Origin of the sequence: Streptomyces sp. NBC_01498, assembly GCF_036327775.1 — a bacterium.
Lineage (GTDB): Bacteria > Actinomycetota > Actinomycetes > Streptomycetales > Streptomycetaceae > Streptomyces.
The window spans coordinates 1605596-1663266 of the sequence record NZ_CP109598.1 but is presented as its reverse complement, the minus strand read 5'-3'; the positions used below and the strand labels follow the sequence as shown (position 1 = coordinate 1663266).

Here is a 57671-nt window from a genome sequence, read left to right as displayed (position 1 = left end):
TCGGCTCCTACGACGGGGTGCACCGCGGGCACCAGCTGATCATCGGGCGCACCGTCGAACGGGCGCGCGAGCTGGGTCTTCGCTCGGTGGTCGTGACGTTCGACCCGCACCCGAGCGAGGTTGTCAGGCCCGGCACCCATCCGCCGCTGCTCGCGCCGCACCACCGGCGGGGCGAGCTGATGGCGGGGCTGGGCGTGGACGCCGTACTCGTCCAGCCGTTCACGGCGGAGTTCTCGAAGGTGTCGCCCGCCGACTTCATCGCGAAGGTGCTGGTCGACAAGTTGCACGCGCGCGCCGTGATCGAGGGGCCGAACTTCCGCTTCGGGCACCGGGCGGCCGGCAACGTGGCGCTCCTGGCCGAGCTGGGCGCGACGTACGACTACGAGGTCGAGGTCATCGACCTGTATGTGACCGGTGCCGCGGGCGACGGCGAGCCCTTCTCGTCCAGCCTGGCCCGGCGGCTGATCGCCGACGGCGACGTCGCGGGCGCGGCCGAGATCCTGGGCAGGCCGCACCGGGTCGAGGGGGTCGTCGTACGCGGCGCGCAGCGCGGGCGTGAGCTGGGCTACCCGACGGCGAACGTGGAGACGCTGCCCCACACCGCCGTCCCGGCGGACGGCGTGTACGCGGGCTGGCTGACCGCCGACGGCGAGCGGATGCCGGCGGCGATCTCGGTGGGCACGAACCCGCAGTTCAACGGCACGGAGCGGACGGTGGAGGCGTACGCCATCGACCGTGTGGGGCTGGAACTGTACGGGCTCCACGCCGGGGTGGACTTCCTGGCCTACGTACGCCCCCAGCGGACGTTCGACTCCATCGAGGCGCTCCTCGAAGCCATCGCCGATGACGTGAAGTGCTCACGCGACCTTGTCGCGGCCTACGACGCACACTGACGAGCCCGCGCGAAGCCCCGGCCCGGCGCACCGTTGCCGGGGCCGCGCGCGTGGCGACGCGGGGCGGACCGGGGGCGGGGCGCGGGTCAGAGCGTCCCTTTTGGCTTCCGGCGGCCCCGCAGGACCGGGAGAACGTGATGAGCGCCCGAACCGGCAGACCGGTTCGGGCGCTCATCGGTTTCAACCCCCGTCGTCCTACTGCTGAGGCGCCGGCGGGGCCGCCGGAGGCTCCTGCTGGGACCAGCCGGCGGGGGGAACCGGCCCCTGCAACTCCCGTTGTCCGGGCTGGCCGGGCTGCCCCGACGGTGCGGGCTGCTGCTGAGGCTGCTGGGGCTGGTGCTGCGGCGAGCCGGGGTACTGGCCCGCCGGCAGCCCGGCCGGACTGCCGGATGACTGGGCCTGTGAGGGCAGCGACTGCTGCCAGCCCTGCTGCTGCGGATAGGGCTGCTGCGGGTAGTAGTGCTGGCCGGGAGCGGGGCCGGAGCCGGGGCCGCCGGGCTGCTGGCCCGGAGCCTGTCCGGCGGCCTGGCCCTGCCCGTACTGCCCCGGAGCCTGCGGCGCCTGCGGGTACCCGTACGGCTCCTGCCCCGGCGCCTGGTGCCCGGGGTACCCGGGCTGACCGGGGAGGCCGGGCTGGCCGGGCTGTGCCTGCGGGTACCCGTACGGCTGCCCCGGTGCCTGCCCCGGCGCCTGTCCGTACGGCTGCTGGCCCTGGTACTGGCCCGGCTGCCCCTGGTACGCGCCCTGCTGCCCCGGCATCGGCGGCGCGAGGTGCGGGGGCGGGTTGCCGTCCGCCGTCCACAGCCCCTGCTGCTGCTGGGCGCGCGCGAAGTCCTCGGCGATCAGCGCGGACAGGCCGAAGTACGCGTCCCGCGTCTTCGGCCGCATCATGTCGAGATCGACCTCGGCCCCGGCCGCCAGGTGCTCGTCGAAGGGCACCACCACGACGCCCCGGCAGCGCGTCTGGAAGTGCTGCACGATGTCGTCGACCTTGATCATCTTTCCGGTCTCGCGCACTCCGGAGATGACCGTGATGGAACGCTGCACCAAGTCCGCGTACCCGTGGGCCGACAGCCAGTCCAGCGTCGTGCTCGCGCTGCTCGCACCGTCGACCGACGGGGTCGAGATGATGATCAACTGGTCCGCCAGGTCCAGCACTCCACGCATCGCGCTGTAGAGAAGGCCGGTGCCCGAGTCGGTCAGGATGATCGGGTACTGCTTGCCCAGAACCTCGATCGCGCGCCGGTAGTCCTCGTCGCTGAACGCCGTGGAGACCGCCGGGTCCACATCGTTGGCGATGATCTCCAGCCCGGACGGCGCCTGCGAGGTGAACCGGCGGATGTCCATGTACGAGTGGAGATACGGAATCGCCTGCACCAGGTCCCGGATGGTCGCGCCGGTCTCACGCCGTACGCGCCGGCCGAGCGTACCGGCGTCCGGGTTGGCGTCGATCGCCAGGATCTTGTCCTGCCGCTCCGTCGCCAGCGTGGCACCGAGGGCCGTGGTGGTGGTCGTCTTGCCGACGCCGCCCTTGAGGCTGATGACCGCGATGCGGTAGCAGGAGAGCACCGGCGTGCGGATCAGTTCGAGCTTGCGCTGCCGCTCCGCCTCCTCCTTCTTCGCCCCGATCTTGAATCGGGAGACGCCGGAGGGGTTGCGGCTGCTCTTGGCCTTCGGCTTGGTGTTGCGCAGCAGACGGTCGGAGGACAACTCGACGGCGGCGGTGTACCCGAGCGGTGCGCCCGGCATCGAACGCTCGCGCTGGTCGTGCGCCATCGCCGTCGGCCAGCCGGGCCCGGAGCGCGGGTCCACGGGCGGGGCGTCGGGGGCGTGTCCGGGCGCGCTGCCCTGCGGGGGCTGTTGCTGGTACGGCTGGTGCTGCTGAGCGGGCAGTTGAGGCGCCGGCGAGGCCGTCGCCGGCAGGTTCTGCGGCTGCGGCTGGTGCTGGTGCTGGTGCGCCTGGGGCGACGGCTGTCCGGGGGCGTACGGGGCGGGTCGGCCGTGCTGAACGGGTTGGCTCTGCGGACTCTGCTGTCCGTGCTGACCCGGCTGCCCCTGCTGTGGGAATCCGTAACCGGGCTGCGGCGCGTGCTGCCCCGGCTGACCACCCTGGACGGGCTGGGGCTGCCCCTGCTGGCCGGGTGGAACCGGCTGGCCCTGCTGTCCGGGCTGCGGGAATCCGTAACCGTTCTGCGCGTACGGGGCGTTGGGCCCCGCGTTGGCAGGCGCGGGCCCGCCCGGCTGGCCGGGCTGCCCGTGCTGCGGGAATCCGTAGCCGCTCTGCTGCGCCGTCGCGGCGGGGGCTGCCGACACGGCGGGCGTGGCCGGGGGCAGTTGGGGCTGGTGCTGCTGAACGGGCAGAGGCGCGGGCGCCGGAGCAGCCGGGATCGCGGGCGGCTGCGACTGCCCCTGCCCCTGCGACGCGGCGTGGTATCCGGGCGAGGTCCGCTGGGCGGGCCACTGCGGCGCGGCGGCCGGGGCGGCCGGCTGGAAGGCGGGCGGCAACGGGGGCAGCGCGGAGTCCGGTCCCGCGGGGGACGTGGCCCACGGCAGTGCAGGCGCGGGTGCGGCGGCGGGAGTGTCCAGCGAGGGGCGGGCGTCCGACGGCCCGTCCGGGACCGCGTCCGACACGCTGTGTGTGGCCGCGTCGTCCGCCGGGACGGCGTCGGCGGGCTCGTCGACCGCGTCGGCCGGCTCAGCGGTGCGGCCCTCGGCGCTCTCGGCGTCGTCAGCGTCTTCGGCATCCTGGACGTCGCCCGGCGCGTCTGCCCTGTCTGCCGCGGCCCCGTCGACCACGGAGTCGGTGACGTCGCTGTCGCCTTCGCGAGTTTCGCTGCCGCCCGCGGGCGACGCATCCGGGTTCACAGACTGGGCATCAACCTCGGGCTCGGCGGTTCCGGCCGGGGCGTCCTCGGCTGCGTCCGCGTCCTCTTCGGCGCCCCTGACCTCTCCCTCGTCGCCTTCCCCGGAGCTCTCGTCCCGGCCCTGGTTCGCGTGCTCGTCGCTGTCGTTCGCGCTGTCGCTGTCGTTCGCGCCGACGGGCGAGTCCCCGTCCGGGCCGAGAGCCAGGCCGGAACCGGCAGGACCGTCAAGGGCCACGTCAGCCGCCCCGTCGGGCGCCCCCTCGTCCGTGGCCCCGTCGTTCGCCTCACTGTCGGCGGGAGCCTTCGCCGCGTCCGCCGCCTCTGCGGCCTCCGCCTCCTTGGCGGCGTCGATCTCGGCCATCTCGCGCTTCAGCGCGGCGGGGGAGAAGCGCATCGTGGCCCCGCTTTCCAGATCACCCGCGCCGAAAGGCTGCGCGAACGGTTCCGGCGCCGTGGCGGCGCCGCCCGAAGCGGCAGCGGCGGAATCAGCGGGGGCGTGGGTGGAATCGGTGGGGACACCGGCCGAGGCCGACGCGGGCGCCGTCGCGGGCGAAGCCGGATCGACCGACGGCGGCAGAGGCGGCGACGACGGTGGCGACGACGGCGGTGCGGGGGCCTGCCGGTGCTGCCAGTTGGGCTCGTACCCGCTTCCCGCAGGCAGCCCCGGTACGGCCACCGGCGCCCCGTTCGGAGGCGGCGGCGGAGGACTTGAGCTCCGACTGCCCGCACCGTCGCCCGACGTGTCCCCCGAAGGGTTCTGCGTGTACCAGGCCGGCGGCGTGTAGTCGATGGTGAACTCGCCCGTCAGGTCGACGGGCTCCGCGTCGGACTGATCATCGACGGGATTGTTCCAGTCCCCACGGATCTCGTCCCGATCGCTGTTCACTTTGCCTCCTGGTGTGGTCGAGCACCCTTGTGCCGATGTGGGTGGGGGCGACCGCTGTGCTCGATCAGCCCGGCTCTACCCCTTGGGACGCTCCCGACGTGCCTGCGGGTTCGTGTGCGCCCCGACCCACCCTAATCGTCCGCAAGCCCACTCCGGCAGGCCCGACCGCCCGTCGTCCGCCGCCCCGTGCGCCACCCCCCGCCGCCGGGTGATCCGGGTACGGCAGGCGGTCAGGACGACAGTCGGGCGAACCGTGACAACAGCCCATGAACGGCTGCCCGTTCGCCGTACCCCCGGGCACCGTCCAACAATCCGGTATCGGCTCGGGGCAATCCGGTATCGGCTCGGGGAACGCGGCCCCGTCCGGACGGGGCGGAGCACCGCCGCGCCCGGACCGGACGGATTCCGCCGCTTCTGTCGATCCCGCCGTGAAGATCCTCCGGCGGAGGATCGCTACTTGATGTCGAACTCCCCGTCGCGCGCGCCCAGTACGAACGCGCGCCACTCCGCCTCCGTGTACCGCAGCACGGTGTCGGGATCCAGGGACGACCGCATCGCCACCGCCCCACCGGGCAGATGAGCGATCTCGACCCGCTCCTCGTCCTCGCTGGTGCCGGGGGCGCTGAGCCACTCGACAGCCGAGATGTCGAGGGCGTACAACTCGTCCTTCTCCTGCGCGGTCCCCATCGGTCTGGCCTTCCCTTCGAAACGGCTGAGTTGAGCGATCCGCACGCGTGGGGCCCGGACAGGCCGCCGACGCGCGCTCCTACGGATCCTAGAACCGCCGGGCACGTGCGGTCCGGCGATTCCCGTCGGGTCACTCCCACCGGGCCGCCGGGCAGGCAGGCTCCGTACGCCCGCACCGTTGCCCACGCCCCGTACGCCCCGTCTCACCCCGCGCCGCCCGGCACCCTCCACCTCACACCGCACGCACCGCGCCACGCCCCGTACGCTCCGCCCCCGCCCCGCGTACGGGGCGTGCCTCAGTCCATCCTGCGAGCCGTGCCCAGCAGTCCCGACTCGGCGTCGGTGGGGCTCGTCATCACCCAGTGCCGCTCGCGGCCGGCGCACCACAGGGTGACGCCGTCAGCCAGCGTCGGCAGCGCTTCACTCTCCGAGGTCGTCAGTCCCAGGATCCGGCCGATCTGTCCGGCCTCCTGGGGCGACACCCGCTGAACGCCGACGAGCGTCGAGTTCCGCATCAACCGGGGCGCCACGGGGCTGAGATACGGCAGCAACGTCAGTACCGACTGCCACGGCGCCGACACCACACGGCCACGGGGCGGTCGCATGCCCGCGTCCCGTACGACCACCACGGGGCTGCCCACCGTGGGACCCTGCGGCGGCACCCGCCCCACGTCGTGCAGGGTGATGCACTCCAGGCCCGCGCCGGCGGCCTGCGCCAGCGACGTCCACGCCTGGGCGCGCCCCGTCTCGACCACCACACGCGCCCCGGTGCCCGCCGCGCGCAGTGCGATCACCTGCGCCGTCCAGAGGCCGCCGATCAGCAGCACGTCGTACGGCGCGGAGCGGTGGAAGCCCACCAACTGGGGGCGGCCCTCCGCGTCGTCACCGATCACCACGCCGTCGTCCCCGACGGGCAGGGTCAGCGCGCCGAGCGCGTCGGCGGGAACGGTGTGTCCCGCGTGGCGGGGGCCGAGCAGGGTACGCAGCCCGCTCATCGCGCGCCTCCCAACGGAAGAGTGGCCAGGGCACCGGGCAACTGCTCGCGGTCCAGGCGGACGAGACCCACCTTCGCCGACCGCGCGGCCTGCTCCAGCAGGCGCCGTACGCCGACCAGTTCGGTGTCGCTGCCGCCCGTGATCCGTACATGGCCGTTCACGTTCATGGCTCCCAGATGGGCGCCGCGCCGCAGCGTGAGACTGAACGTCGTCGCGTACGCCGGGGTGGCCGTCAGCAGTGACACCAGCTTGGGCAGCGGCGCCGCCCCGCGCCCCAACTCCGGCCACCTGTTCACCGCGTAGGTCGTGTGCCAGCGGTCGTCGCACCGCCAGACGCGCGCCGTCTCGGCGGTGCGCCGCGTCGGGGCGACGTCGGGGCGGCCGACGAGGGCGGCGCGTACGGGGCTGGCACAGGCGGACGTCGCGATGGTGGAGTTCAGCTCCTCCTGGTCGAGGACGACGGCCCGGAACCCCGCCCCGGTGATCCGGCTCGCCACATGGTCCGCGACCCGCACGAGGCAGCGCTGGGCGCCCTCGACGCCGCCCCCGCGCGCCTCCACCGCCTCCCGGCACAGTTCGGGGTCGAGCTTCACCGCCACCCAGGTCAGGCGCAGGGCCGGGGCGCCGGTCTTCTCCTGAAGAGGTACGTACGAGAGCCGGGCCACCGACCGGGCCGGCAGATGGGGCGCCGGCGCCGAACGCACCTGCTGCACCAACTGCACCGACTCCAGCCGGATGTCGTCGACCTCCAGGGCGCCGCCGAGGAGCGAGAGCGGCAGTGCACGCGCCCCGAAGGCGGGCCGCAGCGCGGACCCGCTCGCCTCGACACGGACGACCGCCGTCAGGAAGCCCCCGTCGCCGAGCATTCCGACGGTGCGGCGGTCCCGGTCGACGTACGTGTACGGGCGCAGCGCCGGAAGGCACTCGGTGACCGGGGCCAGCGACGGGTCGACGTCCGGTGCCGCGGGGTTCGCCGCCCGTTCACGTGCGCGAAGGGAGAGAACGGTGGCGAGCCAGTCCTGGACGGCGTGGCCCCGTCGTCGCAGAAGTGCGAAGACGGCCAGCACACAGGCGAGGGCGGCGGCCGGGATCATCCACAGTCCGCCGAGCACGAGGCCCCCGGCGACCAGTGCGAGTGCCAGCTCCACCAGCACCAACTGCCGCAGCTGGAAAGGGCCGATGTGGCCGGTACGGGAGAGCGGCCGCAGGGTGGTCGTGGCGGGCACGGGGCGCGCCGTCGCGGCCGACGTGAGCGAGGGGTCGGAACCCCGGGCGTCGCGGCGTTCCCTCCGGGACGATCCGGGTGAACCGGGGGCCTGCCCGGATGTCCGCCCACCGCGCTGGCGCGTCGCCGTACCCATCCCCGCGTTGCCCCCTCTGTCCCTAATGGCCTTTTCCCCGTGGGCCGTTGGCCGGTCGGTCAGCGTACCTGAGCAGCCTTCGGTGTTTGCCAGCATGCATAGTAGGGGGCCGGAACCACGGCAACCCTCCCTGTGAGGAGGGCCCGCCGGCCGCGCAGTGGGGGAGAGGGACAGCGGACAGATGGCATCACGACGGGACGAACTCAACGCCTACACCTTCGCGAAGCGAAGGCTCATCGCGCAGTTCGTGCAGCCGAACTCGACCGGTTCCGAGGAGGGCGCGCCCCGGCCGCTGCGCGGCGTGGTCCCCGGGATGATCGTCGCCGTGGTCATCCTCGCGGTCTTCGGCGCCTGGGGCATGTTCAAGCCGGTGGCGCCCAAGCAGTGGAACACGCCCGGCGAGAACGTCATCATCGCGAGCAAGTCCACCACCCGTTACGTGGTGTTGGACACGAAGGGCAAGATCCAGCTCCACCCGGTGCTCAACATGTCGTCGGCCAAACTGCTCCTGAACCCGGACAAGGGCAAGGTCATCAACGTCGACGAGTCCGTGCTCGACAACGGCAAGATCCCGCACGGGGCCACTCTCGGCATCCCCTACGCCCCCGACCGGCTGCCCGACGCCAAGGAGGCCGGCGCGGCCAAGCGCTGGGCGGTCTGCGAGCGCCCCGGCGAGGGCGGCCGGGCCATCGAGAAGGCGGCGTTCGTCTTCGCGGAGCGCGAACGGAACAGGACGGAGGGCCCGAGCCGGCTCACCGGCGGTGAACTGCTCTACGTGGAGGGGCCGGACAAGACGCGCCACATCGTGGACCGGACGGGCACGTCGTACGTCGTGGACGCGAAGGACGACGTGCTGCTGCGAGTACTCGTCGGCGGTGACCGTGAGCCCCAGCGAGTCTCGGCGGCCTGGCTGGACACCCTGCACGAGGGCGACCCCATCGGCTTCCCCGACATCGGGGAGACTCCCGGCGTCGACGCGGGCGTCGGGGGCGACCTGGCTCCCCGGCTCGACAAGGTCGGCACCGTCCTCACCGCCACGAACGGCACCAGGAACCAGTACTACGTCGTTCTGGCGGGCCGGGTGGCGCCAGTCTCCGACTTCACCGCGCACCTGCTGCTCGACAGCCCGGAGATGATCGATGTCAGCGGAAGCGGCGAAGCCACGTCCGTGAGTGCCGCGACCTTCCGGCCCGGTGCCCCGTTCGGCCAGGACAAGGACTGGCCGGAGAGCATGCCCGACGCCGTCAACTCCGTCGGCGCGGCGGAGCCCGGCCGCGACACCGTCTGCAGCGTGCTGCGCGAGGTGGACGAGGACAGCGGCGAGTCGACCCTCAGCACCTGGGCCGGCACCGGCTTCCCGGCGCCGCTCGCGACCGGGGCGACGAGCGCGTACGTCACCCCCGGATCCGGCCAGCTCTTCCGTCAGTTCACGGGGGGTTCGACCAAGTCCGGCTTTCTCTTCCTGGTCACCGACACCGGTCTGCGGTACGCGATGCAGTCCAACGGCGACAACGCGACCGACGACGCGGGCATCGGTGACTCCGGCTCGGAGAAGGACAAGCAGAACAGCCAGGCCGAGGTACGGAAGGCCCAGAACCGGCTCGGTTACCAGAACGTGGACGCCGCACCGGTGCCCGCCGCCTGGTCCGCCTTCCTCCCGACGGGGCCGAGGCTGTCGACCGGTGACGCCCGTCAGCCGCAGGGTTCGTAGGTCGGGGGCAGTCATGACGCACACCGACACCGACACCTGCACAGACGCCCACACCGGCACCGGCACCCGAACCGACACTGGGACAGGCATCGGGACAGGCACCCACACCGGCATCCTTGCCCGTCCCCGGTCGGCCGCGCGCACCACCAACTCCCCACCCACGTGGCGCACGTTGGGCACGGTGGCGACGGTCCTCGGCCTCGCCGCGCTCGCCCTCGTCACGCCGCCGGCGCCCACCGCAGCGGCGGACACGGGGCAGTGCACCTTCGATGGCGAGCGGTACGAGGGCAAGCCGTGGGCGCTCCAGCGGGTGCTGCTCGACGAGCTGTGGAAGCAGTCGACCGGCAAGAACGTGCGCGTCGCCGTCATCGACACCGGCGTCGACGTCAAGCACCCTCAGCTCGCCGAGGCGGTGGACGTCGGCAGCGGCCGCAACCTCATCCCGCCGAACGCCGCGGACGACAACGGCAACAAGCTCGATCGGGGCGCCGAGAACGGCACCACGGACATCGTCGGCCACGGCACCAAGGTCGCCGGCATCATCGCGGCGCGCACCGGCGAGGGGACCGGCTTCGTCGGCCTCGCGCCCGGCGCCAGGATCATTCCGATCCAGCAGAACGACGCGTTCGGCAACGGCACCGCCGAGACGCTCGCCGTCGCCATCGACCACGCGATCGAGCAGGACGCCGACGTCATCAACATCTCCCAGGACACGACGGACGCCCTGAAGCCGACACCGAAGCTGGAACAGGCCGTGGACCGGGCTCTCGCGGCGGAGATCGTGGTCGTCGCCTCGGCGGGCAACGACGGCCTGGACGGCGAGGTCAAGGAGACCTACCCCGCGTCGTACGACGGCGTCCTCGCCGTCGCCGCCTCCGACCGCAACAACGAGCGCGCCTCGTTCTCCCAGTCGGGTGAGTTCGTGGGCATCGCCGCGCCGGGGGTGGACATGGTCACCACCGTCCCCGGAGGCGGCCACTGCGCCGACAACGGCACCAGCTTCTCCGCCCCGTACGTCGCGGGAATCGCCGCCCTGATCAAGAGCAAACACCCCACCTGGACGCAGCGGCAGATCGTCGCGCAGATCCAGCAGACGGCGGAACGCGCCATCCCGGGCCGCGACCGCCTCGTCGGCTGGGGAGTGGTGGATCCGGTCCGCGCGCTGACCGAGGATGAGAAGCCCGTCGAGCAACCGGTGCCACACGAAGGAGTGACCCGCGCCGAAGCGCCGACAGCGGCCGAGGTGCATCTCGGTGAGACCGCCGAGGAACGCAACTCCCGCCTCGCGACGTACGTCGTCGTCGGAGGTGTCGTCCTGGTGGCGGCGATCACGGGTGGTTCCGTCGCGCTGCGCGACGCACGCCGCCGGGCGCGACGGGTCGGGGAGGTCCGGTGAACGTCACGGGTGGGCCCCGTGGAACGGACGAAGGTTCCGGCGCGTCAGTCAAGTCACAGGGCACGCAAAGCACTTAGAGGTCTACGGGCGAGTAGTTAGAGTGGTACCGAGCGATCACCGGTCGGTCACCGAGAGTGCGCGGGAGCGGGCGAGAGCACGCGGGACTGCGCGGGACTGCCTGAACGCACCGGTCCGCCGTGATCGCGGAGCAGGACAGCTGAAGAAGACCAAGCCAGCTGAAGAAGACGGGGAGAGGAACGGGGATCGTGCCTGAGTCGGTGAGTGGCGTGAGCGGGGGCTCCGATGGCGAGTGATCTCGAACGCGGCGTAGGGGCGTTGAAGAGGTTCCAGAGTCAGATCAACTCGCTGCTCTCGGAGTTCGAGGGCGGCGCGGCGGGCACGGGTGAGATCGCGTCCCAGGGAGTGCCGCGTTCGTCGTTCAGCGGCCCCGGCAAGTTCGACGAGGCCGAGGGCTTCTCGTTGCAGTACAACCGGGTGCACAAGTCGCTGGTCTCGCTGTCCAAGTCCCTCGGTGATCAGATCGAGCTGCTGAGCATCGGTGTGCACGCGGCCGACGTCGGCTACGACAACGTCGAGGACGATCTGCGCCACCGATTCCACACCATTCAGACAGGTCTGGACGAGCAGCGCGAGGCACAGGAGCGGCAGCGGCGTCAGGAGCGGTCCGAAGCGGCAGAGGCGCCGCGCCAGGACGCCACGAGCGGAACGAAGGACTTGGGGTGACGAGCCATGAGTGAAGAAACGCAGCCGCCGCCGCTCTCCCCCCAGGAGCGGCAGCAGAACGAGGACACGGACCGCATCGAGACGGCGTTCGGCACGACGGACGCGGCCGAGCGCGCGGTGGCGAAGCTGGACGACTGGGGCTTCGGTTTCGGGATCTCCGGCGGACTCTTCGCCAGGACGAGCTTCGAGGACCGGGCGCTCAACGACATGCTCGACCTTCTCGACGGTGCGAACCCCTCGGACCTGGAGAAGGCGGGCGAGAACCTCGAACGGGCGAAGACGAGCCTCAACGAGGCCGCGCAGGGTCTGAGCGACTTCGTCAAGGCGACGGACTGGCACAGCGAGGCGGCGACGGAGTTCCAGCGCTACGGCCAGGAACTCGCCGGCTACGCCTGGGGCCTGGCTTCCTTCGCGAACGTCGTCGGCACCCAGATGTCCGTGGCGGCCACCGGCCTGACCTCGGTCCGCAGCGCCAAGCCCCCTCGCGACAACCGGGCCGACCGCCGCGCGCCGAAGGACTTCCCGGTCACGGAACAGCGCGACGACAACCCGGAGTACAAGCAGGCCGTACAGGCGGAGGAGAACCGCCAGGAGGCCATCAACCAGATGAACCGCCTGGCGTCGTTCTACGCGGTGTCGGAGCAGTCACTGGCGGGGGTGAAGGAGCCGGAACTGCCGAAGATGCTGGGGGCGGCGGTGCCGGAGCCGTCCAGAGGATGGCGCGAAGGCGCTTCCGAGTCAGGTGGCTACGAGCCAGCGGACTTTCGGGATTCGTCGGCTGAGCGGTCGAGCGCAGTACGGGCCGAGGGAGAGGGCAAGGACCGGGCACCCCGCACTGACACGGACGGTCTCGTCCCCGTGAGGCCCACCCCCAGCACCTCCATGGAGATCGACAGTGTTGCGACACTGCCACCCATCACAAGTAGCCCTGGCTCCACGCCGCCTACCCCAGTGAGCGGCGGTCCTCCGGCCGGAAACAGCCAGGTTCTACCGTTGGGGCCAAGCTTCGGTTCTCCCCCACGGGGTGGATCCGCTCGACCGGGCCCTTCGGTCCCGCCGCGAGGAGGGGGCCCAGGGGCGGGTCCTGTCGCGAGGACCAGCACGGGAGGCGGCGGCACGGGGCCCCTGGGGCGCTCCAACGCTTTGGGCGGAGGCAGTGGTGCTTCGGGGACTGGAGGCGCGGGCAGGTCGTCCTCGCCGGTTGGCCGGCCGACTGCGATGGGCGGCGGTACCTCGGGGGCCGCAGGGGCGAACAGGTCGTCTTCCCCGGTTGGTAGGCCGACTGCCATGGGCCCCGGTGCAGGGGCCGGCGGAGCGTCGAGAGCCGGCCAGAGCCCCGTGGTCGGCCGCCCGAGTTCAGGAGGGCAATCCGTAGTCGGCCGATCCGGTGCAGGAACGTCTTCCGGACCCCTTGCCAACCGGAGCAGCGGCATTGTGGGTGGGACGCCGCAGCGTGCCTCCGGCGGGGGCACTTCCGGGTCGCGCATTCCTCGTGGAAACGTGGTTGGTGGCCAGAGCGCGATGCCTGGCCGTTCAACGTCATCGGCGAGACCCGCAGGGAGTGTGAGCACGCCCAATTCCAACGGAGTCGTGGGTAATCCACGGAGTGGCGGTACGCCCATCAGTGGCGGCGCGGGCGGGTTCACCGCCGGTGGGTCCGGACTGTCTGGCAGCCGACGTGGTCGGCAGTCGGACCGCGACGAGCAAGAACGGCCCGGACAGCCCCGTCCGGAAGACCGGGCGGACGACGCAGAGGCGCAAACGGTGCGACGCCGTGCTGCCGTGCCACCAGTCATCGAGTAGACACAGCGGAAGGTTCGGAAGTCGGAATGACGGCAGGAATGAGCCAGGGCCGAAAGCGAGCCGTGTCATACGGCCTACGCCGCAGTCCGCTGCTCGCGGTTGCTGCGATCGGAGCCTCGCTGCTGAGCGTAGGTGGCGTCGCTCCGGTGGCGGCAGCCGCCGATACCCAGTCGAAGCAGTGGTATCTCGACGCGATGCGTGTTGAGGACATCTGGAAGTCGACCACGGGCGAGGGTATCAAGATTGCCGTCATTGACAGCGGCGTCAACGCCTCGAGCCCATCCCTCAAAGGGCAGGTCTTGAAGGGCTGGGACGCGACGGAGACAGACGGCACGACAGACGACTATCAAGGCCATGGAACAACGATGGCCGAACTGATCGTTGGCACCGGCGAAGGCGGCGGCCTTCAGGGGCTTGCTCCCGGAGCCAAGGTCATCCCCCTGCGTGTAGCTGACGAGCCTTTCCAGGAGCGACACAAATCGAACTCCTTTGACAACTCCGATGCCATCCGTGCTGCGGCTGACGGCGATGCGAAGATCATCAATATGTCGATCGGCGGTCAGCTCCTCAGCTACCAGGAAAAGGAGGCGGTGAAGTACGCCCACGAAAAGGGAAAGTTGCTCTTCGCTGCCGTCGGAAACACCGGAGACAAGGCCAACAAGGCTGAGTACCCTGCCAACTATCCCGAGGTGGTCGGTGTCGCGGCATCCGACTCCGAGGGCAAGGTGGCCGCCTACTCCCAGCACGGCGACTTCGTCGACATCGCAGCCCCTGGCAACGACATCCCCGGCTGGTGCGACGAAACTTTCACCAAGTACTGCGACGGCGACGGCGGCACCAGCGCCGCCACCGCCCTCGCCTCCGCCTCCGCCGCCCTCATCTGGTCCGCCCACCCCGACTGGACCGCGAACCAGGTCCTCCGGGTCATGTTCGAGTCGGCCGGCCGGGGCGACGACTGGAAGCCCGGCACCGTCAGCAACTTCCTCGGCCACGGCATCGTCCGCCCCAACGCCGCCATCAACCGCGGCATCGGCAAGCCCGGCGATCCGGACGTCAGCCCGCTCACCAACGAGCGGACCACGGCCGACGAATCGCCGGAGGGTTCGGGTTCCTCGAAGGACGGCTCCGCGTCCACTCCGCCCAAGCCCGGCGCGGACACCGCGAAGAACACGGACACGGACACTGACGCGGCCAACGCCGCGGCCGACACCGATGACGACAGCCCCTGGGGGCTGATCCTCGGCGGAGCGGCGGTCGTCGCCGTACTGGCCGGGAGCGCCTTCGCCGTCGTACGCAAACGCCGCACCGCGTGAACGTACGTCCACGCCCGGACCATTCACCGAAACACCCACGCAGCAACTGACGAGCAGCTGCGAAACCAACAAAAAGGAGACTGACATATGGCAGTCCAGAAGGTCGGCGATCAGAGTCTCAAGGATTTCCAGGACGAGATCACGATCAAGTTCGAGGACGTCAAGGGACAACTGAAGAACCTCCAGGGCGTCATCGACAGCCTGGAAGGTGCCTGGAAGGGCATCGGAGCCAGCGCGTTCGACGCGAAGCAGTCCGAGATCAACGCGGGCATGGTCCGCATCGCGAAGATGCTGCTCAACTTCCAGGAAGCGATCCAGGTCACCCGCACCACCGCGGGCAACACCGAGGACGAGGTCTACGCGGCCCTCAACGGTGTCGACGTGACCGCCGGTTTCTCCGGCGACTCCGCCGCCACGGCGAAGGCGACGTCGAACATCTCCGGCTACTGACAGCCGTCCACCTCACCGCGCGCACCTCACGCGCACTGCACACCAGTCACCACTCACCGCGCACCGCATCACCCACCGCGCACCACCCACCACACCGACAGGAAACAGGAGGACTCGTGGCCCAGAACAACGACGGCACCATGGTCGTGACGTACGGCTCGCTGGAGCAGGCCGCCTCGGTCATCGAGAAGCAGGCCAACCGGCTCGACGAGAGCCTTGAGGCCATCCAGGCGAAGATCCGCAGCGTCTCCTCGACGTTCGAGGGCGAGGCCAAGACCGCCGCCGATGCCGCCCACAAGAAGTGGGACAACGAGACGCGTCAGATCCACAACGCGCTGAAGGACATCGCCCGCAAGGTCCGCGAGGCAGGCCCCGCGTACCAGGCGGGCGACCGGAAGTCCGCCGGCTACTTCTAAACCCGTCTTCAAACCCGGCTTCTAAACCCGGCTTCTCGAGTCGTCTTCTCAACTCGTTTGGAAGCGCCGGCACGACCATGACGGCGGCGGGGGGCACGCGCGGGAGGTGCCCCCCGCCGCCGTATCCACTTTTCCGTCGTGTCTACGCGGGAACGACCGCGCGGACACGACCGCCCGGGCACCACCGCGCGGGCACCACCGCCTCAGCCGGTCCCGCCCCCGCCCGTCACCCCTCCGGCGAGGGCATCAGCCCCGTCTGGACCAGCGGGTTGCCCCGCTGCCGGGAGACGAAGACGCCCCGGCCGGGCGGCATCGGGCGGGCCCGTACGCCGCCCAGGATGTCGCCCTCCTGCGGGTCGCCCGACAGCAGCACGCCCTGCGCGCCCAGCTCCATCATCCGCTGCATGAACGGCTCGTACGAGGCCCGGCTGGCGCCCGCCGCGCTGCGCGCGATGATGAAGCGCACCCCCACGTCCCGGGCGAACGGCAGTTGCTCCGTCAGCTTGTTGAGCGGGTTGCCGCTGGAGGTCGACACCAGGTCGTAGTCGTCGACGACCACGAACACCGTCGGCCCCCGCCACCAGCTCCGCTCGCGCAGCTGCTGCGCCGTGACGTCGGCCGCCGGCGTACGGCGCAGCATCAGGTCCGACAGTGCGTCCACGTGGTGGTCCATGTTGTTCGACATCGGCACGTACTCCGCCAGGTGCGACGCCGGCGTCACGTCCAGCAGCGCGCGCCGGTTGTCGATGACGAAGAACTTCGCCGCGTCCCCGTCGTACCGCTCCGACAGCCGTGTGATCAGCAGCCGCAGCAGGTTCGACTTGCCGGACTCGCTTTCCCCGAACACCAGGAAGAACGGGTCCCGGTCGAAGTTGGCGAACACCGGCTCCAGTTGGTTCTCGTCGATCCCGAACGCCACGCCGCGGTGCGGCTGATCGGCGCCTGTCGGCAGCGTCGCCGCCGCCAGTTCGCGCGGCAGCAGCCGTACGGCGGGGGCGCCCGGCCCCGTCCAGTGCCGGGTGACCTCCTGCGTCATCGCGGTGGTCGCCTCCGACAGGTCGCTGTCGGAGTTGATGGAGTCGATGCGCGGCACCGCCGCCATGAAGTGCAGCCGCTCCGGCGTCAGACCCCGTCCGGGCACCCCCGTGGGCACGTTGGCCGCCGCCTTGCGGTCCAGGTCGGAGTCCATGGTGTCGCCGAGGCGCAGTTCCAGCCGGTTCATCAGGTGGTCCTTGAGGTTGGCGCGCACCTCCATGGAGCGTGACGCCGTCAGCACCAGATGGATGCCGTAACCGAGTCCGCGTGCCGCGATCTCCAGAACGGCGGGCTCCAACCCCTCATAGTCGGTGCGGAAGTTGCCCCATCCGTCGATGATCAGGAAGACATCGCCCCACGGCTGGTCGGCCGCCGAGATCTCGCCCCGTTCCCGCATCCTGCGGAAGGTGTTGATGGAGTCGATCCCCGCCGTACGGAAGTACTCCTCGCGGCGCGTCAGGATGCCGTACACCTCGGCCGTCGTCCGCCGCACCTTCTCGGGGTCGAGTCGCGACGCCACCCCTCCCACGTGCGGCAGCCCGGCGACCGACGACAGGCCGCCGCCGCCGAAGTCCAGCCCGTAGAACTGCACTTCCCGCGGCGTGTGCGTCAGCGCGAACCCGGCGACGAGTGTGCGCAGCAGCGTCGACTTGCCCGACTGCGGACCGCCCACGATCTGCATGTGCCCCGCCGCGCCGGAGAAGTCCCGGTACAGCGTGTCGCGCCGCTGCTCGTACGGCTTGTCCACTACACCCAGCGGTACGACCAGCCGCCCGGCGCCCTCGAAGCCCGGCTGCGTCAGCCCGCGACCCTCGACGTTCGACAGCCCCGGCAGCAGCTCGTCCAGCGGCGGCGGGTTGTCCAGCGGCGGCAGCCACACCTGGTGCGCCTCCGCGCCGCGCCCCTCAAGCCGCCGCACGATCACGTCCAGGACCGAGTCGGCCAGCGCGTCGTCCTCCGACGTGGTGCGCGCGTCCGGCACCGTGGTCCGGCCGGCCGGCTCGACGTAGTGCACCGGCACCGGCGCCGCGGTGAACGCCACCGGCCTGCGGTCGACCGGCAGCGGCCCCCCGGTGCCCGCGACGGGCCGCGCGTCGGCGCGGTACACGCCGGAGACGTACGCGGCCTTGAACCGCACCATCTCGTCGGTGCCGTACTTCAGATAGCCGGAACCCGGTACGTTCGGCAGCTGGTACGCGTCCGGCACACCCAGCGCCGCGCGCGACTCCGCCGCCGAGAAGGTACGCAGACCCACGCGGTACGAGAGGTACGTCTCCAGCCCGCGCAGCCGGCCCTCCTCCAACCGCTGCGACGCCAGCAGGAGATGGACACCCAGGGAACGCCCGATGCGCCCGATCTGGACGAACATCTCGATGAAGTCGGGCTTCGCGGTGAGGAGTTCGCTGAACTCGTCGATGACCAGGACCAGCGACGGGATCGGCTGCAACGGGGAGCCCGCCGCCCGCGCCTTCTCGTAGTCGTGGATGTTGGAATAGTTGCCCGCGTCGCGCAGCATCTCCTGGCGGCGGTTGAGCTCGCCGCGGATCGAGTCACCCATCCGGTCGACCAGCGTCAGGTCGTCCGCGAGGTTGGTGATCACCGCCGCGACGTGCGGCATCTGCGACATGCCCGCGAACGTGGCGCCGCCCTTGAAGTCGGCGAGGACGAAGTTCAGCGTCTCCGACGAATGCGTGACGGCCAGACCCAGTACGAGCGTGCGCAGCAGTTCGGACTTGCCGGAGCCGGTGGCACCGACGCACAGCCCGTGCGGCCCCATGCCCTCCTGCGCCGCCTCCTTCAGGTCCAGCATGACGGGCGCGCCGTCCTCACCGACACCGATCGGCACGCGCAGCCGCTCCGCCTGCGAACGGGGCCGCCAGGTGCGTGTGACATCGACGGACGCCGCGTCGCCCAGATTCAGCAGATCGGTGAAGTCGAGGTTGGCGAGCAGCGGTTCGTCGTCGTCGCCGCCCGTCGCCATCCGCAGCGGCGCCAGCTGACGGGCCAGCGCCTCGGCGGCCTCGGGGCTCAGCCGGTCGGGCTCCCCCTCGTAGACCATGCCCTGCCCCGACTCCAGCCGCAGCGAGCCGGGGTGCACCTCCACCGACAGCCCGCCGCGCGCCCCGTTGACCTCGCCCGGTACGAGTTCGACGACCGTCACGCCCTGGAGCCCCTCGGGCGACGCGAGCGCCGACACGGGGGGCAGCGACAGCCCGTCCAGGACGACGACGACATGCGGCTGGTCCAGCAGCGGGTGACCGCCCGGCTGGAAGCGCGGACGGCCCTCCAGCCGCCCCGTCAGCAGCTCCTCCAGCTCCCGCACGTCGGACGTGATGAGCCGGCGGCTGCCCGCCCCGTCGCCGGGGCCCTGCGCCTGCGCGTGCGGCAGCCACTTCGCCCACTCCCACCGCGCCGTCGCGCCCCGTCCGGCGACCACGGCGACGACCAGGTCCTCGGGGGAGTGCAGCGACGCCAGCGAACCGACCATCGCGCGCGCCGTGGCGTGCACCGACTCCGTCTCGCCGGTCACCGTCAGGTGGTAGAAGGCGCGCAGCGAGACAGCCATCGGCAGCCCGTCCAGCACACTGTGCGCGGTGAGGAACTGCCGCATCGCCCCCGCAGTGAGCGGCTCCAGCTCGTCCACCGGCGCGGTCTCGGGCTCGATGAGCGCCGTGGCGAGCTGCTGACTGCCCAGCCCGATCCGTACCTGCCCGAAGTCCTCGTCCCCGACGCGGCGTTCCCACACCCGGCTGCCCTCGGCGACCAGCGCCCACAGCTGCTCCGGCGACGGGTGCAGGTAGTACTGCGCGTCCCGCTGGAGATGCGCCGTCCTCAGCACCGTACGCCGCGTCTGCGTCAGGTACTTGAGGTAGTCACGCCGCAGGTCCGCGAGTTCCCCCTGGGTGCCCCGCCGGTGCCGCACCAGCATCGCGATGGCCATGGCGATCGTGGAGGCGATCATCACCATGCCCATGATGCGCATGATCGGATTCGGCGTCATGAAGAAGAAGACGACCGAACCGCCCATGCCCAGCATCGGCAGCAGCTGCATCAGCGCGCCCTCCTGCTGCCCCCGGGGCAGCGGGGGAGGGGGCTGTACCTGCACCTGCTCGCCGGGCACGTCGGCGGGCAGGGCCCGGGGCGGGCGCTTCACGACGATCTGACTCACAGCTCACCAATTCCCTTGCCGGACAGAAGAGTTCCCACCGGCGCCCCCGTGGCGACGGGCTCCATCCGCGGGGAAGAATCCTACGTGCGCGGCGGTCCGCCGCCCGGCGGTAGGGTGGCCCGGCGCGTGCGCGCACGCGTGAACTTCCGTCGAAAACCGGGTCATTCGGGGTCCGACGCGGCAACTCGGCGGAGCCGGCGGGTCACCGGGCGGCACATCGCGTGCGGCGCCCGACGTACGGGGCGGGGCGAGCGCCGCGAGCCGTACGCCACGGGCGCCCGACGCGCGGCGTACGCCACGACCGCGGCGCGCCACGACCAGGGCGCGACCGCGGCACGGCGTGGCACGGACCGACCGATCCGGATCCGACGTGCCGCGACACGGACCGGGCGACACGTCGCGGCACGAAGAACACGGCGCGACACGGCGCACATGGCGCGGCACGAAGAACAAGGCGCGGCACGAAGAACAAGGCGCGGCACGAAGAACACGGCGCGACACGGCGCACATGGCGCGGCACGAAGAACAAGGCGCGGGAGAGCGGACACACGGCCGGCGCGAGCGGCGCGTACGGCACGAACGGTGCGACGCGGGCACCGGGCGCAGGGAAACCACGAGGGGATGCAGCACGTGAGTATGACGGCCCACACGGCGGCCACCGGCACCGGCCGACCGGGCACACCCGCCCCGTCCAGCGGCGGAACCGGCTTCTGCCGGATCACCGTCGTCGCCCCGGACGGCCGGATCGACGTCGCGCTGCCCGAGGACATCGCCGTCGCCGACCTCCACCCGGAGATCCTGCGGCTGTCCGGCCAGAGTCCCGAGGCCGGCGCCCCCGTCGGCTACCACCTCGTACGCCGCGACGGCACCGTCCTCGACAGTGCCCGCTCCCTGGCCTCCCAGCGCATCCTCGACGGCGAACTGCTCTCGCTGCGCCCCTTCGCCGAGTCCCTGCCCCCGGCGGTCTTCGACGACGTCTCCGACGCCGTCGCCTCCGCCGTCGCCCGCGACCGCACCCTGTGGACCGACCGCGCCATGCGCGGCGCCGGGCTGTTCGGCGGCGCCGTCCTCCTGACACTGCTCGCCTTCGTGCTCTGGACCGCCGACCCCCGCCACGACGCCCACGGCCTGCCGGGCGTCCTGGCCGGCGTCACCGCCGTCATGCTGCTCGCCGTCGCGGGCGTCCGGGCCCGGGTGTACGACGACCGGGGCTCGTCCGTCGCGCTCGGCATCGGCTCGATGGCCAACGCCGCCGTCGCCGGTTCCGGACTGCTGCCCTTCGCGGACGGGCAGGGCGTCGGCCGGCTCCAGTTCCTGCTCGCCTGCGCCGCCGTACTCGTCGCGTCCGTGATCCTGACCATCGTCGCCCCCGGCGGCGACGGCCCGTTCGTCGCGTTCGTCTTCGCCTCCGCCGTCGGCCTCCTGGTGACGTTCGTCGCCATCACCACCGGCATGGCGCCCGCCGAGACCGCCGCCGTCTGCGCCGCGCTCTCCGTAGGAGCACTCGCCTTCCTGCCCGGCCTCTCCACCCGCTTCGCCCGCCTCCCCATCGGCTTCGAGCCGCCCCGTACGGCCGCCGGTGCCTACGGCAGCGACCCCGAGCCCCCCGCCCCCGTCGACCCCGAGCGCATCGCCGCCCAGGCCCGGCGCGGCCACGAACTGCTCGTCGGCCTGGTCGGCGGCTGCGCCCTGGTTGCCGTCGGCGCCGCCGGTGTCCTCGGCTTCTCCGACGGCGTCTGGGGCCAGCTGCTCGCCCTCGCCACCGGCGTCGCCATGCTGATGCGCGCCCACCTCTTCAGTTACACCACCCAGGTCGGCTGCGCCCTGGCCGCCGGTCTCGGCGCCCTCGTCCTGTTGGGCCTCGGCCTCTGCCTGAACCCCCCGGAGGCGCTCATCCGCGAGGCCCTGCGGGGCGACGGCACGGGGCTCGACATCCGTACGGTCTGGCTGGCCGCCGCCGTCGCGGGCATCGCCGCCCTCGTCGTCGCCATAGGGCTGATCGTGCCGCGCAAGGGCGTCACCCCGTTCTGGGGCCGCTTCCTGGAGATCGCGGAATCCTTCGTACTACTGACGATCGTCCCGCTCTGTCTGGCGGTGTTCGACGTCTACCACTCCATCCGTGCGTTGACGTCTTGACTGGCTGGTACGCTGTGTGACGGCCGTTTGTGTACGCCTTCCGGTCTGTCCGGAATCGGCGACCGACCATCATCGGCCGATCACCCGCCACCCGAGTTACCGAAGATCCCCAGCGAATTCGACCTGGGGCACTCGATGGCCACGAAGACCCACGAGGAGTACGCGTGCCGCTCGACGCCGCTACGAAGAAGCAGATCATGTCGGAGTTCGCCACCAAGGAAGGCGACACCGGCTCCCCCGAGGTCCAGGTCGCGATGCTCTCGCGTCGTATCTCGGACCTCACCGAGCACCTCAAGACGCACAAGCACGATCACCACTCGCGTCGCGGTCTGCTCATCCTGGTCGGCCAGCGCCGCCGCCTGCTCCAGTACCTGGCGAAGAAGGACATCCAGCGCTTCCGTGCGCTGGTCGACCGCCTGGGCATCCGCCGCGGTGCCGCCGGCGGCGCCAAGTAGGACGCCGTGAAGGGAGCGGTTCCCACACACCGGGAACCGCTCCCTTCGCCGTATGCGCACCAGGCTCAGTAACCTGTTCGCAGGAGCACAGCTCCCGGACACCACTGAGAAGCACCACGGCACGACAGCCACAACGGCACACAGCACCACCGCACGACAGCCACACCGGCACCACAGCACCACCCCGTACGCGGCACCGCCCGCGTACACCGGAAGGCACCACCCACTGACGAGGGGAAGCGCCCCTCCGCCGCCGGTCCTCGGTAGTGGCCCCCGGAACGGCGCGGCGCACGCCGCCCCGCGGCCCACGCCGCCGCCCCGGGAGCTTCGATCGAAGACCGGCCCGCACCCAGGAGCGCTTCTCCGCCTGTCCCCCGTCACACGGGCGCGGGACGAAAAGACGACAAACGACGAGTATGGAGAACCACTGGTGGAGAACGAGACCCACTACGCCGAAGCCGTGATCGACAACGGCTCCTTCGGCACCCGCACCATCCGCTTCGAGACGGGCCGCCTGGCCAAGCAGGCCGCCGGCTCCGCCGTGGCGTACCTGGACGACGACACCATGGTGCTGTCGGCCACCACCGCTTCCAAGAAGCCCAAGGACAACCTCGACTTCTTCCCCCTCACGGTGGACGTCGAGGAGCGGCAGTACGCGGCCGGAAAGATCCCCGGCTCCTTCTTCCGCCGCGAGGGCCGGCCCTCCGAGGACGCGATCCTCACCTGCCGCCTCATCGACCGCCCGCTGCGCCCCTCCTTCAAGAAGGGCCTGCGCAACGAGATCCAGATCGTCGAGACGATCATGGCTCTCAACCCCGACCACCTGTACGACGTGGTCGCGATCAACGCCGCCTCCTGCTCCACGCAGCTGGCCGGCCTGCCCTTCTCCGGCCCGATCGGCGGCACCCGTGTCGCCCTGATCAAGGGCCAGTGGGTCGGGTTCCCGACGCACACCGAGCTCGAGGACGCCGTCTTCGACATGGTGGTCGCGGGCCGCGTCCTGGAGGACGGCGACGTCGCGATCATGATGGTCGAGGCCGAGGCCACCACGAAGACCATCCAGCTCGTCGCCGACGGCGCGGACGCCCCCACCGAGGAGCTCGTCGCCGCCGGTCTGGAGGCCGCGAAGCCCTTCATCAAGGCGCTCTGCAAGGCCCAGGCCGACCTCGCCGCCAAGGCCGCCAAGCCGACCGGCGAGTTCCCGGTCTTCCTGGACTACCAGGACGACGTCCTGGAGGCCCTCACGGCCGCCGTACGCAGCGAACTGGCGCAGGCGCTCACCATCGCCGGCAAGCAGGACCGCGACGCCGAGTTGGACCGCGTCAAGGAGCTCGCCGCCGAGAAGCTGCTCCCGCAGTTCGAGGGCCGCGAGAAGGAGATCTCCGGCGCGTACCGCGCGCTGACGAAGTCCCTCGTCCGCGAGCGCATCATCAAGGACAAGGTCCGCATCGACGGCCGCGGCGTCACGGACATCCGTACGCTCGCCGCCGAGGTCGAGGCCATCCCGCGCGTGCACGGCTCCGCGCTGTTCGAGCGCGGCGAGACCCAGATCCTGGGCGTCACCACCCTCAACATGCTGCGCATGGAGCAGCAGTTGGACACCCTCTCGCCGGTGACCCGCAAGCGCTACATGCACAACTACAACTTCCCGCCGTACTCCGTCGGCGAGACCGGCCGCGTGGGTTCGCCCAAGCGCCGTGAGATCGGCCACGGGGCGCTCGCCGAGCGCGCCATCCTGCCGGTGCTCCCGACGCGCGAGGAGTTCCCCTACGCGATCCGTCAGGTCTCCGAGGCGCTGGGCTCCAACGGCTCGACGTCCATGGGCTCGGTCTGCGCCTCCACCATGTCGCTGCTGAACGCCGGTGTGCCCCTCAAGGCCCCCGTCGCCGGTATCGCCATGGGCCTCATCTCCCAGGAGATCGACGGCAAGACGCACTACGTCGCCCTCACCGACATCCTCGGTGCGGAGGACGCCTTCGGCGACATGGACTTCAAGGTCGCCGGTACGAAGACGTTCGTCACCGCGCTCCAGCTCGACACCAAGCTCGACGGCATCCCCGCCTCGGTCCTGGCCGCCGCGCTGAAGCAGGCCCGTGACGCCCGCCTCCACATCCTCGACGTGATGAACGAGGCCATCGACGTCCCGGACGAGATGTCCCCGAACGCCCCGCGGATCATCACCGTCAAGATCCCGGTGGACAAGATCGGTGAGGTCATCGGCCCCAAGGGCAAGATGATCAACCAGATCCAGGAGGACACCGGCGCCGACATCACGATCGAGGACGACGGCACCATCTACATCGGTGCCGCCGACGGACCGGCCGCCGAGGCCGCCCGCGCCACGATCAACGGCATCGCCAACCCGACCATGCCGGAGGTCGGCGAGCGCTACCTGGGTACGGTCGTCAAGACCACCACCTTCGGCGCGTTCGTGTCGCTGCTCCCCGGCAAGGACGGGCTGCTGCACATCTCGCAGATCCGCAAGCTCGCCGGCGGCAAGCGCGTCGAGAACGTCGAGGACATCCTCGGCATCGGCCAGAAGGTCCAGGTCGAGATCGCCGAGATCGACCAGCGCGGCAAGCTCTCCCTCATCCCCGTGATCGAGGGCGAGGACGAAGAGAAGAACGACAGCCAGGACGACCAGAAGGACGAAGCCTCCCAGTGACGTTTCGTAGCTCCACGACGACGGCCCGCACCTCCTCGGAGGTACGGGCCGTCGCCCGTACCCAAACCCTCCTGAAGGGCCAGGACGGCATCGGCACCGTCCGCCGCACCACCCTTCCCGGCGGCCTGCGGGTCGTCACCGAGTCCCTGCCGTCCGTACGGTCGGCGACCTTCGGCATCTGGGTACAGGTCGGCTCGCGCGACGAGACGCCGACGCTGGGCGGTGCCACGCACTACCTCGAACACCTCCTCTTCAAGGGCACCGCGAAGCGCGGCGCCCTCGACATCTCCTCCGCCATCGACGCGGTCGGCGGCGAGATGAACGCCTTCACGGCGAAGGAGTACACGTGCTACTACGCGCGCGTCCTCGACACCGATCTCCCCCTCGCCATCGACATCGTGTGCGACATGCTCACGGGCTCCCTCATCGAGGCCGCCGACGTCGACGCCGAGCGGGGCGTCATCCTCGAAGAGATCGCCATGACCGAGGACGACCCGGGCGACTGCGTGCACGACCTCTTCTCACGGACGATGTTCGGCGACACACCCCTCGGCCGCCCCGTCCTGGGCACCGTCGACACCGTCAACGCCCTCGACCGCGACCGGATCGCCCGCTTCTACAAGAAGCACTACGACCCGACGCACCTGGTCGTCGCCGCCGCGGGCAACGTCGACCACGCCACCGTCGTACGGCAGGTACGGCGCGCCTTCGAGAAGGCCGGCGCCCTCTCCCGTACGGACGCCGTCCCCGTCGCGCCCCGGCAGGGCCACCGCGAACTGCGCACCGCCGGCCGCGTCGACCTGCTCAACCGCAAGACGGAGCAGGCCCACGTCGTCCTCGGCATGCCGGGCCTCTCCCGCACCGACGAGCGCCGCTGGGCGCTGGGCGTCCTCAGCACCGCCCTGGGCGGCGGTATGAGCTCCCGGCTGTTCCAGGAGGTACGGGAGAAGCGCGGGCTCGCCTACAGCGTGTACGCGTACACCTCCGGCTACGCCGACTGCGGCCTCTTCGGCGTGTACGCGGGCTGCCGCCCCAGCCAGGTCCACGACGTCCTGAAGATCTGCCGCGACGAACTCGACCAGGTCGCCGCCGAGGGACTGAGCGACGAGGAGATCGGCCGCGCCGTCGGCCAGCTCTCCGGCTCCACCGTCCTCGGCCTGGAGGACACCGGCGCCCTGATGAACCGCATCGGCAAGAGCGAGCTGTGCTGGGGCGCCCAGATGTCCGTGGACGACATGCTGGCGCGGATAGCGGCCGTCACCCCCGACGACGTACGCGCGGTGGCGCGCGACGTCCTGGGGCAGCGTCCCTCGCTGTCGGTCATCGGCCCCCTCAAGAGCAAGCAGGCCGACCGTCTCGACGAAGCGGTCGCCTGATCACCGTCCTCCCCGCCTCCTAAGGAAGCACAGCGATGAGCACCACACTGCGGGTGGCCGTACTCGGCGCCAAGGGCCGTATCGGTTCGGCGGCCGTACGAGCGGTCGAGGCCGCCGACGACATGGAACTGGTCGCGGCCCTCGGCCGGGACGACTCACTTCAGACCCTCGCCGACACGGGGGCCCAGGTCGCCGTCGAACTGACCACGCCCGCCGCGGTGATGGGCAACCTGGACTTCCTCGTACGCCACGGCATCCACGCCGTCGTCGGCACCACCGGCTGGACCGACGACCGGCTGGCACAGCTGCGGACGCGACTGGCGGGCTCCCCGGGGACGGGCGTGCTCATCGCGCCCAACTTCTCCATCGGGGCCGTCCTCACGATGACGTTCGCGCAGGCGGCGGCGCGCTGGTTCGACTCCGCCGAGATCGTCGAACTGCACCACCCGAACAAGGCCGACGCCCCGTCGGGCACCGCCACCCGCACGGCCCAGCTGATCGCCGCCGCGCGCGCCGAAGCGGGCAGCCCGCCGCAGCCCGACGCCACGGTCACGGCGCTGGACGGGGCGCGCGGCGCGGACGTCGACGGCGTTCCCGTGCACTCCGTACGGCTCCGAGGACTGCTCGCCCACCAAGAGGTGCTGCTCGGTGCGGAAGGGGAGACGCTCACCATCCGGCACGATTCGCTGCACCACAGCAGCTTCATGCCGGGAATCCTCCTCGGCGTCCGCCGGGTGGTCGACGCCCCGGGCCTCACTTTCGGCCTGGAGCACTTCGTCGATCTGAATCTGCCGGGCTGACGGTCGTGCGCGCCAAGATCATGTACTTCGTGATGGCCGGCCTGCTCGTCGTCTACTTCGCGCTGGCCGCCGGGCGCGGCGTCGCGCTCATCGGGATCGGTACGCCGCTGACCGTGACCTTCGGGATCTCCGTCCTGGTGCTCCCGGTCATCGGTGCCTGGTTCCTGTGGAAGAACACCCGGTTCGTCCAGCTGGCCAACCGGCTCGCCGTCGAACTGGACGCCGAGGGCGGTCTGCCGGTGGACGAACTGACGCGCACAGCGGGCGGCCGTGTCGACCGGGCGTCGGCGGACGCCGTCTTCGCGGCCCGCCGCGCCGAGACGGAGGACACCCCGGGGGACTGGCGCTGCTGGTTCCGCCTCGCGGTCGCCTACCGCGACGCGGGCGACACTCCCCGGGCCCGCGAGGCGATGCGCCGCGCCATCGCCCTCCACGCGTCGGGCCGGGCACCCGCCGCGCACTGAGCGCCCCGCACCACCACCACGAGCCCGGCCCTGCCGGCGCTCGCGGGGGCACGGCAACGGCAGACCGGGGGAGCCGGGTGGTACGGCTCAACTCGGGAATATGGTGCGCTTGTTCAGCGCGCGCAGACCCTCCGGCCAGGGTCGAAACGGCAGACCGGGGGAGCCGGGTGGTACGGCTCAACTCGGAAACATGGTGCGCCTGTTGAGCGCGTACACCCGACCGGCCGGGGCCGAGGCGGTGGGCCGGAAAGGTCCGGCCGAAGCGCCCAACTCGGGAACACGGGGCGCCTGTTCAGCGCGCGCACCGGACCGATCGGGCCCCTCGGAGGGAAGTCAGGAAGCCCGGTCGTCTTCGCTCAACTCGCGAACACGGTGCCCCAGTTCAGGTGCCCCAGTTCGCCAGAGACTCAGCCGCGGCTCAGCCGCGCCGGTACTCGTCGCCCCACGCCTCGACGGTGTCCGCAGCCCGGTCGAAAGCCTCCGAACGCCCCAGGAAGTCCGCGTTGTGATCGGTGAGCAGCAGTCGCCGATCACCGCCCCGCAGCACGAGCAGCAGTGCCTGCCCCTGCACCGTCCGCGGCAGCCCCAGCCAGCGCACCGGCTGCTGCACCGTACGGATCTCCGTCGCGTCGTCCCACGGCGCCGTACGGGTGGCGAGCAACCCCACGCGTCGCACGCCGTACCGGCTCACCCACGTCCCCACCCGCAGCAGTCGCAGCGCCGCGACGATCATCACCAGCGCGAGGCCCAGGCACACCGCCGCCCCGGACAGCGCACCGGCGAACGCGATGATCATCGCCGCGAGCAGAACGAACGAGGCGAGCAGCAGAATCAGCGCCGACAAGCCCACCCGCCACGGTCCCGGGCGGTAGGGACGACGCCAGCGGTCGTGATCGTCGAACGGCAGCGCGACATCGTCGGCATCCGCGTCGAACGCGCGGTCGGCCGTCAGGAAGGGGAGGGGCACGTCTGATCCTCACTCACAAGCACACTCGATCGGCGGTGCTGGCTGAGGTTATCGAGGAGCACCCGGGCGGGACCAATCCGGGGGGCCGGACGGGTCAGTGGCCGGGGGCCGGGTTCAGACCCCCGCGCGCCCCGGACAGCCCGAACGGCCCGAACGGCCCGAACGGCAGAACGGGCCTCGCACGGCTCTCTTACGGGCACGGAGCACCACCACTCGTACGGTTCCCGGTGCGCCGCCGGCCGCGAATGCCCTGGTCGTTAGAGTGAACGCCGCCCCCGAACGAGACAGGAAGGACCCCCGCCGGTGAGTGAGACTCCCGCCGAGACCAAGCCCAGTTTCCGCAGTGACGTGACCGTCGACCTGGTGAAACACACCGCGGCCGACTCCGACGTCCTGTGGGCCGCCCGGGTCTCCACCACCGGCGAGCAGTCCCTGGAGGAGCTGTCCAAAGACCCGGAGCGCTCGAAGGGACTGATCAACTTCCTGATGCGGGACCGCCACGGCAGCCCCTTCGAGCACAACTCGATGACCTTCTTCATCAGCGCCCCGATCTTCGTGTTCCGCGAGTTCATGAGGCACCGTGTGGGCTGGTCGTACAACGAGGAGTCCGGCCGCTACCGGGAGCTCCAGCCGGTCTTCTACGTCCCCGACGCGGCACGGAAACTCGTCCAGGAGGGCCGCCCCGGCAAGTACGTGTTCGTCGACGGCACCCAGCGGCAGCAGGACCTCACCGAGCGCGTCATGACCGAGACGTACGGCCGGGCGTACGAGGCGTACCAGGAGATGCTCGCGGCCGGTATCGCCCGTGAGGTCGCCCGCGCGGTGCTGCCGGTGGGCCTCTACTCGTCGATGTACGCGACGTGCAACGCGCGCTCGCTGATGCACTTCCTCGGCCTGCGCACCCAGCACGAGGCGGCGACGGTCCCGTCCTTCCCGCAGCGGGAGATCGAGATGGTCGGCGAGAAGATGGAGGAGCAGTGGGCGCGGCTGATGCCGCTCACCCACGCCGCCTTCAACGCCAACGGCCGGGTGGCACCGTAGACCGTCGGCAGGCGCCCGCCGGGCTGTCGCTGCGCACAGATGTACGGCCCGGGGGCCCAGTGTCCGGATTGCGGCGTTTCGAGAAGTTCATCTAGGCTGATCAAACGGACCCGGCACTGCCTGAACCCCCGAGCAGTCAGTGCCGGGCTCCGTGTGCCGGACCAGCACCGAAACCCCGTCGAAGCCCTGCCGAGCCGGACCCACCGAAGCCCCGACTGGCGCCTTCCTGAAGGCCCGGGGGAGCCCGGAGGAAGCGTTTCTCCGGATTTCGCACCCCGGACCCCGGACGTCCCGCGGACTCCCCGGCGCCCCGAAGCCCGCATCCGCACCGCGGGCCCACGACCTGCCCGTGTGCCCCCGAGGGGACACGCCGAGCCGAGCAACGAGTAGCGTGTTACCCATGGCTCCGATCTCCACTCCGCAGACCCCCTTCGGGCGGGTCCTCACCGCCATGGTCACGCCCTTCACGGCGGACGGCGCACTCGACCTCGACGGCGCCCAGCGACTCGCCGTCCATCTGGTGGACGCAGGCAACGACGGCCTGATCGTCAACGGCACCACCGGCGAGTCCCCCACCACCAGCGACGCGGAGAAAGACCAGCTCGTACGGGCGGTCCTGGAAGCGGTCGGAGACCGGGCCCATGTCGTCGCCGGCATCGGCACGAACGACACGCGGCACAGCGTCGAACTGGCCCGTACCGCCGAACGCTCCGGCGCGCACGGCCTGCTCGCCGTGACCCCGTACTACAACAAGCCCCCGCAAGAGGGTCTCTTCCAGCACTTCACTGCGATCGCCGACGCCACCGGGCTCCCGGTGATGCTGTACGACATCCCGGGCCGCAGCGGCGTCCCCATCGACACCGAGACCCTCATCCGTCTCGCCCAGCACCCGCGTATCGTCGCCAACAAGGACGCCAAGGGCGACCTCGGCCGGGCCAGCTGGGTCATCGCCCAGAGCGGCCTCCCCTGGTACTCGGGCGACGACATGCTCAACCTGCCGCTCCTCGCCGTCGGCGCCATCGGCTTCGTCTCCGTCGTCGGCCATGTCGTCACACCGGAACTGCGCGCCATGCTCGACGCCCACGTCAGCGGCGACGTCCAGAAGGCGACGGAGATCCACCAGAAGCTGCTCCCCGTCTTCACCGGCATGTTCCGTACGCAGGGTGTCATCACCTGCAAGGCGGCACTCACCCTCCAGAAGCTGCCGGCCGGACCGCTGCGCCTGCCGCTCGTCGAGCTCACGGAGCACGAGACCGCGCAGCTCAAGATCGATCTCACGGCCGGCGGGGTAGAGCTGTAATCGAGGCCCGCCTTCACGGAGACATTCCGTGAACCGCGTTTCATGAGTCTCGAACATCTCGAAAGTCTCGAAACATCGAGAACGCCTCGAAATATCGAACTTCACAACTGAATAACCGAACACACATAGTGCCGGGCATTCCGCCCACTCGAACACAAGCAAGTGCAACAGCAAGTGCACGAATGTCATGCGCGCCACGTGCCTCAGCGGCACGTGGCGCGTGTGGTGAGGAGAGTCTTTTGAGTCATCCGCATCCCGAACTCGGCGCCCCGCCGAAGCTGCCCAAGGGCGGCCTGCGCGTCACCCCGCTCGGCGGCCTGGGCGAGATCGGCCGCAACATGACGGTCTTCGAGTACAACGGCCGTCTGCTGATCGTCGACTGCGGCGTCCTCTTCCCCGAAGAGGAACAGCCGGGCATCGACCTGATCCTGCCGGACTTCACCACCATCCGTGACCGCCTCGACGACATCGAGGGGATCGTCCTCACGCACGGCCACGAGGACCACATCGGCGGTGTCCCGTTCCTGCTCCGGCTGAAGCCCGACATCCCGCTGATCGGCTCCAAGCTGACTCTCGCGCTGATCGAGGCGAAGCTCCAGGAGCACCGCATCCGCCCCTACACCCTCGAAGTGACCGAGGGGCACCGCGAGCGCATCGGCCCGTTCGACTGCGAGTTCGTCGCGGTCAACCACTCCATCCCGGACGCGCTGGCCGTCGCCATCCGCACCCCGGCGGGCATGGTCGTCCACACCGGCGACTTCAAGATGGACCAGTTGCCGCTGGACCGCCGGCTCACCGATCTGCCGACCTTCGCGAGACTCGGCGAGGAGGGCATCGACCTGCTGCTCTCCGACTCGACCAACGCCGAGGTGCCGGGCTTCGTCCCGCCCGAGCGGGACATCTCGAACGTCCTGCGGCAGGTCTTCGCCAATGCGCAGAAGCGGATCATCGTGGCGAGCTTCGCCAGCCACGTGCACCGCATCCAGCAGATCCTCGACGCCGCTCACGAGTACGGCCGGAGAGTGGCCTTCGTCGGCCGCTCGATGGTCAGGAACATGGGCATCGCCCGGGACCTGGGGTACCTCAAGGTGCCCGCGGGTCTCGTCGTGGACGTCAAGACGCTCGACGACCTGCCGGACAGCGAGGTCGTCCTCGTCTGCACGGGCTCGCAGGGCGAACCCATGGCCGCGCTCTCGCGCATGGCCAACCGCGACCATCAGATCCGGATCGTCCCCGGCGACACCGTGATCCTGGCCTCGTCCCTCATCCCGGGCAACGAGAACGCGGTCTACCGCGTGATCAACGGCCTGACACGGTGGGGCGCGAACGTCATCCACAAGGGCAACGCCAAGGTCCATGTCTCGGGCCACGCCTCCGCGGGCGAGCTCCTGTATTTCTACAACATCTGCAAGCCGAAGAACCTGATGCCGGTCCACGGCGAATGGCGTCACCTGCGTGCCAACGCCGAACTCGGCGCGCTGACGGGGGTCCCCAAGGACCACATCGTCATCGCGGAGGACGGCGTGGTGGTCGACCTGGTCGACGGCAAGGCCAGAATCGTCGGCAAGGTCCAGGCGGGGTACGTGTACGTCGACGGCCTCTCGGTCGGCGATGTGACCGAGACGTCCCTCAAGGACCGCCGCATCCTCGGCGACGAGGGCATCATCTCCGTGTTCCTGGTGGTGGATTCGACGACCGGCAAGGTCGTGGGAGGTCCGCACATCCAGGCGCGTGGGTCCGGCATCGAGGACTCCGCGTTCTCGGCCGTCATCCCGAAGATCGAGGAGATCATCGGGAAGTCGGCCGCGGACGGCGTCGCCGAACCCCACCAACTCCAGCAGCTGGTACGGCGATCGGTGGGCAAGTGGGTCTCGGACACTTACCGCCGGCGCCCGATGATCCTGCCCGTGGTCGTCGAGGTCTGACCTCCCGCGGCACCCTCAACACCGGAGCGGGGCCCCCGATTTGCTTCGGGAGCCCCGCTCCAGTAGGTTTACGGCTCCACCTGAGGGGGCAGCCGAGGTACTCACGTACCGAACGGAGGCGGCCCGGACCGGGTGGGAATTCCGACTCAGAATCTCTGATAAAGTCGGATTCGCCGAAAGGGAAACGCGAAAGCGGATAACTGAAGGCGGCCCGCCGACTGGGAATCAGGCGCCGAAAGGTTCTGATAGAGTCGGAAACGCAGGACAGCAACACAAGCAAGACCGCAAGACAGAGTAGGACAGCAGAACAGTAGAAAAGTAAGACCGAAGGGAAAGCCCGGAGGGCCCGGAGACGGGGCCGAAGGAAGCGTCCGTTCCTTGAGAACTCAACAGCGTGCCAAAAGTCAACGCCAGATATGTTGATACCCCGGCCTGGTCCACATGATTGTGGGTTGGGTTGGTGGTTCCTTTGAAATGAAACACAGCGAGGACGCTGTGAACGACCGGTCTTATTCCGACTGGTTGTTCCGCTCTCGTGGTGTCACCCGACCGTTAATGGTTGGGAAAGCATTCACGGAGAGTTTGATCCTGGCTCAGGACGAACGCTGGCGGCGTGCTTAACACATGCAAGTCGAACGATGAAGCCTTCGGGTGGATTAGTGGCGAACGGGTGAGTAACACGTGGGCAATCTGCCCTGCACTCTGGGACAAGCCCTGGAAACGGGGTCTAATACCGGATAATACTGTTCCCCTCCTGGGGAATGGTTGAAAGCTCCGGCGGTGCAGGATGAGCCCGCGGCCTATCAGCTTGTTGGTGGGGTAATGGCCTACCAAGGCGACGACGGGTAGCCGGCCTGAGAGGGCGACCGGCCACACTGGGACTGAGACACGGCCCAGACTCCTACGGGAGGCAGCAGTGGGGAATATTGCACAATGGGCGGAAGCCTGATGCAGCGACGCCGCGTGAGGGATGACGGCCTTCGGGTTGTAAACCTCTTTCAGCAGGGAAGAAGCGCAAGTGACGGTACCTGCAGAAGAAGCGCCGGCTAACTACGTGCCAGCAGCCGCGGTAATACGTAGGGCGCAAGCGTTGTCCGGAATTATTGGGCGTAAAGAGCTCGTAGGCGGTTTGTCACGTCGGGTGTGAAAGCCCGGGGCTTAACCCCGGGTCTGCATTCGATACGGGCAGACTGGAGTGTGGTAGGGGAGATCGGAATTCCTGGTGTAGCGGTGAAATGCGCAGATATCAGGAGGAACACCGGTGGCGAAGGCGGATCTCTGGGCCATTACTGACGCTGAGGAGCGAAAGCGTGGGGAGCGAACAGGATTAGATACCCTGGTAGTCCACGCCGTAAACGTTGGGAACTAGGTGTTGGCGACATTCCACGTCGTCGGTGCCGCAGCTAACGCATTAAGTTCCCCGCCTGGGGAGTACGGCCGCAAGGCTAAAACTCAAAGGAATTGACGGGGGCCCGCACAAGCAGCGGAGCATGTGGCTTAATTCGACGCAACGCGAAGAACCTTACCAAGGCTTGACATACACCGGAAAGCATCAGAGATGGTGCCCCCCTTGTGGTCGGTGTACAGGTGGTGCATGGCTGTCGTCAGCTCGTGTCGTGAGATGTTGGGTTAAGTCCCGCAACGAGCGCAACCCTTGTTCTGTGTTGCCAGCATGCCCTTCGGGGTGATGGGGACTCACAGGAGACCGCCGGGGTCAACTCGGAGGAAGGTGGGGACGACGTCAAGTCATCATGCCCCTTATGTCTTGGGCTGCACACGTGCTACAATGGCCGGTACAATGAGCTGCGATACCGTGAGGTGGAGCGAATCTCAAAAAGCCGGTCTCAGTTCGGATTGGGGTCTGCAACTCGACCCCATGAAGTCGGAGTTGCTAGTAATCGCAGATCAGCATTGCTGCGGTGAATACGTTCCCGGGCCTTGTACACACCGCCCGTCACGTCACGAAAGTCGGTAACACCCGAAGCCGGTGGCCCAACCCCTTGTGGGAGGGAGCTGTCGAAGGTGGGACTGGCGATTGGGACGAAGTCGTAACAAGGTAGCCGTACCGGAAGGTGCGGCTGGATCACCTCCTTTCTAAGGAGCACTTCTCACCAGGTTCGCCTGGTCAGAGGCCAGTTCATCGGCGAACGTCCGGTGCTGGTTGCTCATGGGTGGAACGTTGACTATTCGGCACAGTGGGCTGGTTGTTCTCGCGAGTACTGCTCTTCTTCGGAAGAGTGTGGAAAGCGGGGGTGACGGGTCGGCTGTGCCGGGCGCGCTGTTGGGTGTCTGAAGGTACGGGCTGTTGCTCGTCCTTCGGGATGCCGGCCCCGGTGAACTCGTCCTGTACAGGGTGGGGTGGCGGGTGGTTGGTCGTTGTTTGAGAACTGCACAGTGGACGCGAGCATCTGTGGCCAAGTTTTTAAGGGCGCACGGTGGATGCCTTGGCACCAGGAACCGATGAAGGACGTGGGAGGCCGCGATAGGCCCCGGGGAGCTGTCAACCGAGCTTTGATCCGGGGGTGTCCGAATGGGGAAACCCGGCAGTCGTCATGGGCTGTCACCCATACCTGAACACATAGGGTATGTGGAGGGAACGAGGGGAAGTGAAACATCTCAGTACCCTCAGGAAGAGAAAACAACCGTGATTCCGGGAGTAGTGGCGAGCGAAACTGGATGAGGCCAAACCGTATGTGTGTGATACCCGGCAGGGGTTGCGCATGCGGGGTTGTGGGAGTGCACTTGATCAGTCTGCCGGCTGGTCGGAGAGTCAGAAACCGTACAGGTAGGCGAAGGACATGCGAAAGGTCCGGCGTAGAGGGTAAGACCCCCGTAGCTGAAATCTGTACGGCTCTCTTGCGTATTTCCCAAGTAGCACGGGGCCCGAGAAATCCCGTGTGAATCTGGCGGGACCACCCGCTAAGCCTAAATATTCCCTGGTGACCGATAGCGGATAGTACCGTGAGGGAATGGTGAAAAGTACCGCGGGAGCGGAGTGAAATAGTACCTGAAACCGTGTGCCTACAAGCCGTGGGAGCGTCGCTGTATGTGCTTGCACATACAGTCGTGACTGCGTGCCTTTTGAAGAATGAGCCTGCGAGTTTGCGGTGTGTTGCGAGGTTAACCCGTGTGGGGAAGCCGTAGCGAAAGCGAGTCCGAACAGGGCGTCTCAGTAGCATGCTCAAGACCCGAAGCGGAGTGATCTAGCCATGGGCAGGTTGAAGCGGCTGTAAGAGGTCGTGGAGGACCGAACCCACCAGGGTTGAAAACCTGGGGGATGACCTGTGGTTAGGGGTGAAAGGCCAATCAAACTCCGTGATAGCTGGTTCTCCCCGAAATGCATTTAGGTGCAGCGTCGTGTGTTTCTTGCCGGAGGTAGAGCACTGGATAGGCGATGGGCCCTACCGGGTTACTGACCTTAGCCAAACTCCGAATGCCGGTAAGTGAGAGCGCGGCAGTGAGACTGTGGGGGATAAGCTCCATGGTCGAGAGGGAAACAGCCCAGAGCATCGACTAAGGCCCCTAAGCGTACGCTAAGTGGGAAAGGATGTGGAGTCGCAGAGACAACCAGGAGGTTGGCTTAGAAGCAGCCATCCTTGAAAGAGTGCGTAATAGCTCACTGGTCAAGTGATTCCGCGCCGACAATGTAGCGGGGCTCAAGCGTACCGCCGAAGTCGTGTCATTTCAGCATGAGGGCCAACGCCCGCTGGGATGGGTAGGGGAGCGTCGTGTGCCGGGTGAAGCCGCGCCGGAAGGCAGTGGTGGACGGTTCACGAGTGAGAATGCAGGCATGAGTAGCGATACACACGTGGGAAACGTGTGCGCCGATTGACTAAGGGTTCCTGGGTCAAGCTGATCTGCCCAGGGTAAGTCGGGACCTAAGGCGAGGCCGACAGGCGTAGTCGATGGACAACCGGTTGATATTCCGGTACCCGCTTTGAAACGCCCAGTACTGAATCCTCTGATGCTGAGACCGTGAAGCCGTCCTGGAGCCTTCGGGCAAAGGGGAGTGGTGGAGCCGTCGGACCAAGGTGGTAGTAGGTAAGCGATGGGGTGACGCAGGAAGGTAGTCCAGCCCGGGCGGTGGTTGTCCCGGGGTAAGGGTGTAGGACGCACGGTAGGCAAATCCGTCGTGCATATAGTCTGAGACCTGATGCCGAGCCGATTGTGGTGAAGTGGATGATCCTATGCTGTCGAGAAAAGCCTCTAGCGAGTTTCATGGCGGCCCGTACCCTAAACCGACTCAGGTGGTCAGGTAGAGAATACCGAGGCGTTCGGGTGAACTATGGTTAAGGAACTCGGCAAAATGCCCCCGTAACTTCGGGAGAAGGGGGGCCATTTCTGGTGATCACTCTTGCAGTGTGAGCTGGGGGTGGCCGCAGAGACCAGCGAGAAGCGACTGTTTACTAAAAACACAGGTCCGTGCGAAGCCGTAAGGCGATGTATACGGACTGACGCCTGCCCGGTGCTGGAACGTTAAGGGGACCGGTTAGTCACATTTCGGTGTGGCGAAGCTGAGAACTTAAGCGCCAGTAAACGGCGGTGGTAACTATAACCATCCTAAGGTAGCGAAATTCCTTGTCGGGTAAGTTCCGACCTGCACGAATGGCGTAACGACTTCTCGACTGTCTCAACCATAGGCCCGGTGAAATTGCACTACGAGTAAAGATGCTCGTTTCGCGCAGCAGGACGGAAAGACCCCGGGACCTTTACTACAGTTTGATATTGGTGTTCGGTTCGGCTTGTGTAGGATAGGTGGGAGACTGTGAAGTGGCCACGCCAGTGGTTGTGGAGTCGTCGTTGAAATACCACTCTGGTCGTGCTGGATGTCTAACCTGGGTCCGTGATCCGGATCAGGGACAGTGTCTGATGGGTAGTTTAACTGGGGCGGTTGCCTCCTAAAGAGTAACGGAGGCGCCCAAAGGTTCCCTCAGCCTGGTTGGTAATCAGGTGTTGAGTGTAAGTGCACAAGGGAGCTTGACTGTGAGACCGACGGGTCGAGCAGGGACGAAAGTCGGGACTAGTGATCCGGCGGTGGCTTGTGGAAGCGCCGTCGCTCAACGGATAAAAGGTACCCCGGGGATAACAGGCTGATCTTCCCCAAGAGTCCATATCGACGGGATGGTTTGGCACCTCGATGTCGGCTCGTCGCATCCTGGGGCTGGAGTCGGTCCCAAGGGTTGGGCTGTTCGCCCATTAAAGCGGTACGCGAGCTGGGTTTAGAACGTCGTGAGACAGTTCGGTCCCTATCCGCTGCGCGCGCAGGAGTCTTGAGAAGGGCTGTCCCTAGTACGAGAGGACCGGGACGGACGAACCTCTGGTGTGCCAGTTGTCCTGCCAAGGGCATGGCTGGTTGGCTACGTTCGGGAGGGATAACCGCTGAAAGCATCTAAGCGGGAAGCCTGCTTCGAGATGAGGACTCCCACCCACTTGATGGGGTAAGGCTCCCAGTAGACGACTGGGTTGATAGGCCGGATATGGAAGCACTGTGAGGTGTGGAGTTGACCGGTACTAATAGGCCGAGGGCTTGTCCTCAGTTGCTCGCGTCCACTGTGTTAGTTCTGAGACAACGAATGACTGTGTTTTCGCCCGGTTGTTCAGCAGTTTCATAGTGTTTCGGTGGTCATTGCGTTAGGGAAACGCCCGGTTACATTCCGAACCCGGAAGCTAAGCCTTTCAGCGCCGATGGTACTGCAGGGGGGACCCTGTGGGAGAGTAGGACGCCGCCGAACAATCATTCTGCCTCAACCCCCGGCCCATGGCCGGGGGTTGAGGCATTTCTGCGTCCAAGTCGGTGGTTTTCAGGCCGCCTCGCTTCATGTATGATCTCTCCTGTTGCCCCGCCCCAATAGCTCAGTCGGTAGAGCGTCTCCATGGTAAGGAGAAGGTCTACGGTTCGATTCCGTATTGGGGCTCCAGCATCAAGACGAAGGGCCCCGCCTGTTGGCGGGGCCCTTCGTCGTTCCTCGGTCGCTCCTTGGTTCCTTCGTCCTTGTGTCGCCGCTCAGTTCGTGTGCGGCTCCGGGACCCGCATGGCCAGGATCGCCATGTCGTCAGAGGCCGGCTCCGCCGCGAACCTCTCCACCGCCCGCAGCACGCGGGACGCGACCGCCCCGGCCGTCAGGCCCGTACAGCCCCTGAGAACCTCGATGAGGCCGTCGTCGCCCAACATCCGCGTTCCCTCGCGGCGTTCGGTGACGCCGTCGGTGACACAGAGGAGCACGTCGCCCGGATCGAGCGTGACCGTCTGCTCGTACAGCTCCAGATCGTCCAGGACGCCGAGCAGTGGCTGGGGCTCCGCAGCAGCCTCCACGGAGCCGTCCTGGCGCAGACGCAGCGGCAGCGGGTGACCGGCGCAGACGACCTTGAGGACCGCGCTGCCGTCCTCCTGGGGCCACAACTCCCCGTACAGCAGCGTCAGGAAGCGGCTTCGGGCGCCCTCGTCGAGGATCGCCGCGTTCAGCCGCTCCAGCACCGCCGGCCCGCTGAAGCCCTCCCGGGCGAGCAGCCGCAGCGCGTGCCGCGCGAGGCCCGTCACCGCCGCGGCCTCCGGACCCGTGCCGCAGACGTCGCCGATGGCGAAGCCGTACGCGCCGTCGCGGATCGGGAAGAGGTCGTAGAAGTCGCCGCCCACCTCGTTGCCCTCGCCCGCCGCGCGGTAGATGACCTCGACCTCGACGTTGGGCACCTGGGGCAGTTCCGGCGGAAGCAGGCTGCGCTGGAGGGACTGGCTGATCGCCATGCGCTCCGAGTACAGGCGCGCGTTGTCGAGGGCGAGTGCCGCACGGCGCGACAGGTCGTCGGCCAGTTCCAGGACTTCCTGGCGGAAGTGGTCGTCGGACGGCCGGCCGAGAGTGAGCATGCCGATCACGCGGTTGCGGGCGACCAGGGGCAGGACCACGGTCTCGCCGCCCACCGCCGCCGCGGTCGCCAGCGTCGTGCCGATGCCGGACGAGACCGGCGTGGAGGTCCCTCCCAGCTCCCTCATGGACGTACGGAGCGCGGCCCGGTGCGCGGCGTCGGCCGGGCCCGTCCAGACGCGGGCGCCCGGGGTCGGTACCGGTTCGGGCGGATCGATCGTGGACAGCAGCGCCTTCAGCCCGTCGATGCGCTCCTCGTCCTCGTGCAGCACGTAGGAGAGGTACGGGTCCGACGCCTGGTCCGCGATGGTGTAGACGGCGCACCACGTCGCGAGGGTCGGCACCGTCATCTGGGCCATCAGCGCCAGCGTCTGATCCCGGTCCAGGGTGCCCGCCAGCAGGTCGGACGCCTCGACGAGGAAGGACAGCGATCCGCGGCGGAGCCGTTCCAGCTCACCGAGGCGGGCCGACTCCACGGCCAGTGCGATGCGGTCGGCGGCGAACTGGAGGCGCAGCGCCTCCTCGTTGGAATAGCGGCCCGGGGACTCCGCGGCGACACCGAGCGAACCGGTGAGCCGGCCCTCGACCTTGAGCGGCACCGTGACCACGGAGCGCATGCCGGTGCCGTTGAGGAGCGGGACCGCGCCGGGGACGACGGCCAGGTCCTCGTGGACGGCGGGCATCCGGGCCGAGCCGTACCGCCCCGTGCCGGCCTCCACCGGGACGCGGGCGAAGCGCTGCCGGGCCGACGGGAGGCCCGTCGTGGCGCGTACCTCCAGCTCCGTCTCGTCGTCGGTGGCGAGCAGCAGGAAGGCCGAATCGCCTTCGAGCATGTCGCGGGCGCGTTCGACGGTGCGCTGGAGCAGTCCGTCCAGGTCCTCCGGGGCCGGTGAGCCGATGAAGACCTCGAAGGGGTCCACGGCGCGGTTCTCGTTGCCCGCCTCGGTGACGGGGGCGCGCTGCGGGGTCTGGATGACGGCGCGCTCGTCGTCGCGTACGAGAAGGCAGACCGTGGACGGTTCGCCCTCGGTGTCGCGCACCCGGAGATGGGAGGCGTACACGGGAACGACCCGGCCGTCGCTGTCCCGGATTCCGTAACTGCCCTCCCAGCGGGACAGCAGCAGCGCCTCGACGATGCCCGTGCCGATGCCCGGGGTGTGCGGCCAGGCGGCGAAGTCGGTGAGGGGTTTGCCGATGACCTGGTCGGCGGGGTAGCCGAAGAGATGCCGCGCGTCCTCGTTCCAGGACGAGACGGCTCCGGTCCGGTCGATCTGGACGACGGCGACCCTGACGTGTTCGTCGGTGACGGGGAGGAGCGCGTTCGGCAGGACCGGGCCGGCGGACCGGGCGCCCACGGGGCGGTCCGGGAGGTCGAGCTGAAACCAGACACGTTTGTGCGTGGGGGTGTAGTCGACGCCCCAGCGGGAGGCGAGCGCCGCGCAGAGCAGCAGACCGCGTCCGTTCTCCCGGTCGGGGCTGCCCAGGGACAGCCCCGTGCCCTGCATGGGGATCTCACGTTCGGGGTAGCGGTCGGAGACCTCGACGCGGACGCCGTCCTCCTTACGGAGGCAGAGGACGTCCGCCGATGTGCCCGCGTGGATCACCGCGTTGGTGACGAGTTCGCTGGTGAGGACGACGGCGTCGTCCACGACATCGGCGTGGCCCCAGCCCTGGAGCGTGTCCCGGACAAAGGCACGGGCGGTCGCGACGGACCGCCCCACAGGGTCGAAGCTGGCAGCCGCCCGCGCGGTGATCACAGAACTCCTCGTACGCGTCTCGACGCCCGGCTCTGCCATGATGCGGCCCCGTCCTCACCGATGCCCGGTGGTAGTACGTTCGCCACGCCGCCCCCGCCGGGCGGACCGGGACGGTTGGACAGCCGGATGCCAGGTTACTTACCTTCGCTGCGTGGGCGGGGGCCGGTCGGCACTGTTTCCGCCTACCGGGGGTGGGGACGCTAGGTTCTGTCGCTTGGATCAGCCCGGCCTGATCCGAACGACGGACCCCGAGCGAAGCTGCCGAAGTGTTGTCGCCGGGCTCGGCCGTGGTGAAACACTGGGCAGGATCCACGGACAGTCCGGGCAACCGGTCCGAGCAACACTCTGAGCAGTACGGTCAACCCCCGCGGGAGGGACACGGTGGAGTCTGGTGTGGCGGCGCGTCGCAACAGCACGCGCGCGAAAGGCGGACGGTCCCGGCACAACGGGGCCACCGAGGTCGACGCGGCGGAGCTGAACAGACTGCTGACGGCCCTGGTGGCGATGCGTGACGGCAACTTCCGTAAACGCCTCACCGTCTCCGGCGACGACGTGATGGCGGAGATCGCCGCCGTGTTCAACGAGGTCGCGGACCGCAATCTGCATCTGACGGGCGAGCTGGCCCGGGTACGGCGCATGGTCGGCCGTGAGGGAAAGCTCACGGAGCGGCTGGAGACGGGCACCTGCGAGGGGTCCTGGGCCGCCGCCATCGACGCGTCGAACGCCCTGGTGGACGACCTGGCGCGGCCCGTCTCCGAGGTCGGACGGGTGCTGTCGGCGGTCGCCGAGGGCGACCTGGAGCAGCGGATGGAGCTGCGTTCGCACTTCACCGAGGGCCCGGCGGGGACGGAGCGCCCGCTGCGCGGTGAGTTCCTGAAGGTCGCCAGGACCGTCAACAACCTGGTCGACCAGCTGTCCGCGTTCACGGACGAGGTCACGCGCGTGGCGCTGGAGGTCGGTACCGAGGGCAAGCTCGGCGGCCAGGCCAAGGTGCGCGGAATGTCCGGTTCGTGGAAAGACCTCACGGACTCCGTCAACACGATGGCGTACCGGCTCACCGCTCAGGTACGTGACATTGCTCTCGTCACGACGGCCGTCGCCAAGGGCGATCTGTCGCGCAAGGTGACCGTGCATGTGGCCGGCGAGATGCTCCAGCTGAAGAACACCGTCAACACGATGGTGGACCAGCTGTCGTCGTTCTCGTCCGAGGTGACCCGGGTGGCCCGCGAGGTGGGCACCGAGGGCGAGCTGGGCGGTCAGGCGACCGTGCCCGGCGTGGCCGGTGTGTGGAAGGACCTCACCGACTCGGTGAACACGATGGCGGGCAACCTGACGAGTCAGGTGCGCGGTATCGCCGAGGTCACCACCGCCGTCGCGAACGGCGACCTCTCCCAGAAGGTGACCGTGAGCGCGCGCGGAGAGGTCGCGCAGCTCGCCGAGACGATCAACCAGATGACGGAGACGCTGCGTACGTTCGCCGACGAGGTGACACGCGTGGCGAGCGAGGTCGGCGGCTCCGGTGTGCTGGGCGGCCAGGCGCAGGTGCCGGGCGCGGCGGGCACGTGGAAGGACCTGACGGACTCGGTCAATACGGTCTTCCGCAATCTGACCACGCAGGTGCGGGACATCGCGCAGGTGACGACGGCGGTCGCGAACGGTGACCTGTCGCAGAAGGTCACCGTCGATGTCGCGGGCGAGATGCTTGAGCTGAAGAACACCGTCAACACGATGGTGCGGCAGCTCAATTCGTTCGGCTCCGAGGTGACACGCGTCGCGCGTGAGGTCGGCGTGGAGGGCCAGCTGGGCGGCCAGGCCGAGGTGCCGGGAGCCGCCGGTACGTGGAAGGACCTCACCGACTCCGTCAACACGGCGTTCCGCAATCTCACCGGCCAGGTGCGGGACATCGCGCAGGTGACGACGGCGGTCGCGAACGGTGACCTGTCGCAGAAGGTCACCGTCGATGTCGCGGGCGAGATGCTGGAGCTGAAGAACACCGTCAACACGATGGTGGCGCAGCTGTCGTCGTTCGCCGACCAGGTGACGCGCATGGCGCGTGACGTGGGTACGGAGGGCAGGCTGGGCGGTCAGGCGCGGGTGGACGGCGTCTCCGGCACCTGGAAGGAACTCACCGACTCCGTCAACTTCATGGCCGGCAACCTGACGGACCAGGTGCGCCAGATCGCCCAGGTGACCACGGCCGTGGCGCGCGGTGACCTGTCGCAGAAGATCGACGTGGACGCCCGTGGCGAGATCCTCGAACTGAAGAACACCATCAACACGATGGTCGACCAGCTCTCGGCGTTCGCGGAGCAGGTGACCCGGGTCGCCCGTGAGGTGGGTACGGACGGCAGGCTGGGCGGCCAGGCGCAGGTGCCGGGCGTCGCCGGTGTCTGGCGTGATCTGACCGACTCGGTGAACGGCATGGCGGGGAACCTGACCTCCCAGGTCCGCAACATCGCTCAGGTCGCCACGGCCGTGGCGCGCGGTGACCTCTCGCAGAAGATCGACGTGGACGCGCGCGGCGAGATCCTGGAGCTGAAGAACACCCTCAACACGATGGTGGACCAGCTGTCGAACTTCGCCGAGCAGGTGACCCGGGTCGCCCGTGAGGTCGGTACGGAGGGCATCCTCGGCGGCCAGGCCGAGGTGCAGGGTGTCTCGGGCACCTGGAAGGACCTCACGCAGTCCGTCAACTTCATGGCGAACAACCTGACGTCGCAGGTGCGGAACATCGCCGAGGTCACGACGGCCGTCGCCAAGGGCGATCTGTCGAAGAAGATCACCGTCGACGCGAAGGGCGAGATCCTCGACCTCGTCACGACCGTCAACACGATGGTGGACCAGCTGTCGAACTTCGCCGACGAGGTGACCCGGGTGGCCCGCGAGGTGGGCACGGAGGGCATCCTCGGCGGCCAGGCGCGGGTACGCGGCGTCACCGGCATCTGGAAGGACCTCAGCGACAACGTCAACACGATGGCCAACAACCTGACCTCGCAGGTGCGGAACATCTCGCGGGTGTCCTCGGCCGTCGCCAACGGCGACCTCACCAAGAAGGTGACCGTCGAGGCGCGCGGCGAGGTCGCCGAACTCGCCGACACCGTCAACATCATGGTGACGACGCTGTCGTCGTTCGCCGACGAGGTGACACGGGTCGCGCGCGAGGTGGGCACCGAGGGCGCGCTGGGCGGCCAGGCGCGGGTCCCCGGTGTCTCCGGGACGTGGAAGGACCTCACCGAGTCGGTGAACTCCATGGCGTCCAACCTGACCGGCCAGGTGCGCCAGATCGCGGCGGTCACCACCGCCATCGCCAAGGGCGACCTCACCAAGAAGATCGACATCGATGCCCGCGGTGAGATCCTGGAACTGAAGAACACGATCAACACGATGGTCGACCAGCTGTCGTCGTTCGCCGAGCAGGTCACGCGCGTGGCCCGCGAGGTGGGTACGGACGGGCAGCTGGGCGGCCAGGCCCGGGTCAGGGACGTCGACGGCACCTGGCGCGACCTCACCGAGTCCGTGAACGAGATGGCCGGGAACCTGACCCGTCAGGTGCGGGCGATCGCCGCCGTCGCCACCGCGGTGACCCGCGGCGATCTGAACCTGAAGATCGACGTCGACGCGGCCGGCGAGATCCAGGTCCTCCAGGACAACATCAACACCATGATCGCCAACCTGCGTGACACCACCCTCGCCAACGAGGAGCAGGACTGGCTCAAGGGCAACCTGGCCCGTATCTCCGGACTGATGCAGGGCCGCCGCGATCTGGACGACGTGGCCTCGCTGATCATGAGCGAGCTGACGCCGGTGGTCGCGGCGCAGCACGGCGCGTTCTTCCTCGCGATGCCGACCGGTGCCGTCTCCGAGCTGGGGACGGCCGGAGGCCGGGACGGCTCGTACGAGCTGTGCATGCGCGGCAGTTACGGCTACTCGGCGGGTTCGATGCCGACGTCCTTCCGGCCCGGTGAGACGCTCATCGGGACGGCCGCCGAGGAGAAGCGGACGATCCAGGTCAACGTTCCGCCGGGGTATCTCAAGATCTGCTCCGGGCTCGGCGAGGCGGCGCCGGCGTACGTGATCGTGCTGCCGGTGCTGTTCGAGGGGAAGGTCCTCGGGGTGATCGAGCTGGCGTCGTTCCAGCCGTTCACCCAGATCCAGCGGGACTTCCTCAACCAGATCGCCGAGATGATCGCGACGAGCGTCAACACGATCAGCGTCAACACGAAGACCGAGGTACTGCTCAAGCAGTCGCAGGAGCTGACGGAGCAGCTGCGCGAGCGCTCCGCGGAGCTGGAGAACCGGCAGAAGGCCCTCCAGTCCTCCAACGCGGAGCTGGAGGAGAAGGCGGAGCTGCTGGCGCGCCAGAACCGCGACATCGAGGTGAAGAACACCGAGATCGAAGAGGCGCGGCAGGTGCTGGAGGAGCGTGCCGAGCAACTCGCGGTCTCCATGCGCTACAAGTCCGAGTTCCTGGCGAACATGTCGCACGAGTTGCGTACGCCGCTGAACTCGCTGCTCATCCTGGCGAAGCTGCTCGCCGACAACGCGGAGATGAATCTCTCCCCGAAGCAGGTGGAGTTCGCCGAGACCATCCACGGCGCGGGCTCGGACCTCCTTCAGCTGATCAACGACATCCTCGACCTGTCGAAGGTCGAGGCGGGCAAGATGGACGTCAGCCCGACGCGGATCGCGCTGGTGCAGCTCGTCGACTACGTCGAGGCGACGTTCCGGCCGCTGACGGCGGAGAAGGGGCTGGACTTCTCCGTACGGGTCTCCCCGGAGCTGCCGGCGACGCTGCACACCGACGAGCAGCGGCTGCTCCAGGTGCTGCGCAATCTGCTGTCCAACGCGGTGAAGTTCACCGACACGGGCGCGGTGGAGCTGGTGATCCGGCCTGCCGGGGCGGATGTGCCGCACGCGATCAGGGAGCAGTTGCTGGAGGCCGGGTCGCTGCGCGACGCGGACGCCGATCTGATCGCCTTCTCGGTCACCGACACCGGTATCGGGATCGCGGCGAGCAAGATGCGGGTGATCTTCGAGGCGTTCAAGCAGGCGGACGGTACGACGAGCCGTAAGTACGGAGGTACGGGGCTCGGGCTGTCCATCAGCCGGGAGATCGCCCGGCTGCTCGGCGGTGAGATCCACGCGGCGAGCGAACCGGGCCGCGGCTCGACGTTCACCCTGTATCTGCCGCTGCACGCCAGTGAACTGCCGCCGCAGGGCTATCCGCAGCTGACGCCCGGCATCGAGCCCGGACGTGGCATGGGCGACGCGGGTGCCCTGTTGTCGCAGGAGCAGGCGCGGCTGGAGCGGTCCATGGCCCCGTCGGAGCCCCGTACGGGGTCCGCGGCGCTGTTCCGGCGGCGGCGTAAGGCCCTGGGCGCCGCGGAGCAGCTGAACGGCCTGCCGGGGCGTGCCGGGGACGCGGGAGGCGCGTCCGGGGGGGCACCGGGAGCCGGGGGCGCGGGCTCGGCCAACGGATCGCGGCCGTCGGGTGGTTCGGGGGCGGACGAGTCCTGGGCCGCCGACCAGCAGGAGGCCCCGGAGGAGCGGCGTACGTACTCGTTCAGCGGTGAGAAGGTGCTGATCGTGGACGACGACATCCGTAATGTCTTCGCGCTGACGAGTGTCCTCGAACAGCACGGTCTGTCGGTGCTGTACGCCGAGAACGGCCGGGAGGGCATCGAGGTGTTGGAGCAGCACGACGATGTGACGCTGGTCCTGATGGACATCATGATGCCGGAGATGGACGGGTACGCGACGACGACGGCGATCCGCAGGATGCCGCAGTTTGCGGGGCTGCCGATCATCGCGCTCACCGCCAAGGCGATGAAGGGCGACCGGGAGAAGGCCATCGACTCCGGCGCATCCGACTACGTGACAAAGCCGGTCGATCCCGATCATCTGCTGACGGTGATGGAGCAGTGGATGCATCAGAAGTGACAAAGACCCGACGCCGGGAGGGGCTTCGGTCGCCGACCGGAGGCTGTGCGAACCTGTGGGGGGACGATGAGTTTTTGTGGGCGATCACGTGTGGGCCGCAGAGATTCGGGGAACCTTCCGGGCTCCTGTGACGTTTTTGCTACGTGCACAGTGACATCGCGGTGACAGGGTGTGGCGACAGGCGGGGTGCGGCTACCATGACCGGCACAAGGACGGACGGCGTAAGGGAGTCGTCCTCTGGGGCGGCGCCCGGTACACAGCCGGGGCGAGGAGGGCGGGCCATGGTGCAGAAGGCCAAGATCCTCCTGGTCGATGACCGGCCGGAGAATCTGCTGGCGCTGGAGGCCATCCTCTCCGCGCTCGATCAGACGCTGGTGCGGGCATCGTCCGGGGAGGAAGCGCTCAAGGCGCTGCTGACGGACGACTTCGCGGTCATCCTGCTGGACGTCCAGATGCCGGGGATGGACGGTTTCGAGACCGCCGCGCACATCAAGAGGCGTGAGCGGACACGGGACATCCCGATCATCTTCCTCACGGCCATCAACCACGGTCCGCACCACACCTTCCGGGGTTATGCCGCGGGCGCGGTGGACTACATCTCCAAGCCGTTCGACCCGTGGGTGCTGCGGGCGAAGGTCTCGGTCTTCGTCGAGCTGTACATGAAGAACTGTCAGTTGAAGGAGCAGGCCGAACTGCTCAGACTGCAACTGGCCGGAGCGGGCGAGGTCAAGGAACCGGTCGGTCTGCTGGCCGAGTTGTCCGCCCGCCTCGCCGCGGTCGAGGAACAGGCCGAAGCGCTCTCCAAGCAGCTGGACGACGAGTCGGCGGACGCGGCGGCGGTCGCCACCGCCGCGCATCTGGAGCGCAAACTGACCGGGCTCCGCCGGGCGCTGGACGCCCTGGAGCCGGGCAGCGGCGGCGGCTCTCCGCTGCCCTCACCGAACTGAACTGTTCCCCGTCGGCGCTTACGCCGCGACGGGGACGGCCGCCGGGTACGTCGGGCGCCGTCCGGAACGGTTGATCACGTCGGGTACGTCCCCCGGGTCGCACATGGCCCGGGGGACGTACCGTTTCCCGTTCCGCCGACATGACCAGTCACCGGTCGCCGGTCACCCTTCAGCAGTCAGCAGTCAGCCGTCGCCGTACGAGGTTGACGTTCGGGCGGTGCTGAGGGCGTGTCAGTTTCCGTCCTCGGGCTGGGCGACACGATCGGGTGAAGCAGTGGGCACACGTGTCCCTCGCCGTTCGCACCGGTAACCTCACCCCCATGGCCTCACGTACGTCCGGCAAGGGTTCCCAGGGCAGCGCGGGCACCGCGAAACCGCGGGCCGGCCGGACGAGCGGTGCCAGGAAGAAGGCGGTCCCCGCGGGCAAGGCCGTGGCGAAGAAATCGGGACCCGTCAGGAAGGGCCCCGTCAAGAAGGTCCCCGCGAAGAAGTCCGCGGCCAGACCGGCACCCAGGCCCGCGCCGTCCCCGACGAACGGCGTGTACCGCCTCGTACGCGCGCTCTGGCTCGGTCTCGCCCACGCGGTCGGCGCCCTGTTCCGCGGCATAGGACGGGGCGCGAAAGGGCTCGACCCGGCGCACCGCAAGGACGGCGTCGCCCTCCTGCTGCTCGCGCTGGGCCTGATCGTCGCCGCCGGCACCTGGTCGAATCTGCGCGGCCCCGTCGGCGATCTCGTCGAGATGCTGATCACCGGGGCGTTCGGCCGGCTCGATCTGCTCGTCCCGATACTGCTGGGCGCCGTCGCCGTCCGGCTCATCCTCTATCCGCAGCGGCCCGAGGCCAACGGGCGCATCGTCATCGGTCTGTCCGCGCTGGTGATCGGCGTCCTCGGGCTCGTGCACATCGCCTGCGGCTCCCCGGCGCGCGACGCGGGCGAGGCGCTGCGGGACGCCGGCGGGCTGATCGGCTGGGGGGCCTCGGTCCCGCTGGTCTTCGCCATGGGCGAGGTCCTCGCCGTACCGATACTGGTGCTGCTCACCGTGTTCGGGCTGCTCGTCGTCACGGCGACACCCGTCAACGCCATCCCGCGACGGCTGCGTCAGGTCTGTGTCCGGCTCGGCGTCCTCGACCCGGCCAGGGGCGATCCCGACGGGCGGGAACGGGACGAGGAGTGGGACGGCGACGACGAGCGGTACGACGACCAGTGGCGTGGGGCCCTTCCCACGCGCGACCACCGCTCGACGGCGCGGCGCGGCGCGGTCACCGCCGACCGGGCGCGGGAACCGGGCGACGACCACGACCCGGAGCGGGCCGAGGCCGCCGCGCTGGCCCGCAGACGGCGCCCGCGCAGGCAGCCGGTGCAGCCCGGTCACGACCGGGCCCCGGACGCCGTGGACATCGCCGCCGCCGCGGCCGCCGCGCTGGACGGAGCCGTACTCAACGGGATGCCGCCGTCGCCGGTCGTCGCCGACCTCACCCACGGCGTGTCCGCCGACCGCACCCGGGACGGGGAGCGCGCGCGGCCGGGGGAGCGTACGCGCGGAACATCCGCCGGGCGCCCCGGCGCGGGCCCGGGGGCAGGGGCGGGCGCCGGCGCGGATTCCGGCTCGCGGGAGCGCCCCGTACCCACGGCGCGCGACGCGGAGGCACGGGCCGCCGGGGCGGCGCGGACGCCGTCCGGCGCCGTCGCCGATCTGACCAAGCCGCCGCCCGCGCAGGACCGGCCGCTGCCCGCGCGCGCCGAGCAGCTCCAGCTCGCCGGTGACATCACCTACTCCCTGCCGTCGCTGGACCTGCTGGAACGGGGCGGCCCCGGCAAGACCCGCAGCGCCGCCAACGACGCGGTGGTCGACTCCCTGACCAACGTGTTCATGGAGTTCAAGGTCGACGCGACGGTCACGGGCTTCACCCGGGGCCCGACCGTCACCCGCTACGAGGTCCAGCTCGGCCCCGCCGTGAAGGTCGAACGCATCACCGCGCTCACCAAGAACATCGCCTACGCCGTGGCCAGCCCCGACGTCCGCATCATCAGCCCGATCCCCGGCAAGTCCGCCGTCGGCATCGAGATCCCGAACTCCGACCGCGAGATGGTCGTCCTCGGCGACGTCCTGCGGCTCGCCGACGCGGCCGAGGACGACCACCCCATGCTGGTGGCGCTCGGCAAGAACGTCGAGGGCGGCTACGAGATGGCCAACCTCGCCAAGATGCCGCACCTGCTGGTCGCCGGCGCCACCGGCTCCGGCAAGTCCTCCTGCATCAACTGTCTGATCACCTCGGTCATGGTCCGGGCCACCCCCGAGGACGTCCGGATGGTCCTCGTGGACCCCAAGCGCGTCGAGCTCACCGCGTACGAGGGCATCCCGCACCTCATCACCCCCATCATCACCAACCCCAAGCGCGCCGCCGAGGCGCTCCAGTGGGTCGTGCGGGAGATGGACCTGCGCTACGACGACCTCGCGGCGTACGGCTTCCGGCACATCGACGACTTCAACGCCGCCGTACGCAAGGGCAAGGTCGCCTCGCCGAAGGGCAGCGAGCGCGAGCTGACCCCCTATCCGTACCTGCTGGTGATCGTGGACGAGCTGGCCGACCTGATGATGGTCGCGCCGCGCGACGTCGAGGACGCGATCGTCCGCATCACCCAGTTGGCCCGCGCCGCCGGTATCCATCTGGTGCTCGCCACCCAGCGCCCGTCCGTGGACGTCGTCACCGGCCTCATCAAGGCGAACGTGCCCTCCCGGCTCGCCTTCGCGACCTCCTCCCTCGCGGACAGCCGCGTCATCCTCGACCAGCCCGGCGCCGAGAAGCTCATCGGCAAGGGCGACGGGCTCTTCCTCCCCATGGGGGCGAGCAAGGCGACCCGTATGCAGGGCGCCTTCGTCACGGAGGAGGAGGTCGCGGCCGTCGTCCAGCACTGCAAGGATCAGATGGCGCCGGTCTTCCGCGACGACGTCGTCGTCGGCACGGCCAAGAAGAAGGAGATCGACGAGGACATCGGCGACGATCTCGATCTGCTGTGCCAGGCGGCCGAGTTGGTGGTGTCCACCCAGTTCGGCTCGACCTCCATGCTCCAGCGGAAACTGCGCGTGGGATTCGCCAAAGCGGGCAGGCTCATGGATCTGATGGAGTCACGGAACATCGTGGGTCCCAGCGAGGGGTCCAAGGCGCGTGACGTGCTGGTGAAGGCGGACGAGCTGGACGGGGTGCTCGCCGTGATCCGCGGCGAGTCCGTTTCCGAAGGGGCTGAGGGAAATTGACGGAACCTGAGGCGATCCGACGGATATCCGGAGCAACCCTTTCCCCCGGCCGGACGTCAAGGTGGGGGAAGAGACACCCTGTGTCCCGCCGACACGCCGTCCGGCCATTCTGATGGCGTACAAAGTGCATCCGCCCGGTTGCCCCACCCTTTCGTACCACCCATAGACTGAACATCCAGCAGGTGGCTACACGCTCGAAAGGCACTCCCGTGTCCATCGGCAAATCCCCCCAAGACGACCAGCCTTCCGCCGTCGGCCCTCGTGACGCGGTCGGACCTGTCGAACCCGTCGATTCCCTCGGCAGCGCCGAATCCGCCGAGGAGGAGCGGTCCGCGACCGAGGAGGACACACTCTCGGTCGGCCGCGCCCTCGAACAGGCGCGCACCGAGGCGGGCCTGACACTCGAAGAGGTCAGCGCCGCCACCCGCGTGCGCGTGCCGATCGTGCAGGCGATCGAACAGGACGACTTCTCGCGCTGTGGCGGCGACGTCTACGCGCGCGGTCACATCCGCACCTTCGCCCGCTCGGTCGGGATCGATCCCGAGCCCCTTGTCAGGCAGTACGACTCCGAGCACGGCGGGCGCCCGGCGCCCACGCCCGCGGCCCCGCTGTTCGAGGCCGAGCGCATCCGTCCGGAGCGGCGCCGTCCCAACTGGACGGCGGCCATGGTCGCCGCGATCGTCGCGGTGATCGGCTTCGTCGGCTTCACCGTGTTCAGCGGCGGCGACGACGAGAGCCCCGACCAGCAGATCGCCGAGGGACTGGCGCCCGAGAAGACGGCCGCCGAGCCCAGCGCCACCAAGCCCGCCGACCCGAAGCCCGAACCGTCGGACAGCGCCATCGCGGCGGCCCCGGCCGACAAGGTGACCGTCAAACTGTCCGCCGTCGAGGACAAGAGCTGGATCTCCGCCAAGAGCCCCAACGGGGAACTGCTCTTCGACGGACTCCTCCTGAAGGGCGAGTCCAAGACCTTCCAGGACGACGAACAGATCGACTTCATCCTCGGCAACGCCGGGGTGCTCGACATCTTCGTCAACGGCAAGCAGGTCGACGAGGACTTCGAGCCCGGCCAGGTCGAACGGCCCTCGTACACGAAGGGCGACCCCGAGGCGGGCTGACGCCGCCGCCGGTGCCGGAAGGCGCCGGCGGACACGGGGCGGGCCCCGTCCGGCCGTACACGGGAGTCCTCCGGGGGCGCGGCCCGCGCCCCCGGAGGAGGCCGGGCAACCCTGCACGGCAGGAGGGCGGCCGGGACAAAGTAGTCTGAGCCCATGCCCGAACGCCGCACCGTCGCCCTTGTCACGCTTGGCTGCGCCCGTAACGAGGTGGACTCGGAGGAGCTTGCAGGCCGCTTGGCAGCGGACGGCTGGGAGCTCGTCGAGGAAGCCGCCGACGCGGACGTCGCCGTCGTCAACACCTGCGGCTTCGTCGAAGCCGCCAAGAAGGACTCCGTCGACGCCCTGCTGGAAGCCAACGACCTGAAGGATCACGGCAGAACCCAGGCCGTCGTCGCCGTCGGCTGCATGGCCGAGCGGTACGGCAAGGAACTCGCGGAATCACTCCCCGAGGCGGACGGTGTGCTCGGGTTCGACGACTACGCCGACATCTCGGACCGCCTCCGGACCATCCTCGCCGGCGGCGTCCACGCCTCGCACACCCCGCGCGACCGGCGCAAGCTGCTCCCGCTGAGCCCCGCCGACCGCCAGGGCGCCACCGGTGTGGCCCTGCCCGGCCACGGCACGACCACGGCGTCCGTACCGTCCCCCGCGACCGCGCCTCCTACAGAGACGATCGTCCCCGCCCCCGCGGACCTGCCGCAGGGCCTCGCGCCGGCCTCCGGCCCCCGCGCCCCGCTGCGCCGCCGTCTCGGCAACAGCCCCGTGGCCTCCGTGAAGCTGGCCTCCGGCTGCGACCGGCGCTGCTCCTTCTGCGCCATCCCGTCCTTCCGCGGCTCGTTCATCTCGCGCCGCCCCTCCGATGTGCTCGGGGAGACGCGCTGGCTGGCCGAGCAGGGCGTCAAGGAGGTCATGCTCGTCTCCGAGAACAACACCTCGTACGGAAAAGACCTCGGCGACATCCGCCTCCTGGAGACGCTGCTGCCCGAGCTCGCGGCGGTGGACGGGATCGAACGCGTACGGGTCAGCTACCTCCAGCCCGCCGAGATGCGCCCGGGACTCATCGACGTGCTGACGTCGACGCCCGGCGTCGCGCCGTACTTCGACCTGTCCTTCCAGCACTCCTCGCACTCCGTGCTCCGCGCGATGAGGCGCTTCGGCGACACCGACCGCTTCCTCGACCTGCTGGAGACGATCCGCGGCAAGGCCCCGGAGGCCGGCGTGCGCTCCAACTTCATCGTCGGCTTCCCCGGCGAGAGCGAGGCCGACTTCGCCGAACTGGAGCGCTTCCTCACCGGTGCCAGGCTCGACGCCATCGGGGTGTTCGGCTACTCGGACGAGGACGGCACCGAGGCGGCGACGTACGAGAACAAGCTGGACGAGGACGTCGTCGCCGAGCGGCTGGCGCATCTGTCGCGGCTGGCCGACGAACTGACCTCGCAGCGGGCCGAGGAGCGCCTGGGGGAGACCCTGACGGTGCTCGTGGAGTCCGTGGCCGCCGAGGACGCGGACGACGACGAGGAGCCCGCCGTCGGCCGGGCCGCCCACCAGGCGCCGGAGACCGACGGCCAGGTGATCTTCACATCGGGCGAGGGCCTGCGTCCGGGCCTTATGGTCGAGGCCAAGGTGGTCGGCACCGAGGGCGTGGACCTGGTCGCCGAGTACTGCGGCTTCACCGGGGACGAGCCCCGGAGCCCCGGAGCGGAGGCAGCCAGATGACCGGAGTCCCGGCATCGGCCGAGGGCGGCCAGGGTAGGCCGGCGCCCGGTGGCAAGCTGGGGGCTGCGGCCGTCAACCAGGCCAGCCTGTGGAACATCGCCAACATCCTCACCATGATGCGGCTGGTGCTCGTACCGGCCTTCGTCCTGCTGCTGCTCCAGGACGGCGGGCACGACCCGGCCTGGCGCGCCTGGGCCTGGGCCGCGTTCGCGGTGGCCATGATCACCGACGTCTTCGACGGGCATCTGGCCCGTACGTACAACCTGGTCACCGACTTCGGGAAGATCGCCGACCCGATCGCGGACAAGGCGATCATGGCGGCCGGGCTGGTCAGTCTCTCCGCCTTGGGGGATCTGCCCTGGTGGGTGACAGGAGTCATCCTCTTCCGGGAGCTCGGGATCACGCTGATGCGGTTCTGGGTGATCCGGCACGGGGTCATCCCGGCCAGCCGGGGCGGCAAGATGAAGACCATGGCGCAGGGGGTGGCGGTCGGCATGTACGTGCTGGCGCTGACCGGGCCGCTGGCGACGCTTCGGTTCTGGGTGATGGCGGTCGCGGTCGTGCTGACCGTGCTGACCGGCCTGGACTACGTACGCCAGGCGATCGTCCTGCGGCGGTCGGGCATGGCGGCCGAGCGAGTCCGGAGCGGGAACGCCTCGTGACGCACACGCCGCCGGTGGCGCCGGTGCCGTCCGCTGACGCCGAGCGGTCCGCACCGTCCGCGCCGTCCGCGCCCGAGGGCGGGGCGGGGACCGTACGGGGCGGCGGGCGGGAAGCGGCGGCCGGCGGTGCCCCGGCGGACCGGACGGCGGCGCGGGTGCTCGATCTGCTCGTGGCGCGGGAGGAGACCCTGGCCGTCGCGGAGTCGCTGACCGGGGGTCTCGTGGCCGCCGAACTGACGTCCGTGCCCGGCGCCTCCCGCGCGCTCCGCGGGGGCGTCACGGCCTACGCGACGGACGTCAAGCGCGAGGTCCTGGGCGTGGACGGAACACTTCTGGCCGAGCGGGGCGCGGTGGATCCCGTGGTCGCACGGCAGATGGCGGCCGGCGTACGGCGGGTCCTGGGCGCCGACTGGGGCGCCGCGACCACGGGGGTCGCGGGTCCCGATCCGCAGGACGGACAGCCCGTGGGCACGGTGTACGTGGCCGTCAGCGGTCCGCACGGCGGCGAGAAAGTGGCCGCTCTGAGGTTGAACGGTGACCGGGCGGAAATCCGTAGAGAGAGTGTACGGAGCGTGCTGGAACTGCTCTCCGGCGAACTGACCGGGAACGGGCGGACACAGGATACGGAACGGAACGGGGGGACTTGATGTTTGCAGCCCTGAGTGAACACGACATCGCTCCCCGCACGGCCGCAGCGCGAGGCGGTACGGTGGGGCGAGAAGGATGCGGCTACGCGGTCCGAGGAGGGAGCCACCGATGATTCTGCTCCGTCGCCTGCTGGGTGACGTGCTGCGTCGGCAGCGCCAGCGCCAGGGCCGTACTCTGCGCGAAGTCTCCTCGTCCGCCCGAGTCTCGCTCGGCTATCTCTCCGAGGTGGAGCGGGGGCAGAAGGAGGCATCCTCCGAACTGCTCTCCGCTATCTGCGACGCGCTTGACGTACGGATGTCCGAGCTCATGCGCGAAGTGAGCGACGAACTGTCGCTGGCGGAGCTGGCTGCGTCCGCAGCGGCGAGCGAGCCGGTGCCCGCAGCAGTACGTCCGATGCTCAATTCCGTCTCCGTGACGTCGGTGGCAGGTGTGCCGACGGAGCGGGTGACCATCAAGGCACCGACGGAAGCGGTGGATGTCGTCGCCGCTTGAGGTACAGCGCTTGAAGCATCGTGAAAAGTGCTCGTGAACTGGTCGTGAACGGTACGGCCTGAACGAAGTCCGAAGCCCCGGGCGGTCCCTGTGACCGGCCGGGGCTTCTGCTGTGTGCTCGTCCTCACGGGGTGGGCTCCGCCGTACACGGGCGCGTGTACCGGCTCCGGGCGCCCGTACACGGGTGCTCGTCTGGGCTGCCGGGCTGCCTTCGAACGTCCTTCACCTGCCCCGAAATGACCCTTTTGGGGTCTTGTGCCATGGTGGGCATACGTGTGAACGGAACTGGAGGACGTCCCATGTCTGTTGTGAAGAGCTCACTGTCCGACGCCGATCTCAAGCTGGTCGGCGAGGCCCTTCAGGGCGCGCTGGTCGATCTGCTCGACCTGTCGCTGGTCTCCAAGCAGGTGCACTGGAACATCGTCGGTCCGCGCTTCCGGTCCGTACACCTCCAGCTCGACGAGGTCGTCACCACGGCCCGGGGCCACTCGGACACCGTGGCGGAACGGGCCGCCGCGATCGGTGTCACCCCGGACGGCCGCGCGGCGACGGTGGCCACGCAGAGCGCCATCGGAACCGTCCCGGAGGGCTGGATCAAGGACCCGGACGCCGTACGCACGATGGTGGACGCGCTCGGCGCGGTCATCGTCCGGATGCGCGAGCGGATCAGGGCGACCGACGAGCCGGACCCGGTCACCCAGGACATCCTGATCGGCCTGACGGCCGACCTCGAGAAGCACGCCTGGATGTTCATGGCGGAGAACGCCTAGGCCCTGTCCGGTTGGGTCCCGTCCGGCGGACGGGACCTCGGGCTGTGCCGGACACGACCCGGCGTGAGCGGGAAGCGGGTGCTTCGGATGGCGGGGCGGTGTGAGGGAGCGGTGGGCCGCGCGAGCGGCCGGATACGCGCCGTCCACGCCTCTGATGCGCCCTTTCGCCGGATACGCGGGCCGGTCTAGGGTCTGTCGTTCGGATCAGCCCGGCAAGATCCACTCGACAGGCCCTGGCGTCGGCAGGTCTGAGGAGGCGGCCATGGCACGGCGACGGAACGTTCTGCCGGTCCTCGCCCTGGGCGGGCTGGGCGTGCTCTGGTGGTGGGCCGTGCTGCGGCTGGCCCTGGCGCCGGAGCACGCCGGGGTCGTCGAGGGGGCGGTGGCCGCGGGCGGCTGGGGGCTGAGTCTGCTGCCGGTGCACGCGGCGGCGCGGACCACGGGGCGGCCGTCGTGGCGGTCGTCCTGGCGGGCGGCCCTCAGGGGACAGGACCCAGCTGGCAGCGGGGGCACCAGTACACCGGGCGATCGTCCTCGGTCGTCCTGCTGACGGGGGTGCCGCAGCGGCGGCAGGGGAGGCCGCCCCGGCCGTACACGTAGAGATGACGGCGCGAACGGTCCCGGTGGGCCTCCAGCAGCTTCTTCGCGGCCG

Annotated in this window: 34 protein-coding genes, 1 tRNA gene and 3 rRNA genes (2 of these 38 running past the window's edge); 30 read left to right on the top strand and 8 right to left on the bottom strand. The window is 69.3% G+C overall.

From position 1 onward, the window contains the following. A protein-coding gene (locus OG875_RS06805; protein WP_330173330.1) for a bifunctional riboflavin kinase/FAD synthetase crosses the window boundary here: on the top strand, nt 1-893 show its 3' portion. The gene continues 61 nt to the left of window position 1, outside the view; the window shows 893 of its 954 coding nt (coding positions 62-954); its start codon lies beyond the left edge, outside the window; the stop codon is at nt 891-893. Nucleotides 894-1088: 195 nt separating this feature from the next. Here OG875_RS06805 and OG875_RS06800 read toward each other — a convergent pair whose 3' ends face one another. The 4 genes from OG875_RS06800 to eccE form a co-directional block, all read right to left on the bottom strand. Then, nucleotides 1089-4643 carry an SCO5717 family growth-regulating ATPase gene (locus tag OG875_RS06800; protein ID WP_330173329.1) on the bottom strand — a complete coding sequence of 1185 codons (3555 nt, stop codon included), beginning with the start codon at nt 4641-4643 and terminating at the stop codon, nt 1089-1091. A 453-nt stretch (nt 4644-5096) separates the two neighbouring features. After that, nucleotides 5097-5330 (bottom strand): DUF397 domain-containing protein, encoded by a 234-nt coding sequence (locus OG875_RS06795; RefSeq protein WP_330173328.1) that lies wholly within the window; start codon nt 5328-5330, stop codon nt 5097-5099. A 296-nt stretch (nt 5331-5626) separates the two neighbouring features. Continuing rightward, the gene (locus OG875_RS06790) at nt 5627-6325 is read right to left on the bottom strand and encodes a hypothetical protein (protein WP_330173327.1); all 699 of its coding nucleotides are present in this window, start codon (nt 6323-6325) and stop codon (nt 5627-5629) included. Beyond that, a complete protein-coding gene (gene eccE / locus OG875_RS06785) occupies nt 6322-7686 on the bottom strand; it encodes a type VII secretion protein EccE (RefSeq protein ID WP_330173326.1) in 1365 nt (454 codons plus the stop codon). The genes OG875_RS06790 and eccE overlap by 4 nt, the downstream gene beginning before the upstream one ends. A 181-nt stretch (nt 7687-7867) precedes the next feature. Between eccE and eccB the strand changes: the two genes are divergently transcribed. From eccB to OG875_RS06755, 6 genes are all read left to right on the top strand, one after another. After that, a complete protein-coding gene (gene eccB / locus OG875_RS06780; protein WP_330173325.1) occupies nt 7868-9397 on the top strand; it encodes a type VII secretion protein EccB in 1530 nt (509 codons plus the stop codon). Between the two features lie 13 nt (nt 9398-9410). Next, a complete protein-coding gene (gene mycP, locus OG875_RS06775) occupies nt 9411-10793 on the top strand; it encodes a type VII secretion-associated serine protease mycosin (RefSeq protein WP_330173324.1) in 1383 nt (460 codons plus the stop codon). A 303-nt stretch (nt 10794-11096) separates the two neighbouring features. Then, the gene (locus OG875_RS06770) at nt 11097-11537 is read left to right on the top strand and encodes a hypothetical protein (protein WP_330173323.1); all 441 of its coding nucleotides are present in this window, start codon (nt 11097-11099) and stop codon (nt 11535-11537) included. Between the two features lie 1829 nt (nt 11538-13366). Beyond that, entirely contained in the window at nt 13367-14653 is a 1287-nt protein-coding gene (locus OG875_RS06765; protein ID WP_330173322.1) for a S8 family serine peptidase, read from the top strand. A gap of 87 nt (nt 14654-14740) precedes the next feature. Further along, entirely contained in the window at nt 14741-15103 is a 363-nt protein-coding gene (locus tag OG875_RS06760; RefSeq protein ID WP_330173321.1) for a WXG100 family type VII secretion target, read from the top strand. A gap of 116 nt (nt 15104-15219) precedes the next feature. After that, nucleotides 15220-15519: a WXG100 family type VII secretion target gene (locus OG875_RS06755; RefSeq protein WP_330173320.1), complete on the top strand. Its 300-nt coding sequence runs from the start codon at nt 15220-15222 to the stop codon at nt 15517-15519. A 226-nt stretch (nt 15520-15745) separates the two neighbouring features. On the opposite strand, the gene eccCa is transcribed toward OG875_RS06755, so the two are convergent. Continuing rightward, nucleotides 15746-19723 (bottom strand): type VII secretion protein EccCa, encoded by a 3978-nt coding sequence (gene eccCa / locus OG875_RS06750; protein WP_330173319.1) that lies wholly within the window; start codon nt 19721-19723, stop codon nt 15746-15748. 636 nt (nt 19724-20359) lie between these two features. Between eccCa and eccD the strand changes: the two genes are divergently transcribed. From eccD to OG875_RS06720, 6 genes are all read left to right on the top strand, one after another. Further along, nucleotides 20360-21859 carry a type VII secretion integral membrane protein EccD gene (gene eccD, locus OG875_RS06745; protein WP_330177625.1) on the top strand — a complete coding sequence of 500 codons (1500 nt, stop codon included), beginning with the start codon at nt 20360-20362 and terminating at the stop codon, nt 21857-21859. Nucleotides 21860-22023: 164 nt separating this feature from the next. Next, nucleotides 22024-22314 (top strand): 30S ribosomal protein S15, encoded by a 291-nt coding sequence (gene rpsO, locus OG875_RS06740; RefSeq protein WP_275537409.1) that lies wholly within the window; start codon nt 22024-22026, stop codon nt 22312-22314. Nucleotides 22315-22744: 430 nt separating this feature from the next. Then, nucleotides 22745-24979: a polyribonucleotide nucleotidyltransferase gene (locus tag OG875_RS06735; protein WP_330173318.1), complete on the top strand. Its 2235-nt coding sequence runs from the start codon at nt 22745-22747 to the stop codon at nt 24977-24979. Next, nucleotides 24976-26355: a M16 family metallopeptidase gene (locus tag OG875_RS06730; protein WP_330173317.1), complete on the top strand. Its 1380-nt coding sequence runs from the start codon at nt 24976-24978 to the stop codon at nt 26353-26355. Before OG875_RS06735 ends, OG875_RS06730 begins: the two co-directional genes overlap by 4 nt. A gap of 35 nt (nt 26356-26390) precedes the next feature. Further along, nucleotides 26391-27155, top strand: a complete 765-nt coding sequence (gene dapB, locus OG875_RS06725) for a 4-hydroxy-tetrahydrodipicolinate reductase (RefSeq protein ID WP_330173316.1) — start codon at nt 26391-26393, stop codon at nt 27153-27155. A 5-nt stretch (nt 27156-27160) separates the two neighbouring features. Then, entirely contained in the window at nt 27161-27619 is a 459-nt protein-coding gene (locus OG875_RS06720) for a tetratricopeptide repeat protein (RefSeq protein ID WP_330173315.1), read from the top strand. 418 nt (nt 27620-28037) lie between these two features. Here the strand turns inward: OG875_RS06720 and OG875_RS06715 are convergent, their stop codons facing one another. Beyond that, entirely contained in the window at nt 28038-28586 is a 549-nt protein-coding gene (locus tag OG875_RS06715) for a hypothetical protein (protein WP_330173314.1), read from the bottom strand. A 303-nt stretch (nt 28587-28889) separates the two neighbouring features. On the opposite strand from OG875_RS06715, the gene thyX reads away from it, so the two are divergent. The 7 genes from thyX (at nt 28890) to OG875_RS06680 (ending at nt 38770) form a co-directional block, all read left to right on the top strand. Next, nucleotides 28890-29627 (top strand): FAD-dependent thymidylate synthase, encoded by a 738-nt coding sequence (gene thyX, locus OG875_RS06710; RefSeq protein ID WP_330173313.1) that lies wholly within the window; start codon nt 28890-28892, stop codon nt 29625-29627. A gap of 400 nt (nt 29628-30027) precedes the next feature. After that, complete coding sequence (dapA, locus tag OG875_RS06705; RefSeq protein WP_330173312.1) at nt 30028-30927, top strand: 4-hydroxy-tetrahydrodipicolinate synthase; 900 nt, start codon at nt 30028-30030, stop codon at nt 30925-30927. Between the two features lie 239 nt (nt 30928-31166). Continuing rightward, on the top strand, nt 31167-32852 hold the full coding sequence (locus OG875_RS06700) for a ribonuclease J (protein ID WP_330173311.1): 1686 nt from the start codon (nt 31167-31169) through the stop codon (nt 32850-32852). 570 nt (nt 32853-33422) lie between these two features. Continuing rightward, nucleotides 33423-34946 (top strand): 16S ribosomal RNA (locus tag OG875_RS06695). Nucleotides 34947-35264: 318 nt separating this feature from the next. Next, nucleotides 35265-38387, top strand: a 23S ribosomal RNA gene (locus OG875_RS06690). An 80-nt stretch (nt 38388-38467) separates the two neighbouring features. Further along, nucleotides 38468-38584 (top strand): 5S ribosomal RNA (gene rrf / locus OG875_RS06685). Together the 16S, 23S and 5S rRNA genes with 1 tRNA gene alongside form the textbook arrangement of a ribosomal RNA operon. A gap of 110 nt (nt 38585-38694) precedes the next feature. Then, nucleotides 38695-38770, top strand: a tRNA-Thr gene (locus OG875_RS06680). A gap of 86 nt (nt 38771-38856) precedes the next feature. On the opposite strand, the gene OG875_RS06675 is transcribed toward OG875_RS06680, so the two are convergent. Continuing rightward, a complete protein-coding gene (locus OG875_RS06675) occupies nt 38857-41508 on the bottom strand; it encodes a SpoIIE family protein phosphatase (RefSeq protein ID WP_330173310.1) in 2652 nt (883 codons plus the stop codon). A gap of 342 nt (nt 41509-41850) precedes the next feature. Here OG875_RS06675 and OG875_RS06670 point away from each other — a divergent pair, with 342 nt between their 5' ends. The 10 genes from OG875_RS06670 (at nt 41851) to OG875_RS06625 (ending at nt 57569) form a co-directional block, all read left to right on the top strand. Beyond that, the gene (locus tag OG875_RS06670; protein ID WP_330173309.1) at nt 41851-47409 is read left to right on the top strand and encodes a HAMP domain-containing protein; all 5559 of its coding nucleotides are present in this window, start codon (nt 41851-41853) and stop codon (nt 47407-47409) included. Nucleotides 47410-47690: 281 nt separating this feature from the next. Further along, nucleotides 47691-48356, top strand: a complete 666-nt coding sequence (locus OG875_RS06665; protein WP_330173308.1) for a response regulator — start codon at nt 47691-47693, stop codon at nt 48354-48356. A 320-nt stretch (nt 48357-48676) separates the two neighbouring features. Then, nucleotides 48677-51613 (top strand): DNA translocase FtsK, encoded by a 2937-nt coding sequence (locus OG875_RS06660; RefSeq protein WP_330173307.1) that lies wholly within the window; start codon nt 48677-48679, stop codon nt 51611-51613. Between the two features lie 209 nt (nt 51614-51822). Beyond that, nucleotides 51823-52731 (top strand): helix-turn-helix domain-containing protein, encoded by a 909-nt coding sequence (locus OG875_RS06655; protein WP_330173306.1) that lies wholly within the window; start codon nt 51823-51825, stop codon nt 52729-52731. A gap of 153 nt (nt 52732-52884) precedes the next feature. Continuing rightward, the gene (rimO, locus tag OG875_RS06650) at nt 52885-54447 is read left to right on the top strand and encodes a 30S ribosomal protein S12 methylthiotransferase RimO (protein WP_330173305.1); all 1563 of its coding nucleotides are present in this window, start codon (nt 52885-52887) and stop codon (nt 54445-54447) included. After that, on the top strand, nt 54444-55109 hold the full coding sequence (pgsA, locus tag OG875_RS06645) for a CDP-diacylglycerol--glycerol-3-phosphate 3-phosphatidyltransferase (RefSeq protein ID WP_330173304.1): 666 nt from the start codon (nt 54444-54446) through the stop codon (nt 55107-55109). The genes rimO and pgsA overlap by 4 nt, the downstream gene beginning before the upstream one ends. Before the next feature lie 155 nt (nt 55110-55264). After that, the gene (locus OG875_RS06640) at nt 55265-55756 is read left to right on the top strand and encodes a CinA family protein (RefSeq protein WP_330177624.1); all 492 of its coding nucleotides are present in this window, start codon (nt 55265-55267) and stop codon (nt 55754-55756) included. A 109-nt stretch (nt 55757-55865) separates the two neighbouring features. Further along, entirely contained in the window at nt 55866-56249 is a 384-nt protein-coding gene (locus OG875_RS06635; protein ID WP_189108968.1) for a helix-turn-helix domain-containing protein, read from the top strand. Between the two features lie 299 nt (nt 56250-56548). After that, on the top strand, nt 56549-57019 hold the full coding sequence (locus OG875_RS06630; RefSeq protein WP_330173303.1) for a Dps family protein: 471 nt from the start codon (nt 56549-56551) through the stop codon (nt 57017-57019). Between the two features lie 262 nt (nt 57020-57281). Further along, on the top strand, nt 57282-57569 hold the full coding sequence (locus tag OG875_RS06625; RefSeq protein WP_330173302.1) for a hypothetical protein: 288 nt from the start codon (nt 57282-57284) through the stop codon (nt 57567-57569). On the opposite strand, the gene OG875_RS06620 is transcribed toward OG875_RS06625, so the two are convergent. Continuing rightward, nucleotides 57499-57671: the end of a DNA-formamidopyrimidine glycosylase family protein gene (locus OG875_RS06620; protein WP_330173301.1), read on the bottom strand. Its footprint extends 580 nt past the window's final position; the window shows 173 of its 753 coding nt (coding positions 581-753); the start codon falls outside the window, past its right edge; the stop codon is at nt 57499-57501. The two genes, OG875_RS06625 and OG875_RS06620, sit on opposite strands and share 71 nt — an antisense overlap.

What these genes read in the sequence shown, in the direction of transcription:
- OG875_RS06795 (WP_330173328.1), bottom strand. Translation starts at nt 5,330, where the DNA reads ATGGGGACCGCGCAGGAGAAGGACGAGTTGTACGCCCTCGACATCTCG.
- OG875_RS06790 (WP_330173327.1), bottom strand. Translation starts at nt 6,325, where the DNA reads ATGAGCGGGCTGCGTACCCTGCTCGGCCCCCGCCACGCGGGACACACC.
- eccE (WP_330173326.1), bottom strand. Translation starts at nt 7,686, where the DNA reads ATGGGTACGGCGACGCGCCAGCGCGGTGGGCGGACATCCGGGCAGGCC.
- eccB (WP_330173325.1), top strand. Translation starts at nt 7,868, where the DNA reads ATGGCATCACGACGGGACGAACTCAACGCCTACACCTTCGCGAAGCGA.
- mycP (WP_330173324.1), top strand. Translation starts at nt 9,411, where the DNA reads ATGACGCACACCGACACCGACACCTGCACAGACGCCCACACCGGCACC.
- OG875_RS06770 (WP_330173323.1), top strand. Translation starts at nt 11,097, where the DNA reads ATGGCGAGTGATCTCGAACGCGGCGTAGGGGCGTTGAAGAGGTTCCAG.
- OG875_RS06765 (WP_330173322.1), top strand. Translation starts at nt 13,367, where the DNA reads ATGACGGCAGGAATGAGCCAGGGCCGAAAGCGAGCCGTGTCATACGGC.
- OG875_RS06760 (WP_330173321.1), top strand. Translation starts at nt 14,741, where the DNA reads ATGGCAGTCCAGAAGGTCGGCGATCAGAGTCTCAAGGATTTCCAGGAC.
- eccD (WP_330177625.1), top strand. Translation starts at nt 20,360, where the DNA reads ATGACGGCCCACACGGCGGCCACCGGCACCGGCCGACCGGGCACACCC.
- dapB (WP_330173316.1), top strand. Translation starts at nt 26,391, where the DNA reads ATGAGCACCACACTGCGGGTGGCCGTACTCGGCGCCAAGGGCCGTATC.
- dapA (WP_330173312.1), top strand. Translation starts at nt 30,028, where the DNA reads ATGGCTCCGATCTCCACTCCGCAGACCCCCTTCGGGCGGGTCCTCACC.
- OG875_RS06675 (WP_330173310.1), bottom strand. Translation starts at nt 41,508, where the DNA reads ATGGCAGAGCCGGGCGTCGAGACGCGTACGAGGAGTTCTGTGATCACC.
- OG875_RS06665 (WP_330173308.1), top strand. Translation starts at nt 47,691, where the DNA reads ATGGTGCAGAAGGCCAAGATCCTCCTGGTCGATGACCGGCCGGAGAAT.
- OG875_RS06660 (WP_330173307.1), top strand. Translation starts at nt 48,677, where the DNA reads ATGGCCTCACGTACGTCCGGCAAGGGTTCCCAGGGCAGCGCGGGCACC.
- rimO (WP_330173305.1), top strand. Translation starts at nt 52,885, where the DNA reads ATGCCCGAACGCCGCACCGTCGCCCTTGTCACGCTTGGCTGCGCCCGT.
- pgsA (WP_330173304.1), top strand. Translation starts at nt 54,444, where the DNA reads ATGACCGGAGTCCCGGCATCGGCCGAGGGCGGCCAGGGTAGGCCGGCG.
- OG875_RS06635 (WP_189108968.1), top strand. Translation starts at nt 55,866, where the DNA reads ATGATTCTGCTCCGTCGCCTGCTGGGTGACGTGCTGCGTCGGCAGCGC.
- OG875_RS06630 (WP_330173303.1), top strand. Translation starts at nt 56,549, where the DNA reads ATGTCTGTTGTGAAGAGCTCACTGTCCGACGCCGATCTCAAGCTGGTC.
- OG875_RS06625 (WP_330173302.1), top strand. Translation starts at nt 57,282, where the DNA reads ATGGCACGGCGACGGAACGTTCTGCCGGTCCTCGCCCTGGGCGGGCTG.